Annotated in this window: 55 protein-coding genes, 2 pseudogenes and 2 riboswitches (1 of these 59 only partly in view); of the genes and pseudogenes, 29 read left to right on the top strand and 28 right to left on the bottom strand. The window is 72.9% G+C overall.

All coding sequences use genetic code 11. The features are described from left to right. The 11 genes from ACIQU6_RS19050 to ACIQU6_RS19100 all read right to left on the bottom strand — a co-directional run. Nucleotides 1-1467, bottom strand: the 5' portion of a protein-coding gene (locus tag ACIQU6_RS19050) for an ABC transporter ATP-binding protein (RefSeq protein WP_403482790.1). It extends 309 nt beyond the left edge of the window; only the first 1467 of its 1776 coding nucleotides appear in the window; the start codon lies at nt 1465-1467; its stop codon lies off the left edge, out of view. Further along, nucleotides 1464-3254: an ABC transporter ATP-binding protein/permease gene (locus ACIQU6_RS19055; RefSeq protein ID WP_403482791.1), complete on the bottom strand. Its 1791-nt coding sequence runs from the start codon at nt 3252-3254 to the stop codon at nt 1464-1466. The genes ACIQU6_RS19050 and ACIQU6_RS19055 overlap by 4 nt, the downstream gene beginning before the upstream one ends. Beyond that, on the bottom strand, nt 3251-4507 hold the full coding sequence (locus tag ACIQU6_RS19060) for a nitroreductase (protein WP_403482792.1): 1257 nt from the start codon (nt 4505-4507) through the stop codon (nt 3251-3253). The genes ACIQU6_RS19055 and ACIQU6_RS19060 overlap by 4 nt, the downstream gene beginning before the upstream one ends. A gap of 10 nt (nt 4508-4517) precedes the next feature. After that, the gene (locus ACIQU6_RS19065) at nt 4518-5888 is read right to left on the bottom strand and encodes a YcaO-like family protein (RefSeq protein ID WP_403482793.1); all 1371 of its coding nucleotides are present in this window, start codon (nt 5886-5888) and stop codon (nt 4518-4520) included. After that, nucleotides 5885-7390, bottom strand: coding sequence for a CocE/NonD family hydrolase (locus ACIQU6_RS19070; protein WP_403482794.1), 1506 nt, complete (start codon nt 7388-7390; stop codon nt 5885-5887). The genes ACIQU6_RS19065 and ACIQU6_RS19070 overlap by 4 nt, the downstream gene beginning before the upstream one ends. Next, entirely contained in the window at nt 7387-8283 is an 897-nt protein-coding gene (locus ACIQU6_RS19075) for a hypothetical protein (protein ID WP_403482795.1), read from the bottom strand. Before ACIQU6_RS19075 ends, ACIQU6_RS19070 begins: the two co-directional genes overlap by 4 nt. Nucleotides 8284-8364: 81 nt before the next feature. Beyond that, entirely contained in the window at nt 8365-8502 is a 138-nt protein-coding gene (gene amiA / locus ACIQU6_RS19080; RefSeq protein WP_403482796.1) for a streptamidine family RiPP, read from the bottom strand. Between the two features lie 76 nt (nt 8503-8578). Then, a complete protein-coding gene (locus ACIQU6_RS19085) occupies nt 8579-9439 on the bottom strand; it encodes an ABC transporter ATP-binding protein (protein WP_403482797.1) in 861 nt (286 codons plus the stop codon). Between the two features lie 124 nt (nt 9440-9563). Beyond that, nucleotides 9564-10604, bottom strand: a complete 1041-nt coding sequence (locus ACIQU6_RS19090) for a FecCD family ABC transporter permease (protein WP_403482798.1) — start codon at nt 10602-10604, stop codon at nt 9564-9566. Next, nucleotides 10601-11581 carry a FecCD family ABC transporter permease gene (locus ACIQU6_RS19095; RefSeq protein ID WP_403482850.1) on the bottom strand — a complete coding sequence of 327 codons (981 nt, stop codon included), beginning with the start codon at nt 11579-11581 and terminating at the stop codon, nt 10601-10603. The genes ACIQU6_RS19090 and ACIQU6_RS19095 overlap by 4 nt, the downstream gene beginning before the upstream one ends. 17 nt (nt 11582-11598) lie before the next feature. Next, nucleotides 11599-12591 carry an ABC transporter substrate-binding protein gene (locus tag ACIQU6_RS19100; RefSeq protein ID WP_403482799.1) on the bottom strand — a complete coding sequence of 331 codons (993 nt, stop codon included), beginning with the start codon at nt 12589-12591 and terminating at the stop codon, nt 11599-11601. 88 nt (nt 12592-12679) lie between these two features. Between ACIQU6_RS19100 and ACIQU6_RS19105 the strand changes: the two genes are divergently transcribed. The 3 genes and pseudogenes from ACIQU6_RS19105 (at nt 12680) to ACIQU6_RS19115 (ending at nt 14677) form a co-directional block, all read left to right on the top strand. Then, nucleotides 12680-13915, top strand: a complete 1236-nt coding sequence (locus ACIQU6_RS19105; protein ID WP_403482800.1) for a hypothetical protein — start codon at nt 12680-12682, stop codon at nt 13913-13915. Between the two features lie 97 nt (nt 13916-14012). After that, nucleotides 14013-14390, top strand: a pseudogene (locus tag ACIQU6_RS19110) (Ada metal-binding domain-containing protein); the annotation flags it as partial. 68 nt (nt 14391-14458) lie between these two features. Further along, entirely contained in the window at nt 14459-14677 is a 219-nt protein-coding gene (locus ACIQU6_RS19115) for a hypothetical protein (RefSeq protein ID WP_403482853.1), read from the top strand. Between the two features lie 77 nt (nt 14678-14754). Here ACIQU6_RS19115 and ACIQU6_RS19120 read toward each other — a convergent pair whose 3' ends face one another. Further along, entirely contained in the window at nt 14755-15138 is a 384-nt protein-coding gene (locus ACIQU6_RS19120) for a winged helix-turn-helix transcriptional regulator (RefSeq protein ID WP_403482801.1), read from the bottom strand. Between the two features lie 69 nt (nt 15139-15207). Next, on the bottom strand, nt 15208-16803 hold the full coding sequence (locus ACIQU6_RS19125; protein ID WP_403482802.1) for an FUSC family protein: 1596 nt from the start codon (nt 16801-16803) through the stop codon (nt 15208-15210). Between the two features lie 132 nt (nt 16804-16935). On the opposite strand from ACIQU6_RS19125, the gene ACIQU6_RS19130 reads away from it, so the two are divergent. Beyond that, entirely contained in the window at nt 16936-17397 is a 462-nt protein-coding gene (locus tag ACIQU6_RS19130; RefSeq protein ID WP_403482803.1) for a MarR family winged helix-turn-helix transcriptional regulator, read from the top strand. 211 nt (nt 17398-17608) lie between these two features. On the opposite strand, the gene ACIQU6_RS19135 is transcribed toward ACIQU6_RS19130, so the two are convergent. Further along, nucleotides 17609-18673, bottom strand: coding sequence for an RICIN domain-containing protein (locus tag ACIQU6_RS19135; RefSeq protein WP_403482804.1), 1065 nt, complete (start codon nt 18671-18673; stop codon nt 17609-17611). A gap of 367 nt (nt 18674-19040) precedes the next feature. Between ACIQU6_RS19135 and ACIQU6_RS19140 the strand changes: the two genes are divergently transcribed. Next, the gene (locus ACIQU6_RS19140; protein WP_403482805.1) at nt 19041-19448 is read left to right on the top strand and encodes a hypothetical protein; all 408 of its coding nucleotides are present in this window, start codon (nt 19041-19043) and stop codon (nt 19446-19448) included. Between the two features lie 91 nt (nt 19449-19539). Then, complete coding sequence (locus ACIQU6_RS19145; protein ID WP_403482806.1) at nt 19540-19950, top strand: hypothetical protein; 411 nt, start codon at nt 19540-19542, stop codon at nt 19948-19950. A gap of 56 nt (nt 19951-20006) precedes the next feature. On the opposite strand, the gene ACIQU6_RS19150 is transcribed toward ACIQU6_RS19145, so the two are convergent. Further along, nucleotides 20007-21203, bottom strand: coding sequence for a winged helix DNA-binding domain-containing protein (locus ACIQU6_RS19150; protein WP_403482807.1), 1197 nt, complete (start codon nt 21201-21203; stop codon nt 20007-20009). A gap of 73 nt (nt 21204-21276) precedes the next feature. Then, nucleotides 21277-21996 carry an NADPH-dependent F420 reductase gene (locus tag ACIQU6_RS19155; RefSeq protein ID WP_403482808.1) on the bottom strand — a complete coding sequence of 240 codons (720 nt, stop codon included), beginning with the start codon at nt 21994-21996 and terminating at the stop codon, nt 21277-21279. A 156-nt stretch (nt 21997-22152) separates the two neighbouring features. Between ACIQU6_RS19155 and ACIQU6_RS19160 the strand changes: the two genes are divergently transcribed. Further along, nucleotides 22153-23112 carry a helix-turn-helix transcriptional regulator gene (locus ACIQU6_RS19160; RefSeq protein ID WP_403482809.1) on the top strand — a complete coding sequence of 320 codons (960 nt, stop codon included), beginning with the start codon at nt 22153-22155 and terminating at the stop codon, nt 23110-23112. A gap of 142 nt (nt 23113-23254) precedes the next feature. After that, entirely contained in the window at nt 23255-23779 is a 525-nt protein-coding gene (locus ACIQU6_RS19165) for a GNAT family N-acetyltransferase (protein ID WP_403482810.1), read from the top strand. A 6-nt stretch (nt 23780-23785) separates the two neighbouring features. Here ACIQU6_RS19165 and ACIQU6_RS19170 read toward each other — a convergent pair whose 3' ends face one another. The 3 genes from ACIQU6_RS19170 to ACIQU6_RS19180 form a co-directional block, all read right to left on the bottom strand. Beyond that, complete coding sequence (locus ACIQU6_RS19170) at nt 23786-24502, bottom strand: hypothetical protein (protein ID WP_403482811.1); 717 nt, start codon at nt 24500-24502, stop codon at nt 23786-23788. A 119-nt stretch (nt 24503-24621) separates the two neighbouring features. Next, the gene (locus ACIQU6_RS19175; RefSeq protein WP_403482812.1) at nt 24622-24951 is read right to left on the bottom strand and encodes a hypothetical protein; all 330 of its coding nucleotides are present in this window, start codon (nt 24949-24951) and stop codon (nt 24622-24624) included. A 163-nt stretch (nt 24952-25114) separates the two neighbouring features. Beyond that, nucleotides 25115-25555, bottom strand: coding sequence for an ATP-binding protein (locus tag ACIQU6_RS19180; RefSeq protein ID WP_403482813.1), 441 nt, complete (start codon nt 25553-25555; stop codon nt 25115-25117). 369 nt (nt 25556-25924) lie between these two features. Here ACIQU6_RS19180 and ACIQU6_RS19185 point away from each other — a divergent pair, with 369 nt between their 5' ends. Genes ACIQU6_RS19185 through ACIQU6_RS19195 form a run of 3 tightly spaced genes read left to right on the top strand, consistent with a single transcriptional unit; the run spans nt 25925 to nt 27230 of the window. After that, on the top strand, nt 25925-26266 hold the full coding sequence (locus tag ACIQU6_RS19185; RefSeq protein ID WP_403482814.1) for an ArsR/SmtB family transcription factor: 342 nt from the start codon (nt 25925-25927) through the stop codon (nt 26264-26266). 58 nt (nt 26267-26324) lie between these two features. Continuing rightward, on the top strand, nt 26325-26753 hold the full coding sequence (locus ACIQU6_RS19190) for an ATP-binding protein (RefSeq protein ID WP_403482815.1): 429 nt from the start codon (nt 26325-26327) through the stop codon (nt 26751-26753). A 42-nt stretch (nt 26754-26795) separates the two neighbouring features. Beyond that, nucleotides 26796-27230: an anti-sigma factor antagonist gene (locus ACIQU6_RS19195; protein WP_403482816.1), complete on the top strand. Its 435-nt coding sequence runs from the start codon at nt 26796-26798 to the stop codon at nt 27228-27230. 67 nt (nt 27231-27297) lie between these two features. Here ACIQU6_RS19195 and ACIQU6_RS19200 read toward each other — a convergent pair whose 3' ends face one another. Beyond that, nucleotides 27298-28341 carry a D-alanine--D-alanine ligase gene (locus ACIQU6_RS19200; protein WP_403482817.1) on the bottom strand — a complete coding sequence of 348 codons (1044 nt, stop codon included), beginning with the start codon at nt 28339-28341 and terminating at the stop codon, nt 27298-27300. Between the two features lie 340 nt (nt 28342-28681). Here ACIQU6_RS19200 and ACIQU6_RS19205 point away from each other — a divergent pair, with 340 nt between their 5' ends. Next, a complete protein-coding gene (locus tag ACIQU6_RS19205; protein WP_403482818.1) occupies nt 28682-29032 on the top strand; it encodes an ArsR/SmtB family transcription factor in 351 nt (116 codons plus the stop codon). 12 nt (nt 29033-29044) lie between these two features. On the opposite strand, the pseudogene ACIQU6_RS19210 reads toward ACIQU6_RS19205, so the two are convergent. Next, nucleotides 29045-29188 (bottom strand): annotated as a pseudogene (locus tag ACIQU6_RS19210) (sugar phosphate isomerase/epimerase); the annotation flags it as partial. 103 nt (nt 29189-29291) lie between these two features. Continuing rightward, nucleotides 29292-30890, bottom strand: coding sequence for a carboxylesterase/lipase family protein (locus tag ACIQU6_RS19215; protein ID WP_403482819.1), 1599 nt, complete (start codon nt 30888-30890; stop codon nt 29292-29294). Between the two features lie 253 nt (nt 30891-31143). On the opposite strand from ACIQU6_RS19215, the gene ACIQU6_RS19220 reads away from it, so the two are divergent. The 13 genes from ACIQU6_RS19220 to ACIQU6_RS19280 all read left to right on the top strand — a co-directional run bounded on the left by ACIQU6_RS19220 (nt 31144) and on the right by ACIQU6_RS19280 (nt 45869). Next, nucleotides 31144-31653, top strand: a complete 510-nt coding sequence (locus tag ACIQU6_RS19220; RefSeq protein WP_403482820.1) for an SRPBCC family protein — start codon at nt 31144-31146, stop codon at nt 31651-31653. Nucleotides 31654-31723: 70 nt separating this feature from the next. Next, nucleotides 31724-32683, top strand: a complete 960-nt coding sequence (locus ACIQU6_RS19225) for a LysR substrate-binding domain-containing protein (RefSeq protein ID WP_403482821.1) — start codon at nt 31724-31726, stop codon at nt 32681-32683. A gap of 161 nt (nt 32684-32844) precedes the next feature. Then, entirely contained in the window at nt 32845-34815 is a 1971-nt protein-coding gene (locus ACIQU6_RS19230; protein WP_403482822.1) for a collagenase, read from the top strand. 300 nt (nt 34816-35115) lie between these two features. After that, nucleotides 35116-35309, top strand: a riboswitch (cobalamin riboswitch). A 32-nt stretch (nt 35310-35341) separates the two neighbouring features. Beyond that, entirely contained in the window at nt 35342-36514 is a 1173-nt protein-coding gene (locus ACIQU6_RS19235; protein WP_403482823.1) for a HoxN/HupN/NixA family nickel/cobalt transporter, read from the top strand. A gap of 168 nt (nt 36515-36682) precedes the next feature. Then, nucleotides 36683-36911, top strand: a riboswitch (cobalamin riboswitch). Nucleotides 36912-37083: 172 nt separating this feature from the next. Then, nucleotides 37084-37539: a class Ib ribonucleoside-diphosphate reductase assembly flavoprotein NrdI gene (gene nrdI, locus ACIQU6_RS19240; RefSeq protein ID WP_403482824.1), complete on the top strand. Its 456-nt coding sequence runs from the start codon at nt 37084-37086 to the stop codon at nt 37537-37539. Nucleotides 37540-37740: 201 nt separating this feature from the next. After that, on the top strand, nt 37741-38433 hold the full coding sequence (locus ACIQU6_RS19245; RefSeq protein ID WP_403482825.1) for a DUF3159 domain-containing protein: 693 nt from the start codon (nt 37741-37743) through the stop codon (nt 38431-38433). After that, a complete protein-coding gene (locus ACIQU6_RS19250; protein ID WP_403482826.1) occupies nt 38430-39629 on the top strand; it encodes a cytochrome P450 in 1200 nt (399 codons plus the stop codon). Before ACIQU6_RS19245 ends, ACIQU6_RS19250 begins: the two co-directional genes overlap by 4 nt. A 141-nt stretch (nt 39630-39770) precedes the next feature. Then, nucleotides 39771-39965, top strand: coding sequence for a ferredoxin (locus ACIQU6_RS19255; protein WP_403482827.1), 195 nt, complete (start codon nt 39771-39773; stop codon nt 39963-39965). A 47-nt stretch (nt 39966-40012) separates the two neighbouring features. Next, entirely contained in the window at nt 40013-41215 is a 1203-nt protein-coding gene (locus ACIQU6_RS19260) for a cytochrome P450 (protein ID WP_403482828.1), read from the top strand. 92 nt (nt 41216-41307) lie between these two features. Next, complete coding sequence (locus ACIQU6_RS19265) at nt 41308-42510, top strand: sensor histidine kinase (protein WP_403482829.1); 1203 nt, start codon at nt 41308-41310, stop codon at nt 42508-42510. Then, on the top strand, nt 42507-43169 hold the full coding sequence (locus ACIQU6_RS19270) for a response regulator (RefSeq protein WP_403482830.1): 663 nt from the start codon (nt 42507-42509) through the stop codon (nt 43167-43169). The genes ACIQU6_RS19265 and ACIQU6_RS19270 overlap by 4 nt, the downstream gene beginning before the upstream one ends. 128 nt (nt 43170-43297) lie before the next feature. After that, entirely contained in the window at nt 43298-45109 is a 1812-nt protein-coding gene (locus tag ACIQU6_RS19275) for a sensor histidine kinase (RefSeq protein WP_403482851.1), read from the top strand. Nucleotides 45110-45218: 109 nt separating this feature from the next. Next, nucleotides 45219-45869, top strand: a complete 651-nt coding sequence (locus ACIQU6_RS19280; protein WP_403482831.1) for a response regulator — start codon at nt 45219-45221, stop codon at nt 45867-45869. 58 nt (nt 45870-45927) lie between these two features. Here ACIQU6_RS19280 and ACIQU6_RS19285 read toward each other — a convergent pair whose 3' ends face one another. Both ACIQU6_RS19285 and ACIQU6_RS19290 read right to left on the bottom strand, forming a co-directional pair. Continuing rightward, nucleotides 45928-46776: an oxidoreductase gene (locus ACIQU6_RS19285; RefSeq protein ID WP_403482832.1), complete on the bottom strand. Its 849-nt coding sequence runs from the start codon at nt 46774-46776 to the stop codon at nt 45928-45930. An 82-nt stretch (nt 46777-46858) separates the two neighbouring features. Beyond that, nucleotides 46859-47758, bottom strand: coding sequence for a helix-turn-helix transcriptional regulator (locus ACIQU6_RS19290; protein WP_403482833.1), 900 nt, complete (start codon nt 47756-47758; stop codon nt 46859-46861). A 129-nt stretch (nt 47759-47887) separates the two neighbouring features. Between ACIQU6_RS19290 and ACIQU6_RS19295 the strand changes: the two genes are divergently transcribed. Beyond that, nucleotides 47888-48709 (top strand): SDR family oxidoreductase, encoded by an 822-nt coding sequence (locus ACIQU6_RS19295; RefSeq protein WP_403482834.1) that lies wholly within the window; start codon nt 47888-47890, stop codon nt 48707-48709. A 26-nt stretch (nt 48710-48735) separates the two neighbouring features. On the opposite strand, the gene ACIQU6_RS19300 is transcribed toward ACIQU6_RS19295, so the two are convergent. Together ACIQU6_RS19300 and ACIQU6_RS19305 are read right to left on the bottom strand one after the other, a co-directional pair. Then, nucleotides 48736-48885 carry a hypothetical protein gene (locus ACIQU6_RS19300; RefSeq protein ID WP_403482835.1) on the bottom strand — a complete coding sequence of 50 codons (150 nt, stop codon included), beginning with the start codon at nt 48883-48885 and terminating at the stop codon, nt 48736-48738. Nucleotides 48886-49177: 292 nt separating this feature from the next. Further along, entirely contained in the window at nt 49178-50077 is a 900-nt protein-coding gene (locus tag ACIQU6_RS19305; RefSeq protein ID WP_403482836.1) for a virginiamycin B lyase, read from the bottom strand. A gap of 260 nt (nt 50078-50337) precedes the next feature. Here ACIQU6_RS19305 and ACIQU6_RS19310 point away from each other — a divergent pair, with 260 nt between their 5' ends. Continuing rightward, entirely contained in the window at nt 50338-51048 is a 711-nt protein-coding gene (locus ACIQU6_RS19310; RefSeq protein WP_403482837.1) for an SDR family oxidoreductase, read from the top strand. Between the two features lie 52 nt (nt 51049-51100). Here the strand turns inward: ACIQU6_RS19310 and ACIQU6_RS19315 are convergent, their stop codons facing one another. After that, entirely contained in the window at nt 51101-52270 is a 1170-nt protein-coding gene (locus tag ACIQU6_RS19315; protein ID WP_403482838.1) for an anhydro-N-acetylmuramic acid kinase, read from the bottom strand. 170 nt (nt 52271-52440) lie between these two features. On the opposite strand from ACIQU6_RS19315, the gene ACIQU6_RS19320 reads away from it, so the two are divergent. Next, nucleotides 52441-53688, top strand: a complete 1248-nt coding sequence (locus ACIQU6_RS19320) for an acyltransferase family protein (protein WP_403482839.1) — start codon at nt 52441-52443, stop codon at nt 53686-53688. A gap of 10 nt (nt 53689-53698) precedes the next feature. Beyond that, nucleotides 53699-54535, top strand: a complete 837-nt coding sequence (locus ACIQU6_RS19325) for a maleylpyruvate isomerase family mycothiol-dependent enzyme (protein ID WP_403482840.1) — start codon at nt 53699-53701, stop codon at nt 54533-54535. A gap of 169 nt (nt 54536-54704) precedes the next feature. Here the strand turns inward: ACIQU6_RS19325 and ACIQU6_RS19330 are convergent, their stop codons facing one another. After that, a complete protein-coding gene (locus ACIQU6_RS19330) occupies nt 54705-55205 on the bottom strand; it encodes a hypothetical protein (RefSeq protein WP_403482841.1) in 501 nt (166 codons plus the stop codon). Nucleotides 55206-55238 lie beyond the last annotated feature (33 nt).

Raw genomic sequence — 55238 nt, forward strand, 5'->3', positions numbered from 1 at the left:
CTGGCCGCCGGAGAGGGTGGTGCCGCGCTCGCCGACCCCGGTGGCAAGGCCGTCCGGGAGGCCGGCCGCGATGCGGTCGACGCCGCACAACGCGGCCACCGCGCGGACCCGTTCGTCCGGGGCGTCGGGCGCGGCGAGGCGCAGGTTGTCGGCGAGGGTGCCGTGGAAGAGGGGGGCCTCCTGGCCGACCACGGCGACCGCCCGGCGGAGGTCGGGCTCCGTCAGGTCCCGTAGATCGACCGGTGCGCCGGTGGCGGGGAGCAGTTCGACGGCGCCGGAGGCGGGGTCCCAGAAGCGGGCGAGCAGATGGGCGCAGGTCGACTTGCCGGCGCCGGAGACCCCGGCCAGGGCGACCGTCTCGCCCGGGCGGACGGTGAGGTGTACGCCGTCGAGGACCGGGGCGCCGCCGTAGTCGAAGCGGAGGTCACGGAGGCGGACCGCGAGCGGCCCCGGGGGGAGGGGGTGGGGCGAGGCGGGTTCGGGGGCACCGGCGGGGGCGTGCGCGGCGGCGCCGACCCGGGCCGCGGCCGCGCGCAACCCACCGGCCTGGCCCAGTGCGGCGGCCGAGTCGGCGAGCGGCGCCAGGACGGCCAGGGCCAGCGCCATCGCCGCCGGGGCCCAGGCGCCGGGCAGCCCGCCCGCGGCCACCACGCGGGCCGCGACGAGGACGGTGCCGACGACGGCGGTGACCACCAGCAGTTCGCGCACGGCCCCGGCGCCGGCCTCCCAGGTCTGCTCCGCGCGCTGCGCCCCACCGAGCGCCTCGCCGCGCTCGCGCAGCCGCGCCCGGCGCCGTTCGAGGGCGTTGCAGGCGAGCAACTCCCGGAGGCCGTCGACGGTCTCCACCGCGTCCGCGGAGAGCTCGGCGGCGGCGGTCCGGGTCCGGGCACCGCGCGCCGCCCGCACCCGGCCGTCGACGACGGGCGTGCCGGCCACCAGAACGGCGACGGGCACCACGGCCACCAACAACCACGGCTCCACCACGGCGAGGACCGCCGTACCGCCGGCGAACACCACTCCGGAGGCGGCGAGTTGGGCGACGGCGTGGGCGTAGAAGAACTCCAGCGCCTCCACGTCGCCGAGCGCGGCCGCGGCCAGATCGCCGCTGCGCCGGCCGGCGATCCGTGCCGGGGCGCTGCGGGCGAGCCCGTCGAAGACCCGGATCCGCAGCTCCGCCAGGACCCGGTAGGCGAGGTCGTGCGAGAGGTCCATCTCCCGCCAGGTCGCCAACGCCCGGAGCAGTACCAGCCCGATCAGCAGCGCCACGGTGGTCGGGGGCGGGGCGCGGTGGTCGAGGACGGCCGTGCCGACGGTGTGCGCGGCGAGGGTGACCAGGGCGACCAGGGCCGCCTGGTCGACGAGCGCGGCGACGAAGGTCCGTACGGTCATGGCGCGGTGGACGGCCAGGACGGGCAACAGGGCCCGCAGCGCGCCCCGGTCGGCGGCCGGGGTGGTGGACGGGGTCATGCGGCGGTTCCCTCGGGGTTTCGGGCGGGGTGCGGGTGGGCCGGTGGGGCGGGGGAGCGGTCCTCGTCGGCGGCGACCAGCCGGGCGTAGAGACCGCCGGCGGCGAGCAACTCGGCGTGGTCGCCGACCGCGTCGACGCGGCCCCCGTCGAGGACGACGATCCGGTCGGCGTGCCGCACCGCGGACAGCCGGTGGGCGACGACCAGGCAGGTGCGGCCGCGGGCGGCGTCGCGCAGCGCGGCGCCGATCCGGGCCTGGCGCCGCTCGTCGACGGCGCTGGTGGCCTCGTCCAGCACCAGGACGGGGGCGTCGGCGAGCAACGCGCGGGCCAGCGCCAGTCGTTGGCGCTGACCACCGGAGAGGGTGTCACCGCGCTCGCCGACGACGCTGTGGTACCCGCGGGGCAGCCGCAGCAGCTCCTCGTGGATGCCGGCGGCGCGGGCGGCGTCGCACAGTTCGGCGTCGGTGGCGTCCGGGCGGGCCAGCCGCAGGTTGTCGGCGACGGTGCCGTGGAAGAGGTAGGTCTCCTGGGAGACGACCGCGATCCCTTGGCGCAGGGCGTCGAGGGCGAGGTCCCGGGTGTCGGCGGTGTCCAGCAACACCCGGCCCTCGTCGGGGTCGTGGCGGCGCAGGAGCGTGCCCAGCAGCGTGGACTTGCCGGCGCCGGAGGGCCCGACGACGGCGGTGGTGCGGCCCGCCGGGGCGGTGAAGCTGACCGCGTCGAGGGCGGGCAGGGCCGCCCCCGGGTGCCGGTAGGAGACGGCGTCGAACCGCACGGCCGGCGCGGTGCGCCAACGGGGCCGTTGGTCGCCGGTGTCGGGGACGCCGCCCTCCGCGGTGCGCAGCCGGGCGATGCCGTCGGCCGCGGAGACGCCCAAGTAGCCGGCGTGCCAGGCCCGGGAGAGGTCGCGCACCGGCCGGAAGCACTCGGACGCCAGCATCAGCAGCAGATAGGTGCCGGTCGCCGCGGCCCGCCCCGATGCCGCGGACCAGCAGGCCACGAGGGCGGCGGCGACCGTGCCGCCCTGCACGGCCAGGTCGGTGAGCCCGGTGTCGACGAGGGAGACCCGCAGCTTGGCGACGGTGGCGTGGTGCAGCTCCCGGGAGGCCGCGCCGAGGCGGGCCCGGGTGCGGCCGACGGCGCCGGCGGCCCGCAGCGTCGGCATGCCCTGGAGGGCCTCCAAGTAGTCGGCGGCCAGCGCCTCGTAGGCGCCCCAGTGCTGCCGGCCGCGGCGCTCCAACAGCCGGTCCCACCAGCGGGGGACGAACACCGCGAGGACCAGTGCCGGGGCGAGCACCAGCGCGGCGCGCGGTTCCAGCACGGCGACCGCCGCCACCAGCCCGACCGGCACCACACAGGCGAGCACGGCCTGCGGCAGATAGCGCGAGACATAGGCGTCCACGCCCTCCACCCCGTCCACCAGGGCGGCCCGCACCGCGCCGGCCCGCCCACCGGCGGCCGTGACTCCCGCCGCGGCACCGCCGGTGCGCCCCAGCCGCTCCAGGAGCGCATCGCGCAGCCGCACGCGGACCCGCGAGCCGGCCCGGACGGCCAGGTCCCGCTGCCGGTGGACCAGCACCGCCCGCAGCACGACGACGCCCAACACCGCGCCGAGCAGCACCGGCAGGCGGGGCGTACCGCCGCGGGCGATGTCCGCGAGGGCCTGGGCGAGCAGCACGGCCTGACCCAGATGGGTCGCGGTGACCGTGGCCAGGAGGGCGGTGGCGCCCCACAGCGGACCGCGGGCGACCCGCGCGGCGCGCAGCAGTTCGGGGTGGAGCATCATGATGCGTCGTCGCCTCCTACGGGCGTGGTGGTCTCGGGGCGGCCCAGGGCCAGGCCGTGCAGCACCCAGTCGCGGCCGGGCCGGTCGCCCAACGCGGCGCCGAGGTCGGCGCCCTGCCAGGACCCGACGGGCCGCGCGCACAACCCCGTGGCGGCGGCCGTCAGGTGCGCGCAGCCCAGGGCGTACCCGGCGGCGAGATGGGCGGCGCGGACGGCCGCGGGCCGCGCGTCGTCGGGGCAGCCGTGCGCGAGGACGACCGCGCCCGCCGTGCCGAGCCACGCCTGGCCGGCGGCCCACAGGGCGAGGGCGGGACGGGCGTCGCCGGTGGCCAGGACGGCCAACCGGCCGTCGGCGTCGAGCTCGTGGAGCGCCGCCCGCCGGCCACCCGTGGCGGCGCACCACGCCACCCCCTCGGGGGCGGCATCGCGGGCCGCGGCGAGGACGGCGGCCAACTCGGCGTCGGTCGGCCCGACGGGGAAACCGGGCGGGGCGCTGCGGCGGGACAGCAGCAGGGCGTCGGGAAAACCCGGGGGCGGCACGGGACGCCAGTGCGCGGTGGTGCCGGGCGCGTGGGTGAGGGCGGTCAACACCTGTTCTGTGGAAGTGGGTTGGGCGTGTTCGTGGGGCGGAGTGGACGGGCCGGCCCAGTGTTCCAGGGCATCGGGTGGGCCGCCGGGCGTCAGGCGCACGGCGATCAGCGGCCGGGCCCGGTCCGCGGGGGTGAGCGCGGCGGCCGCGGCCAGCAGCGCCCCGTCCGCGTCCAGGCACACCGCGGGCGCGCCGGCGAGGGCCAGTGCCGCGGCGGCGTGCCCGGCGTCCAGGAGCAGCAGCGGCCACCCGCGGTGGCCGTAGTGCGCGGTGGTGCGGTGGGCGGTGACGGCGAGCACGGCGAGGGTGCCGGGCGGGGCGGTGCGGGGCGCCGGGCCGCGCGGCCGGAGCCGGTGGGCGAGTGGGTCGTAGGCGTAACGGCCCGCCGGCAGTGGGCCGTTGGGGCCCACGAGGAGGTGGGCGGTCACCGGGTGCAGCGCGCCGGCGGAGGGGGCCGGCCGCAGCCGCCCGCCCCGGCCGTCCGCGGCGGCGGCGAGGGAGAGCCGCAGGATCCGGTCGAGCGCCGGCGGGACCGCCACCGAGGGGCGGGGCGGGGCCGGCGGGCGGCCGTCGGGGGCTTCCGGGCGGGGGACCTCGGCGGAGCGGGCCCGGGCGAGCGCGGAGGCCACCAGGGCCGCGGCGTCGGAGGGTGTGGTGAGGGTCATCGTGCGGCGCTCACATGTGGGGCGGGGGCGCGAGGGTGAAGTCGTCGGGGAGGGCGGGGGCCTCGGTGCGCCAGCCGCGGGCCAGGGCCGTGTCGGCGAAGCGCGGGCACCCCAGGTAGGCGAAGGCGGCGGGGGCGTTGGGGATCAGCCCGGAGACCAGGACCCGGGCCACCCGTAGGGGTGTCTCGGCGATGTCCTCGGTGGTCAGGTCGAAGGTGAGGACGCGGTGGCCGCGGGCGGCCAGGCGGCGCTCCAACTGGGCGCGGCCGCCGGCCGCGATCTCGTCGACGGGGACGACGCCGAGGGCGGGCGCGGTGAAGCGGGCGGCCAGCGGCGCGGTGCGCGGGTCGAGCCACACCTGGACGTGGGCGCCGAGGTCGCGGACCCGTTGGAACTGCGGCCCGCAGTCGTCCAGGTAGCGCCGGTCGGCGCGGTGGCCGAGATAGAGGCCGGGGGCGAGCATGCCGGCCTCGACGGCGCGGAAGACCCAGCCGTCCGCGTCCACCGCGCCCTGGGTGAAGACCCAGGTGTGCACCGCCTCCAGGACGGCCTTGCGGGCCGCGTCGGCCGGGTCGTAACGGCAGGCGAAACCGGCCGCGTACAGCCCGCGTTCGGGATCGTGCGCCAGCGCGGCCATACAGGGCGCGAACTCCGACGGCAGCTCCACGATCCACACGTCGAGGCCGCACCCGGCCAGGTCGTGGGCGAGGCCCGGGACGCTGGCCGGGTCGATGCCGCGGGTCGGGCCGTCGAGGTGCCACCACAGCTCCAGGGCGTCGCGCTCGACGACCTCCAACAGGCCCCGCTCGACGGCGTCGTCGAGGCCCTGGCCGGTGGCGATGCCGGCGTAGTTGAGGTGGTGGGTGCGGGGGAGCGAACGCCGTTCGCCCTGGCGCCAGTTGAGATGGGTCAGGGCGACCGGGGCCCAGCACTCCTGGCCGTTCTCGGTGCCGCGGGTCCACAGGGCGGGGGTGTCGGCGTCGAACCGTCGGTAGGGGAAGTCGGGCCGGGCGTACTGCCAGGCGGCATACCTGGGCAGGTCGCCCGGGCCGTAGATCCGTTTGCCCTCGGTGGCGAGTTGGTCCGCGGTGGCGCGGCGCGGGGCGTCGGGGTGGCCGTCCGGCGGGAGGCGGTTGCCGCAGTAGCGCTCGACGGCCTCGGCTATCGCCGCGGTCCGGGCGCCGTCCGGGTCGCCGAAGGTGGTGCCGAGGGAGACCCGGTCGGCGGGCCAGGCGCCGAACCGGCGGGCGTCGGAGACGTCGGCGGTCATCGCGGTGTACCGGGGCGGCGCACCGGTGGGGTGGTCGACGGGGGCGACGGCGCGGATCAGCCCGCAGACCGGGTCGACGAGCGCGTCGAGGGGCAGCGGCGGGGCGTTCAACGGCAGATCTCCTGTACAGGGTCGATGGCTCGGGCCCGGCCGGTGTGCAACAGCAGGGCACTGCCGGCGAGTTGGACGGTCCGGTGGGAGGCGAGCAGACGGGTGGCGGCCACCGGGTCCTCGCCGGTGTGCGGCTGGCGGACGTGCGCGGGGAAGTGGTGCCCGGCGATCTCCATGCGCAGCCGGGTCCCGGCCGGCAGCCGCCGTGCGGGGCGGCCGAGCGGAACGGTGAACTCCGCTACGGTGCCCGGCGGATCGGTACGCCGGACCGCGCCCAGGGCCAACGGATCGGCGCGGCCGTCCGGGGTCAGCGCCACGACCCGGACGATCCAGTCGGCCGGTGCCGCGTCCGCCACGGTGGCGAGCCGGGCCTCGGCGGTCCCCAGCAGGTCGAGCGGCCGGGGCAGGGGAGGGGTGACCAGCAGGCACCGGTCGGGGGTGCCGCTGTCCGGGACGTCGAGGGAGTCGGAGCGCACCGGGCGCGCCGGGTCGGCGACGAAGTCGGTGCCGCGCAGCGGCCGCAGACCGGCCCGCGCCCCGAACCGCCACACCCGCGCCTCGGTCCGTTCGTCGGCGCGGAACCACACCTCGCTGCCGCCGAGCGCGAGCGCGCCGCGTGACGGCGCGGTGAGTCGGCCGGCGAGGGCGGCACGGGCGAAGCGGGCGTACGCCTCACCGAGAGCCAGGCGGTGCCCGGGGCGGGCCTCGGTGCCGGGCTCGGCGGTCAGGCCGTGCCCCCAGGGGCCGGTCAGCAGCCGCGCCGGTCCGCCCCAGGCGCGCCACAGGCGGTGGGTGTCGTCCGCGAAGGGGTCCCGGGTGCCACCGACGGCGAGCAGCGGCACGGTGGCGCCGCCGGCGTGCCGCAGCAACGGGCCGGGCCCTTCGGGGTCCCAGAGCCCCGGCCACGAGGGCAGGTCGCGGCCGAGGCGGGCGGGGAGCGTCGCCACCGGGAGGTGGTCCAACAGTCCCGGGTCGATGGCCAGGGCGCGGGACAGGGCGTCCGGGTCGGAGTCGGGGCGGTCGCCGTGCGCGGCCCACCAGCCGGCGCGGCCGAACAGCCGCTCCGGGCCGAGCGGTTCGCGGGCGGTCTCGGCCGGGCCGAGCGCGGGCACGGCGGCGATCACCGCATCGGGCCGGTCGGTGGCGCCGGGGTCCACGGCGGTGGCCAGGGCGCAGTGCGCCGCGTAGGAGCCGCCGACGGCGACGATCCGCCCGTCGCACCACGGCTGGGACCGGAGGAACCGCAGCGTCGCCGCCCCGTCCGACGCCTCGTCGCGGTACGGCTCCCACCGCCCCTCGGACCCGTGCCGGCCGCGGACGTCCTGGACGACGGCGGCGAAGCCGCGGGCCGCCCAGCCGCACAACTCGGCGTGCTGGGCCCGCCGGTCGTAGGGCGTGCGGATCAGCACGGCCGGGTGCGGGCCGGGGGCGTCGCCGGGGAGCAGGACGTCGGTGGCGAGGCGGGTGCCGTCACCCATCGCGAGCGGGTGGGTCGCGATCATCGGCCGCTCCGGGTGGGGAGCGGTGCGACCTCGGGCACCGGGAGGACGGGGTGCTCGGTCACGCGGAGGTCGCGCAGGTCCAGGCGGCGCAGCCGGCGCCGGACGGGCAGCGGCCCGCTCCCCGGGGCGTCGGCGGCCCAGGCCAGCAGGTCGCCGACGAGCAGCGCGGCGATCAGTGCGGCGGACGCATCGGTGCCCAACGTCCCTGTGTCCGGGGTGCGTTGGCCGTCCCAGTACGCGGACAGCTCGCGGTGGGCGGGAGTGGCGGCCAGGCGGCGCAGCCGGACGTGTGCGGAGGTGACGTCGCCGGGCCGGTCGGCCAGCGGCTCCAACCAGACCTGTGCGCCCTCCCGGTGACAGCGCAGCCAGGCGGTGTGGCGGCCCGGGAGGAGATCGGCCTCGTCCCACAGCCCGTTGGGCACCGGGTGGTCCAGGCACCAGACGACCGCCACGGGGTCCGCCCGGCGCGGGCCGCGGTTCAGCCGGCCGATGTCGGCGGGCTCGATGCTGCGGGCCGCGCCCCCTTCGGCCCGTACCAGCCGGTGGAGCGGCGTGGTCAGCGCGGGATCGCCGAGGAGGAACACGGTGCGGCCGGCGAGCCTGCCGGGCCGTGCGGGCCCCTCGTCGCGGACGGGTTCGGCATAGCCGGCTTCCCTGAACGCGGCTATGAGCGCGGCCAGTTGACCATCGGGTGCGGACGCGGGTGCCGCCTCGGTTTCGGTGTCGCTCTCGGCGTCGGCTGGCCGCCCGGACAGGGCGTCGAGCAACCGCTCGCGCCCGGTCCGGGCGGTGTCGACCCGGAGGAACTCCCCATCGGCGGTGTGCAGGGCGAGTCCGGGGCCGGGAGTGGTGATGAGGCTGACGCCTGGGACGAGCTGGGTTGCGCTGGCCACGGGGTCTCCTGAACCGGGAAGGGGTGGGAACAACGGGGCGGGCCCGTCCGGATGAGCGCCGGACGGGCCCGCTGCGGTGACTTACTTGTCGCCGTCGGCGCCGGCCGAGGCCGCCTCCTCGTCGAAGGGGTTCTCGACGAGGGCGTTGGAGTGGGTGGCGGAGAGGTGGGCGAGCTGGCCCGGGTCGGCGATCGGGGTGAACACCTTGTGCTGCTCCATCAGTTGAGCCTCCATACGGTTGGGTTGCTGCGCCGGCGGGGTGCCGGTGCGCGATCCACATTAATGAAAACGATTGTCATTTCGCAATAATTTTCGGGGAGGAAAGAGGGTGATCCGGGTAACACACCGGCCAACCCCCTTCCGGGTCACGCCCCACTCGTCCCACCACTCCCAGCGCATCCGCCAGCAGTTGGGGCGTCACCACCGCCTCCGGCGCGCCGTCCGCGACCACCACGCCGTCCCGCAGCGCCACGATCCGGTCCGCGAAGCGCGCCGCGTGCCCGATGTCGTGCAGCACCATCACGACGGTGATCCCGCGCTCGGCGCGCAGCCGCACCACCGTTGACAGCACCTCCAGTTGGTGCCGCAGATCGAGATAGGTGGTCGGCTCGTCCAGCAGCAACACCCGGGTGTCCTGCGCCAGTGCCATCGCCAGTCGCACCCGCTGCCGCTCACCGCCCGACAACGCCTCCACCGGCCGGTCCGCCCACTCCGCCACCCCGACATCGGCCATCGCCCGCGCGGCCACCGCGTCGTCGCCCTCCCGCAGCATCCCCAGCGGGCCGCGCGCGGCATACCGTCCCTGGCGGACGAGTTGGCGCACCGTCATGCCGGGCACGGCGGGCGCGGACTGGTGCAGCAGGGCGACCCGGCGCGCGGCCGCCCGCCGGGACAGCCCGGCCACGTCGGCACCGTCGAGCAGCACCCGCCCGGCGCCGGGCCGCAACAGCCCCGCGCACAGCCGCAGCAGGGTGCTCTTCCCACACCCGTTGAGACCCACCAGTGCGACCAACTCGCCGCCGGCCAGCTCCAGATCGACACCGCGCAACACCTCGCGACCGGGATAACCGAACCGCAGTCCGGCGATGCGTATGCCGCCTCCTGCCTGGCCGTCGCCGGCCTCACGCGCCGTCCGCGCTTCCGTATCCGTCGTCATGGCGTCCTCGACTCCCCGCGATCCCCGGCGGGAACCGCCGTGTTGGTTGGTTGCCGACCTGGTCGACTTGGTTGGTTGGGCTGACAGAGCTGACTGGCCGGCTCGGCCGGCTCGGCCGCTGGTCTCACTGCTCGGTGTCGCCCCGTCGTCGGGCGACGACGAGCAGGAGCAGCGCGCCGCACCCCGTGGTGACGGCGCCCACCGGCAGGGTCAGCCGGTCCGACTCCAGTACGTGCGCCAGCACTTGGGACAGCCACTGCGCCGCCGCGTCCGCCCAGCCGACCACGGCCGCGCCCAACAGGGCCGCGCCCGGCAGCGCGGTCCGCAGATCCGCGCCGAACAGTGCGAAGGCCAGATGCGGCACGAGCAGCCCGACGAATCCGAGCGCCCCCACGGACGACACGGCGCCGGCCGTCAGCGCCACCGCACACACCAGCGCCGCACCCCGGGCCCGGCCGGGCGCCAACCCGGCCGCCGCGGCCTGCTCCGTACCGCAGCGCAACAGTGTGAGGGGCCCGCACAGCAGCCAGGCAAGCACCGCCCACACCAGCGTCCAGGGCCACAACAGGCCCCAGTGGGCCCAGCCCCGCCCCTCGGTGGAGCCGACCAACCACTGGACCACGCTGCCCAGTTCGCCCGGCGCGACCAGCAGTACCACCGCGGTCAGCCCGGAGAGGACGGCCGAGGCCAGCACCCCGTAGACCGCCGCGCGTGCCGGATCGCCCTGCTCGCGGCCGGCCAGCAGCCACAACAGTCCCGCGCCCGCGAACCCGCCGACTCCGGCGGCCACCACCACGGCCGCGGGATGCTCCCACCCCGCCAGCCCCAGCCCGGTGGCGAGCACCGCGCCCAGCACCGCGCCGGGGGAGACGCCGGTGACCTCCGGCCCCGCCAGCGGATTGCGCAGCGCGGACTGCAACACCGTCCCCGCCAGGCCCAGCGCCGCACCGGCGCCCAACGCCACCAGCGCACGCGGCAGCCGCAGTTGCAACACCACATGGCGTGCCCCGGCATTCCCGCCGCCGGCCAGCACCTGCCACACCTCGCCCGCCTCCAGCGCCCGCCCCGCGACCAGGCCGGCCGCCCCGGCGCCGAGGACGAGTAGGCCCAAGGTACCGAGAAGCAAGGCAATATGACGGTTCGTCGACCGCATCATCGTCCTCATCGGACCGCCACCTTCGCCGCCCCACGGCGTCCGCTCCGCAGCAGTACCACTCCCGCAGGCACCCCGAGCAGCGCCGTCCAGGCACCCACCGGCGTCTCCACCGGCGCCAGTGCCAGTCGGGCCGGCAGATCGGCCAGCAGGACCGTGAGGCCGCCGAGCGCCGCGGACCACGGCAGCCAGGTCACGGCGGTGGCCGCCGGCCGGAGCCGCCGGGCCAGATGGGGCGCCAGGAAGCCGACCCAGGCAACCGGTCCGCACACCGCGACGACGGGGGCGATGAGCAGCGCGGCCAGCGCCAACGCGGCCAGCCGGGCGTAGCGGACCCGCACTCCCAGGGCCCGCGCATCGTCGTCGCCCAGGCGCAGCACGGACAACACCGGCGCGCACAGCACCAGGGCGGGCAGCGCGACCGCCAGCCAGGGCCCGAGCCCGGTGACGTCGTCCCAGGTGCGCGCGGACAGACTCCCCAGCAGATAGCGGTAGATGAGCTGGAGGTCCAACTGGTCGGCCAGCACCATCAGGACCAGCAGTGCGGCCTGCAACCCGGCGGTCACCGCCGCACCGGTGAGCAGCACCGCCGACGGGCTCCGCCCCAACCCCCCGGCCACCAGCGTCAGCAGCCCGCCGCACACCGCGCCGCCCAGCGCGAGCAGTGGTGCGACGGACGCCGACACCGGCAGCGCCAGGACGAGCGGCGCGGCGACCCCCAGCGCGGCGCCGGAGGACACCCCGAGCATCTCCGGCACGGCCAACGGATTGCGCAACGCCTCCTGGAGGACCAACCCCGCGGCGCCCAGACAGGCGCCCGCCACCAGCGCCAACACCAGCCGCGGCAACCGGAGTTCGCCGACCACCACCCCCGCGAGATCGTCCCCGCCGAGCACACCGGGCAGCGCGTGCGGCGGTACGTACGGGGTGCCCAGGCACAGCGCCGCCGCCGCGCCCGCCAACAGGACCGCGCCCAGGGTCGCGGTCAGGGTCAGTCCGCGCCGGTTCACCGCAGCGCGGCCGTGGCCTCGTCGAGCACGATGCCCAGCGACCGGGTACCCCGGCCCTTGGCCCACACCTCGGGGTCGACCTCGATCACCTTGCCGTTCCGCACGGCCGGGATCCTCGACCACAGCGGGTTCTTGGCCAGCTTGTCGGACAGCCGCTCGCCGGGCTTGGCCGGCCCGCCGAAGGAGAGCGTCTCGACGAACAGCACATCGACGTGGTGCGCCAGGATCTCCTCCATGCTGTAGGTGCCGTCCACGCCCCGGCTCCGCCACGGGTAGCGCGCGATCTTCGGCAGCAGCCCGGCGGTGACGTCGGTTCCCGGCGTGGCGACGCCGAAGTTCTCGTCGCTGCCGAACATCACCAGCGCGGTGCGCCCGCTCGGCGCGGCCTCGGCGGCCGAGAGCTTCTTCCGGAACGCGCCCTCGGCCCGCTCGCCCTCCGTGGTGCGGCCGGTGAGCGCGGCCAGGTTCCGCAGGTAGCCGACGCTGTCCTGCCAACTGTCCGGCTCCACCGGCCAGAACGTCGTCGCGCCCTTCAGCGCCGGGGCCAGCTTGCCGTGGGTGTCCTTGAGCCCGATGACGAGATCGGGCTCGAAGGAGAGGATCGCCTCGGCCTCCGGGCTCAGGAACCCGCCCGGGACGACCGGGATCTTGGCCGCCTCCGTCGGGCCGAGGAACTTCTCGTGGGCCAGCAGCCGCGAGTTGCTGGCCACCGGTCGCATGTCCAGTTCGGCGAGCATGTCGTCGCACAGCGCGACCAGGCAGACCACCCGCTTCGGCGGCCCGGGCGTGTGGACGGTGACGCCCTTGACGTCCGTCACCGTCCGGGCCGACTTGATCGGCTCCACCGTGACGGCGGTCCGGCCCCCGGGTCCGCCGCCCGGATCGCCCGCGGACCCGGAGTCGGCCGCGGTGCCGCACCCGCCCAACAGGCTTCCCACCACCACGGCCACGGCCAGCCGACGTATGCCCCACAGCGCTCTGCGTGCCATCTCTTACCCATCCCTCCCGATACGACCAACGACGTCAGGAAACATGATAATCATTATCAAAAGCCAGTCACGCCCCGGAGGTCACCCCATGCCACACCACCCCCGCCTGCTCGTCGCCGACCATGTCGCCGGCACCCTCCGCGTCCTCAACCTCCCCGACGGACACGAGAGTTCGGTGCTCCACGGCCGCCACCTCGCCGAACACGCCGGCTTCCTCGCCCTCCCCGGCGCCCGCGCGGCCTTCGTCGACGACCGGGCCGGCGAACTCGTCGTCCTGGACCCCTACGGCCCGGACGAGGGCCGACCCCTGATCGCCGCGACCGCGCCCGTCGCGATCCCCGCCGAACACCTCGCGGCCGACCCGACCGGCCGCCACCTGGCCGTCACCACCGGACTGGGGCGCAACGAGGCGCCGTGGTCGGACCTCCTGACCGCCATCGACCTGCACGCCCCCGGCGGCCCGGCCACCGCCCGCCACCGCACCCGCCCCGGCGAACCCGGCGTCACCGTCCTCGGCACCGACGACCCCCTGGTCGTCCTCCGCCACCGCGAACCCGGGCAGTTCGCCGCCTACCGCCATGCCGCCCTGATGGCCGCCGCCCCCTCCTGCCCGCCCGCCGACCCGCACGCCACGCTCCCGCTCGCCGACGACGACGGACACGGCGACGCCCACGACCCGCGCACCGGCCGGCTGTTCGCGGCCACCGGCTCCGGCGTCCACCGCCTCCGCCACGACCGCGGCCGCCTGATACCCGAACCGTCCCTCCCCTGGAACGGCCCCGGCCGCGGCTACTACCTCCGCCTCGACCCCGTCCGACGCCAACTCTGGTCCGTCGTCCGCAGCGGCCCGCCCCGGCCCGAACGCTGGCCCGACTGGCACAACCACGCCTGGTGGCACCAGCTCGACACCGGGCGCATCGGCCGCGTGCCGCTCGGACCCGGCCTGGTCTTCCGCCTCGCCGTCGCCGCCCACCACGTGGCCTTCGCCCGCGTCCACCCCGACGGCGACGAACTCCTGCTGCTCACCCCCGGGCCGCACCCGGAACCCGCCGTCACCGCACGCATCCCCCTCCCGGCCATGGCCGGCGCACCACGCCCCGGCGGCACCCCCTGGGACGGCGTCCAACGCCGCGCCATCGCCGCCTCCCCGGCCTCCCCGCTGATCGCCGTCACCCGCGGCGGCCACGGACAGATCGAACTCATCGACGCCGACCACCCGGAGCGCCGCACCACCCTCGGCGTCCCCACCGCCCTGGACGAGGGCGGCCACCTCGCTCTCCTCTGCCCCGACGACCCGGGGAGCGGTGATCCGGTGGGACGTTGAGGGGCAGTGGGGTCGGCAGGCGCCCGGCAACCCCGGCGGGCGCCTGCATGTCCGATAGCTGCCAGCGACCGACCACCCCCGCTGCGAGGGTTGTGGGGTGCTTGATTTCGAACGCTGTTGGCGGGCAACGCTGAGCCGGGACACCCGTTTCGACGGGCTGTTCTACTCCGCCGCCGTCACCACCGGCAGCTACTGCCGCCCGAGCTGCCCCGGCTGCCCCAAACGCCAGAACGTCCGGTTCTACCGGAGCGCGGCCGCCGCCCAGGAGGCCGGATACCGGGCCTGTAAGCGATGCAACCCGGACGCCAGCCCCGGCTCGCCGGAATGGAACCTGCGGGCCGATGTCGTGGGGCGGGCCATGCGCCTGATTGCCGACGGCGTCTGCGACCGCGCGGGCGTCGCCGGACTGGCCACCCAACTGGGCTACACCGCACGGCACTTGCACCGGCTGCTCACCGCCGAGGTGGGCGTCGGCATGACCTGGCCTCCCGCGCCGGCCGGTTCCCCGGCCTGCGGCACCGCCTGGGAGCCCTGGCCGGCGACGTGGGCACGGGCGACGTCAACGGCACGGCGGCCACCCTGCCGGCGCCCGTGCGCGACGGGTTCCGGGCGGTGGCCCACCACGCCTTCGCCACCGGCATGCGCACGGCCTTCCTCGTCGCCGCCTGCGTAGCGCTCCTGGGCACCGCCGCCAGCCTGGCCCTGTTCCGCCAGCCGCAGTCCGACACGGCACCGCAGTCCGCGGGTGGGCAGCCCGGGTAGACGGTGCGGTGGACCAGCCCGTCGTCCTTCAACCGACCGCGGCCTGGCTGTGCTCCCGGTCGGCGCCCCGGTTCCGGCTAGCCCCGGTCGGCCGGGCGGGCGTCGTACGCGGCACGGGCCGTCTGCACGCGGGCCGCGTTGGTCTTGGACCAGTCGGCGATGGCGGTGGTGAGGGCTTCCGCCTCGCGGCCGAGGTCGGTGAGCGCGTACTCGACGCGCGGCGGGATGACCGGGTAGACGGTGCGGCCGACCAGGCCGTCGCGTTCCAGGCCGCGCAATGCCTGGGTGAGGGACTTCTGCGTCACGCCCTCGACGTGCCGGCGCAGTTCGGTGAAGCGGAGCGGTCGGTCGTTCCGGCCCAGCACGCCGAGGACGTAGAGCGACCACTTGTTGGCCAGGACGCTCAGCACCGTGCGCGACGGGCAGTCCTTGGCGTACGTGATCTTCGAGTCGGTATCCATCGGGTTCCGCGCTCACCGGACACCAACCCCGCAGCCTGCGCACCTTCGTCACCGACCACGTCGACGCCTTCAAGTAACCCTCGCCTTCGACTCGGGCGCGCGGCCCTCCGCCGTATCGACAGCCGTATCGATGGCCGTATCGACGGGTGCACCGGCTTCGACGGACGGGAAGACCTCCGCCATCCGGTCAACTGCCGTGCCGACGGCCCGGAGTGCGGCGGAGGCAGGGCGCTCGCCGTCCGGGGGCGGGGGCGGCAGCGGCCGGTGGCCGTCGCCCGGCCGGCGTCCCAGGGCGCGGCGCAGCTCCGTGAGGTTGGCGGCGACCGCGGCGCGGAGGCGGAGGTGGTGCGGGCCGGCCGCCGCACCGGACCCGTCCGCGGCGGGGGCGGCCAGCACCCGGACCGGTTCGGCCAGGGTGCGCAGGGCGTCCACGGCATCGGCCGGGTGCGCGGCGCGGGCCGTGCGGGCCCGTCGGCGCAGCAGCGTCCGGTGCAACTCGGCCGTGCGGGCCACCTGTTCCAGCAGCGCCAGGTCGGTGGCGAACCGCGCGCCGTGCTCCGCGCACCGCTCGGGCTCGTGGCGCACCGCCCGCAACAGGTCGGCCAGCGCGGCGAGTACCGCGCCGAGGCGCTTGCGGAGCACGTCCGCGGAGCGCACCGGAAGCACGAACCAGTGCGCGGCCGCCGCGAGCAGCGCCCCGGTCGCTATCGCCGCGAGCCGCACGCCCAGCAGTTCCGGGCCGCCGGTCTCCCCGAAGTAGGAGTACAGCAGCGCCAACACACCGGTGACGCAGCCCGCCCAGTAGGCGTAGGTGAACTGGCGGAGTACGGTGCCGATGCCGAGCAACACGAAGATGGCCACCACGTCGGCGGTGGCGTGCCTGGGGAGGAACGAGGCGACGACCGTGACCGCGATGGTGCCGGCGGTCGCCCCGGCGAACCGCAACGCGGCCTTGTGCAGCACGTCGCCGCGCCCGCGGTTCCCGGCGGACACCACATACGCGGTGATCACCAGCCAGGGCCAGTGCCGCCCGAAGAGCAGGTCGCCCACCAGGAACGCCGCCGCCAGCGACAGCCCCATCTGCACCGCCATCCGCGTACTGGCCGGCAGGCCGCGCCAGCCCGCCTTCCGCGGCGCGTCCCGCCGTTGTGGTTCCGGCGCGGGGCGCGGTGGGGGAGTGGCGTCGACGAGGCCGAGGCGCCGCGCGACGGTCTGGAGCAGGGCCACCCACCCCCAGGCCAGCACGGCGATCGGCGCGGACCACAACACCGTCCAGACACCAACCGGCCCCGGGACAGGGGTCACCAGCACCGCGATGAACGGCATGGCCATCCAGGCACCCGCCCGCGTGGCCACCGGTCCGAAGCGGCGCAGCCAGATCGCACCGGACAGGGCCAGCGTGAACACGGCCTTGCCGACGGTCGGCAGGTGCACCAGCAACTCGCCGACGCCGCCCGCGACGACGGCGAGTACCGGCATCGTCACCAGCCCGGCGAGCCGACGGCGGCGCGAGGCGGCCCGCTCCGTCCGGGCCGCCGTCAGCGACAGCGCCACCGCCAGTACCAACACCCCCGCGCCCAACCGGAACGCGTGCTCCAGCGCCATCGCGGAGTAGAAGGTCGCGACGACGGCCGTCATGGCGACGGCCGCATGCACGCCCTCCATGCGGAGCCGAGCCGAGAAAGTATTACGCACTGCGTAGGAACTCATGCGCCCCACCCTTACATTTCCGGTGCTGTAGACTGGAATTGATCGTCGACAGTCGAAGCCTAGCGGGGAAATAGTAAGAGGGTGCGCATGAAAAAGGCGAAGGGTTTCCCGCACGACGGCACGGCGTCCGCGGCGTCGGACTCCGCCGTGGCCGAGTTGCGCGGCGCGGTGATGGCGCTGGCCCGACGCATGCGCACCGAGCGCGGCGACAGCGCGCTGCCCGTCACCAAGCTGCTCGTGCTGGCCCGCCTCAGCCGGCACGGCCCGGCGACACCTGGGCGCCTCGCCGCGGCGGAGCGGCTCCAGCCGCAGTCCCTCACCCGCACCCTTGCCGACCTCGCCGAGCAGGGGCTCATCGTCCGCACCCGCAGCACGGGGGACCGCCGTCAGCAGACCATCGCGATCACGGACGCCGGGTGCGCCGCCCTGCGCGCCGACGTCACCGCCCGGGACACCTGGCTCGCCGGCGCCCTGGAGGAACTCAACGAGACCGAGACCGGAGTCCTGCTCCTCGCCGCGGGGTTGCTGCACCGCCTGGCCGATGCCTAGGGCGCTTCTGACGGATCTCCGCGGCGTCGCGACGTAGCGGACGTCGACGACGAAGCGGTGGTGGGACGGAGGCGCAACCGAAGAGGGGCCCGCTCGACGCGCGAGCGGGCCCCGGGGCTGATGCCGAGCGCGTTGCGTTCTCAGCGTTCAGCGTTCCTCGTTCGGTGTTCTTCGTTCAGCGATCAGCGTTCTTCGTTCGACCGTGGTGGCCTCAGCCGTTGCAACTGGTGAAGTCCGGGCTGGTCTTCGCCATGTAGATGCTGGACCGGCCCTGGTCGTCGTTCTTCAGCGGAACGGTGACGGTGTCCTTGGCCTTCCACGGGAACCCGTTGGCGTCGAAGGTCCACTCACCGGTCACCTTCGTCGCCAGCGTCGACAGCGCCACCCAGCCGTACTGGCGCGACGGAACCTCGATGGTGAGGCTGTTGCCGAGGTCCTTCTTCAGGTCGTAGCTGACTTGGCCGTTGAGGGTCAGGCTGACGCTTGCCTGGACGGGGCTCTCCGGGCCGGTCCCGATGCCCGAGGTGAAGCTGACGCCGAGCAGGCTCGACCAGCCGGAGGAGGTGTTCAGCGAGAACGTCCAAGGCACCGGCGCTTCCGTGCCGTTGTACCAGACGGGGGAGACGCACTGCTTGGGCAGCGGCTCGGCCGGTGCCTGGGTGCCCTTGGTCCAGAAGCAGGTGGAGCCGTTCTTCTGGCAGCGGGTGGACGCGTAGTCGACCGCGGCCTTCAGCGCCGCGTCCCGGGCGGTGCCGGGGAGCTTCCACTGCTGGGCCTTGCTGCCGTTGCAGCCGTAGGTCTGGGTCCAGGCATCGTTGTACTGCGCGCCCAGGACCACGTCGATGCACTTGTTGTCCCCGGCGTTACGGATCATGAAGGTGTCCGTGGTGCCGTCGACGGGCTGGAAGTACCAACGCTGTGCGGGCGATCCGGAGCAGGTCCGCTGCTTGAGCGGGAGCCCGACCTCGATGCACTTGCCGGTGTCCTCGTTGGCGATGGTGAAGGACGAGTCCGGGCCCTGAAGGCGGGCCTGCCACTTCTGGTGGTAGCCCGGCGCGGAGTTGGTGACGATGAAGACGCCGTCGCCGCCGTTGCCGTTCTGCACGTCCAGGTTCCGGCCGTTGTTGGCGGAGGTGAACGTCAGGCAGGACAGGCCCGAGCAGTTGTCTGCGGCCTGTGCGACACCGGCCTGGGTGGTCAGGCCCAGGGTGATGCCGAGAACGGCTATCAGGACGGTTAACGCTCTGTGGAAGACCGCTGATCTGTGCGGTTTCACGCCAGAACAACCCCCTCTTGTCTGGTTCGGAGTGTCGGTGGTGCAATCCACCGTGTTGAGGAGAGTATCCGCAACTGGCGATCTTGAGGAGGGGGTTGTCTGTCACAGTCGGGTGGTTGGACGGGCCGGACGGTGGGGACCGCGCGTGCCGCGCACCGGGTCGAGTGCCACTCCGCATCGATTCGCCTCACCCGTCGCTCTCCCGCGCGCACCACCGCACGCAAATCCGGGACAATGGCGAGGACGGCCCGGGGAGTCCGGAAACCAGGGAAATCGAGAGCCCCGCGCCCCCGGCGGCCGATTGGATTCAACTCCCCTATTTCTACTAGAATTTGGGGTGCACCAAACGAGAAAGGGGCGCGCCGATATGGCTGTCAAGGAAACCATCCAGGTTGATGAGTCGCAGAAGGATGAGCCGGGTGTTCAGGAGGTAGTCACTCCCGTTCCGGTCGGAAGTCAGATCGTCAAGAAGGCGACTTACTGGCGTTCGGTTCTCCAGGACGACCTCAACCCCGAGGTGACGGACGGCGTCACGACGGTCAGGTTCGCGGTGCCCGCGATGGTCGACGAGGAGTACGAGACCGGCGAGGCGAACGAGGACGGCACCAAGGAGATCGGCGTCCGTCAGGTGCTCGACCTCAAGTGGTACGAGGCCGACCTCGGCGCCGAGAACGTGGCCAAGCTCCAGGAGGCCGTCAAGTCCTTCGTGGCCGTGGCCCGCGACTCCGAGGCCCCCGCTTCGAAGCCGGCGCGCAAGAAGCGCACGGCCAAGTAAAGCAAAGATCGTCAAGAACGCCCCCTCGCCGAGGGGGCGTTCCCTTTCTTGCGCCGTCGGGCTCGGCGGTGGAAATGCGAGTGTTACGAGCGTGCTGAAGCGACTCCTGCCAATTGGCTTTCTTGCCTTCTCCGTTCTGCTCATGGGGTGTGATGTCGTCGGCGATGCCCGCCCCTCGGGCCCGCCGACCACCACGGCGACCCCTGCACGGGCCGGCACGGAACTGGCCGCCCGCTATCGCCGGGCAGGCGGCGACGCGGACATCTATGGCATCCGGCACGCGAAGGACGAAAAGGGCTTCCCCGTGCTGAGCGTGTGGACCCACAAGAAGGGCGGATACGAGAACTTCGGCGACATCGCGGAGTCGCTCACCCTGTTTCTTTCCAAGGAAGGCGTCCGCCTCGACCGGGGCTATCTCCTCAACGCGTACGCGCCTGACGGGACCCGTCTGCACAATCTTGACACCGTTCCGGAGCGCATCTGGCCGCAGCCAAGCGCGTGATCGGCGCGCGGTCCGGTCGGGCGCCTGCCGTGCCTGCCAGACACGGCTGAGCTCGGTCAGATGGCGGCGAGATGGCGTTCGAGGGGCGTGCGGTAGCAGGGGGTGACCCGGGTGCCGTCGAGGAAGGCGGTCAGGCGGTCGATCTCGTTGCGTATGGCGGCGTGGGCTTCGCGGCCGGGGTCGGTGAGAAGCCGGTGGTTGAGGTGGCCTTCGGGGTGTTGGGCCCAGGCACCGACGATGCGGCCGTTCCACCAGACGGTCGGGCCGATGTTGCCGTTGCGGTCGAAGAGGGCCTTGGTGTGGTCGGGGTCGAGGTACCAGTCACGGTGGCGCCAGCCCATCGGCGTCGGGTCCAGGCCGGGGAGGAGGGCGGCCGCCGGTTCGGGGGCGGTGGGGGTGTCGAGGTCCTCGGGGAGGAGGTAGCCGGTGCCGTGGTCGTCGAGGTCGACGGCCTGGGCGCCGGCGGCGGCCAGTGCCTTGCGGGCGTCGGTGAGGCCCCAACCCGTCCACCACTTCAGGTCGTCCACGGTGATCGGGCCGAACGCCTTGAGGTAGTGGCGGGCCAGGGTGGTCTTCGCCGCGCCCACCGGTATCTGCGGCAGGGGTCGGGCCGGCGCCCACCGGAACTGCGCGGAGGTCCACGAGCCGGCCGGTCGGGCACGACGGATGCGGCCCTCCGCGGCGAGCACGCCCAGGACGGAGCTGCTAACGCGCTGCCGGGACTCGTACGGCTTGCCGGGAGAGGTGACGATCTGTTCACGCAACGCCGGTATATCCGCGGCGAGTTGGGCGGCGGTGGCCGCGCCGCGGGCCACGAGGGCGGCGAGCGTGGCCTGTTCGGCGGCCGCGTAGCGGCGCTCGTCCCAACCGACCGCGTCACGCAGTCTGGCGAGGGTGTCGGCGCGGTGCCGGCGGATGTCGCGGACGGTCGCGGACCGGACGGCCGGGGCCAGGTACGCGGGGAGGACGAACATGGTGCGGCGCATGCACCGGATGCGCTCCAACGGCGGCGTCCCGTCGGCGCCCACGGTGGCGTCGTCGGCGTAGAGCGCACGCTCGATGGTGGCGACGGTGGGCCGGTGCATGCGGGCGGCCGTGGCGAGGAAGACGGTGGCGGGGTCGGTGGCGTGCAGGCCGACCAGCGCCTCGGCGACCGCCTCGGGTGTCCGCACCCGGCCTTCGGGCGCGAGGAGTTGACGGTGTATGAGGCGGGCGCGGCGCTGGCCGGCGGTGATGCGGGGCAGGACGGTCATGGTCGCTCGCGGTAGGGGGAGAGGGAGGGGGAGGGGCGGTGGGAGGGGCGGTCTGGTGCGCCGCGCCCGGCGGTCAGCGGACGACCTTGATGCCGAAGTGGCCGCCGAACTGCTGCCCCAGGCCGAAGCCGATGGCCGAGTGCAGGTGCGCGTACATCTCCATGCCGCGGGCGCACACCAGCGGGCCGAGGTCGAGGACGTCCCGCCAGCCGTAGGACTTCAGCAGTTCGGTGGCCCGCCGCTTGGCGTCGGCGTGGTCGCCGGCGACGAACATGGTGTGGTCCCCGTCGCCGACCGACTGCGGGTCCACCACGGTGGCCTGCTCCTGGGTGACGAAGGACTTCACGACCTTGGTGTCGGGCAGGGCGCGTTGGATCCGCTCGCCGAGGCTGTCGGTGTCGCAGGGGTCCAGCTTGGGCATCACGCCCCACGGCGTCGGCCAGGGGTGTTCGCTGTCGTGCTGGTAGACGAAGGGCACGGCGTAGTCGATCAGGGTCTTGTCCGCGAGGGCGCCGGCGATGGGGGTCAGGGCGGCGACCGCGTTGTGGCCGTCGATGCCGTTGATGACCGGCCCGTCGGCGGTGGCCGCGGCCTCCCCGAAGGTCAGCAGCGTGACGCCGGGGTGCTCGGCGAGGAACTGCCGGAAGGGCGGGTTGCCCATCATGTCGGGCTCGGTGCGGGCCAGCGTGGCCTGCGGATCGCGGGTGCCGACGGCCACCTCGTGGCCCAGCTCCAGCAGCTTGGCGATGTGGGAGCGGGCGCCGCCACCGGTGCCGAGAACAGCGATCTTCATGGGAAGTTCCTCCGGATACGTTCTGTTGTGACGCGTTGCGTTGCGTTGCACACGCGTCATGTCATGCGATGTCGCGTGATGTCCCGTGCGGACCTCACCCACGGTAGGAGGGATTCCGGACAGCCCCTGTCCTTTGACGCCGGCATCATGGAATTCATGACGAGCGACATGACCGGCCGCATGCTGCGGCTGCTGTCCCTGCTCCAGACCCGGCGGGAGTGGTCCGGCGCCGATCTCGCCGAGCGACTGTCGGTGACCGTGCGTACCGTCCGCCGTGACATCGACCGGCTGCGCGCGCTCGGCTACCCCGTCGACAGCGCCCGTGGGCACGCCGGCGGTTACCGCCTGGCCTCCGGCAGCGACCTGCCGCCCCTGCTGTTGGACGACGAGGAGGCGGTCGCCATCGCCGTCGCCCTGCGCACCGCCGCCGGCGGGCTGACAGGGATCGAGGAGACCGCCCTGCGCGCCTTGGCCAAACTGGAACAGGTGCTGCCGCGTCGCCTGCGCGGCCAAGTCACCGCCCTCCAGGCATCCGTTGCGGGCATCGCGTGGGAGTCCCGCGGGCCCCGCGCGGACCCGGGCCTGCTCGCGACCCTCGCCGTGGCCTGTCGCGACCACGAGGTCGTCACCTTCGACTACCGCGCCCGCCACGGCGGCGCGGCCCGGCGCCGGGTGGAGCCCTGTCATCTGGTGGCGTCCGGCGCCCTGTGGTACCTCCTCGCCCACGACCTGGACAAGGATGACTGGCGCCTCTTCCGCCTCGACCGGATCGCGGATGCGGCGCCCACCGGGCGGCGCGTTCCGCCGCGCCCCGTCCCCGGCGACGACCCCGCCGCCTACGTCGCGAGCCGACTGTCCGCCGCCCCCACCCGCTACCGCGCCGTCGCCACCGTGCACGCCCCCGCCGAACACGTCCGCGCCCACACCCGCGGCCTGGCCACCCGTATCCGCCCCGTCGACGAGCACACCTGCCGCGTCGACGCCTCCGACGACACCCTGCCGCGCATCGCCCAGACCCTCGCCGGCCTGGACTCCGCGTACACCCTGGACGCCGACCCCGAAGTCCTCGCCCATCTGCGCGACTTCGCCCACCGCACCCTGCGCGCCACGGGGTAACTCGCCGGCCACCCGAGTGCGCGACTCAACCTCCGCCTCCGCGAACGCAGTTGACGGTCCAACATCCGAGGAGTGAGGTGACCGCGGGGGGAGAGGTCGCAAATGCGTTGGTCCTTGCGGCCGGCTTCCCTACGCTTCCGGGATGGCTACCTCGCTCCGCCTGGCGGAGATCACCCCAGACAACTTCGACGCCGCCATCGCCCTGGAAGTGCGCCCCGACCAGGGCCATTTGGTCGCCCCGGTGGTCAGGTCACTCGCCGAGGCGTATCTGCATCCCGGCGTCGCCTGGCCCCGGCTGATCCTCGACGGCGACCGGCTCGTCGGCTTCCTGATGGCTTTCTTCGCCATCGACTTCGCCGACGCCGACGCCGACGCCGACGCCGACGCCGACGCCGACGCCGACGCCGACGCCGGCGCCGGCGACGGCACCGACATCCGCTCCGGGCTGTGGCGCCTGAACATCGCGGCCGGTGAACAGGGCCGCGGATACGGCCGGTTCGCCGTCAAGGCGGTGGCCGCCGAGGTCAAGCGCCGTGGCGGCTCCCGCCTGACGGCCAGTTGGCATCCCGGCGACGGCGGCCCCGAGGACTTCTACCTCTGCCTGGGATTCCGGCTGACCGGGGAGATGAGCGGCGACCAACGCGTCGGCGAACTGGAGCTCGCCTGACCCGGATCAGGGGCCCTCGCGGTCCGTCCCGCCCAGCGCCCGGCGCACCGCCGTGGTGACCGCGCCGTTGCTGGTGACGACCGGGACGCCGGATGTCGACGCGATCTCGTCGACCGCCTCCAGCGCCCGGAAGTTGGTGCAGGAGACGAAGAGCACCTCGGCGCGGGTCCGTTCGACCAGTTTCCGCGCGCGGTCCGCGATCTCCCGCGGCGCCGGCCCGGCGAGGTCGAAGCAGTCCCGGACGCCGAAGCCCTCGATGCCCAGGATCTCCAGGCCGCCGCCGCTCAGGCTGGCGCGGATCTTGGTGTTGAGCTCGTCCACGTACGGCGTCAGCACGGCCACCCGGTGGCGGCCGGTCGCGGAGAGGGCGGCGCTCACCGACGCGATCGTGCTCACCGCGACGCCCCGGGTGCGTTCCGCGATCCTCGCGCAGAGGTCCCGGTCGTAGTCCGGGCCGCGCAGCGCGCCGGCGCTGGTGCAGCCGAAGACGGTGACGGCCGGCCGGACCGAGGCGATGTCCTCGATGGCCTGGGGCAGATAGGTGTCGAGCATCGCGGCCTCGGCGTCCTCGGTCGTCTCGACGAGGTGCATGCGCGCGCAGTGGACCTCGGCGATGCCCGCGAGGCCGTGGCGCAGGTCTCGCTCCATCACCGTGTTCGAGGACGGTATGAGCAGGCCCACGCGCGGTAGCGAGGGCCGCGGGGGCGTTTGGGTGGCCGGCATGGCGGTGTCGTCTCCTTCCGAGGGGAGCGGGGACGCGGTCCCCTGATGCGTAAGTGTGCGCGGCGGCGAAGGCCGGTCAAGGGTCCTCGTCGCGGTCGATCGCCGCGGGGCGCGGGCCCTCAGCCCAGACGGTCCGCGCCCACCGCGGTGGCCGATTCGTCCAGGACGGGGGCGGTGACGGGCCGGGGGTTGCCGTCGAGGTCGAGGACCGGGGCGGCCTCCTCGTACCAGGACTCGATCACGGCGTCGCCCCAGAAGCCGCGGCGGCGGTCGTCGTGCACGTTCCAGCGGTACGTCACGTGGTCGGGGTCGCCGGTGTGGTCGTCGGAGGTGTAGATCTCCACGCGATGGCCGTCGGGGTCGCGCAGGTACGGGTAGCAGGCGTTGGAGTCGGTGAACAGGCGCTTGGCGGTCTCCGGCGCGATGTCCATGGTCGTGCGCGACGGCACGTTGTAGGCGACGATCGGGAGGCCGGGAACTCCTCGGCCACCGTGGCGTACCACTGGTAGGGCGCCTCCTGGGCGGGACAAGCTGACCGCCCACTTGACCCACTTCGACACCCGGTACCGCGCCTGACCGGGCACGCCGCGAAAGCCCCAAGGCCCCCCCGCCCTACCGGACATCGCCCTCCGGGACGACGAAACTGGCCAGGATCCGCTTGCCCAGGCCGGTCCAGTCGGGCTCCAGGCTGAGCACGCCGTCGTACCAGGCGGCCAACTCCCGCACGGTGCCCAACCCCGTGCCCGGCGTTGCGGTTTCCATGGCCGGCAGCCGGGGATCACGGTCGGCCACCGCCACGACCAGATGCCCGACCCCCCTCTCCACCGTGACGTCCGCCGTGGGTGACTGGTCCGCGGCATGCCGCAGGACGTTGGCCACCAACTCGCTCACCACCAGCAGCGCCACGTCCGACAGCGACGATCCGACGGCTATCCCGCACCGGGCCAGTCTCGTTGCCGTCCCCTCCCGGGCGCGGAGCACCGCCCCCGGTTCGATGAGCACCGTGAAGGTGTCCTGCCGCTGCGACGGCCGGGCGTCCTGACCCTCGGTCACCGGGGCGTCGTGCGGCCTGCCCCACGGCGGAAACCAGTCCGCGTGGATCACGAAGCCCTCGTCGGCAGGGGCCCCGCGGTGTGGTGCCGCGTCAAGAGGGCGGGGTGCCCGGCGAGCATCGTGTCTCCTCCACTTGTGGGTGAGGGGCGCTTCGTGGCGACCGGTGACTTGCAAAACCCTGCAAGTCTATGGGCGGTGAGAGCCGGCTTGCATTGGCCGGATGAGGAATTGCAAAATTTCGCAATCGGTTGGATGCTGTTCGGCCTGGAGATACCGAAATGCCGTAACGCCGTGACCGTGGGCAACCGCGGGCGCGGCCTTGCCGAGTGGCGTCCCCCAACGGGGCGTCATGGGGAAACCCGAGGAGCCATGTCCGTTCCGCTGTACCAGGCCAAGGCCGAGTTCTTCCGGATGCTCGGTCATCCCGTGCGGATACGGGTGCTGGAGCTGTTGCAGGACGGGCCGAAGCCGGTGCGGGACCTGCTCGCCGAGATCGAGGTGGAACCCTCCGGCCTCTCCCAGCAGTTGGCGGTGCTGCGCCGCTCGGGGATCGTCACCGCGACGCGGGAGGGCCCGACGGTCGTCTACGAACTGGCCGGCGGGGATGTCGCGGACCTGATGGGGGCGGCGCGCCGGATCCTGACCGAGATGCTGGCCGGCCGGAACGCGCTGCTGACCGAGCTGCGGGACGCCGGTAGCGCGACGCGATGACGACATCCCGGACCGGCCGGTCGATCACCAGCCGCCAACCCGCCGGCGCGGAGGCGTGATGCTCACACCCCTGGCGACACTGCCCTACCGGCACGTGCTCACGCTGCCCACCGAGCCGTCCGCCGTGCGGATAGCCCGCGAAACCGCCGAGCTGACCCTGAACGGATGGGGCATCGGCCTCCAACACCCGGTGATCGACCCGGCGTTGCTGATCCTGAGCGAGCTGGTCACCAACAGCATCCGGCACGCCGCCGCACACTCCCCGCAGGTCACGGTGATCTACGGGGCCGGCCGGGACCGCCTGGCCCTCGCCGTCCATGACACCCATCCCTACCGGCCGCCCCTGGACGGGACCGTCGCCAGCACCGGCGGTGGCGGCGGACTGGCCACGGTCATGGAACTCGTCCTCGACCTCGGCGGCACGGCGGTCGTCCGTGCGGACGCCATGGTCGGCGGCAAGAGCATCTGGATAACCCTGCCCCTCTGACCCCGCCCCACTCCGACAGGCCGTCCGCGCAAGGGAGTTCACATGACCATCGAATGGCGCTACACCGTCGAGGAGGACCTCGGCGTGCTGTCCGTCGCCGGGTACCTGGGCCCGGACGCGGCCCGTCGCTTCACCGGTGCGATCGGCTGGGTGCTGGCCCGCGGCTCCGGTCCGGTCATCGTCGACCTGGGCGAACTGCGCAGTTGGTCCAGCGAGGGGCAGTTGGCCATCGCCGAGGCGGCCCGCCGGCTGGCCGCGGCGGGCCGCGCCCTGGAACTGGCCGCGATCCCCGCCGACGGCTCCCCCGTCCCGGCCGGCGACAGTTCGCCCCTCCCGATCCACGCCGACCTGGCCGCCGCGCGCGCCGCCCACGATGCGCCGCGGCGCGGCGAGCCCGAGGCGGAGCGCCAAGAACGCCAGGAACGGCACGAGTGGCGCACCACCGGGTGGCCCGCGCCGAAGGACCGGCCGGCGTAGTCCCGAGGGCGAGCGGTGCGCGGCAGCCCCGGCCCGCTCCCCGTCCGGCGTGCCGCGAGGCGGCCGGTCATCGCGCCGACGGCCGTGCGAGGTCAGCGATGCGCTGTATCAGTTCGGGATAGGTCCAGTTGGCCCCGGTGGCGGCGAGCGGCAGCAGGCTCGTCGCCGTCAGGCCGGGAAGCGCGTTGACCTCGATGCACATCGGCGCGCCGTGACCGTCGCAGCGGAAGTCGGTGCGCGAGTACGCATCGGCGCCGAAGCCCAGGGCCCGGTGCGCGCGGACGGCGAGGTCCTGGAGCCGGCGTGCGAAGTCGTCCGGCACCCGGGCTGGGCAGACCTCGCCGACCCCGCCGGGCTGGTACTTCGCCGCGTAGTCGAACAGGGGGGTCGTCAGCTCGATCTCGACCACGGGTAGCGCCCGGCTGCCGACCACGCCCACGGTGAACTCCCGCCCCGGGAGGAACGGTTCGACCATGAGTTCCTCGCCGGCGTGCGCGTCGGCGGCGCGGAGCGCCAGTTCGGGGAGCGAGTCGACCCGGTGGACCGACACGCTCGAACCGCCCGCCACCGGCTTGACCACCACCGGCCCGGCGGCCACCAGTTCCCGTACGGCCCGCGGCACCTCCCGCGTCCCGGGCCGCCACGGCACCCGGTTGGCCACCGGCAGACCGGCCGCGCCCAACACCGCCTGCGCCCGCGGCTTGTGCCAGGCCGCGGCGCAGGCGGCGCTGTCGGCACCGGTGAAGGGCAGCCGCGCCATCTCCAGCAGCGCCTGCACGTGCCCGTCCTCGCCCCAGCCGCCGTGCAGCGCCAGGAACACCAGCTCCGCACCGCGCAGCAGTTCCAGGACCGGACCGCCGGTCAGGGCCGCGTGCATGTGGTGCCGCAACCGCTGCCGGTCGGTCGGGGACGGCGGTTCCTTCCCGACCGCGATCTCCTCGACGGCGTCGCCGGGTTGCAGCGGCCCGGCGAGAACCGGTACGTCGGCGGCCGGGTCGACGAGCGTCACCTCGTGCCCCCGCTCCAGCAACGCCCGGGCCACCGACCGGCCCGAAGCGTGGGAGACGTCTCGTTCCGTGCTCTCTCCGCCGCACAGGATCACCACACGCATCTCTGAGTCCGCCGCTCCGTTCCGTCCCACCCGGTGCCTCGTCGGTCAAGTCCCCGACCCGCCATCACGTCAGGCATCGTAGACACATCGTCTTGGATTTTCCAAGCATGTACTTGGAAAATCCAAGGCATGGGGCATGTGCCGACCCGTTGCTAGTGTTTGCCACCGCTGGGGTCCTCGCCGCTGAAGCCGGCGGCTCGACGCGGTTCGGCCCGGCCGGGTTCGGTCCTGCCGCTGCGCGTACGAGGATGGGCTGCATGACCTTCACGAGTGGGTGGGCGCGCAGCGTCGCGGCCCGGTGGGCGGGACCGTGCTGGTGTGCGGAGGGAGTGGCGACGCGATGAGCACACCGCTTTACCGGCTGAAGGCCGAGTTCTTCAAGACGCTCGGCCACCCCGTGCGCATCCGCGTCCTGGAACTGCTGAGCCAGCGCGAGCACGCGGTGGCCGAGATGCTGCCGGAAGTGGGCGTCGAACCCGCGAACCTCTCCCAGCAGTTGGCGGTCCTGCGCAGGATGAACCTGGTCACGACCCGCAAAGAGGGCTCGACCGTCTACTACGCACTGACCAGCCCGCACGTGGCCGAGCTGCTGCGGGTGGCGCGGGCGATCCTGTCCGGAGTGCTGGCCGGACAGGCGGAGCTGCTGGCCGATCTCCAGGGCGGGCAGGGCGAGCCGTCGCCCCGGCGGTAGGCGGCCAGGGAGTCAGCGGGCCAGCTCCTTGGTGATGCGGTCGAGCATGAACGCCGAGGAGTCGTCGGCGCGTTCCTCCCGGGCGAGGACGCAGGCGGTGGCCACGCCGTCGAAGTCCAGTTCCCGCAGGGTGCCGAAGAAGGCGTCCCAGTCGACCAGCGCCCCCCGGCCGCCCGGCCGCGGCTGGGAACGCACGAACCGGCCGTGAACCGGGGCCGCGTACCCCTGTCGGTACGCGGCCCCGGCTCAGACCTCGCGCTTATGCGTGCGACCAGAGCCGGCAGTGGTGGTCGGTGACGAAGTCCGCGCGGTGGATGCCGCCCGGCCCGGTGTTGAGCTGCTGGACGTAGGGGTCGGTGTCGTCGGTCGACATCCGCGGCCAGCGCGGCAGGTCCCGGGCGTGGGGCGCGCCGGTGTGCGCGAAGGTCGTCCAGTAGTCGACCATCTGCCCGGCCAGGGCGTCCTGGGCGGCGGTGAAGCGGGCGTGCCGGCCGCCGAGGTCGAAGAGGTAGGCGAGCTCGGTGGCGTGTGCGGCGCCCAACGGGAGTTGCGGAGATTCGGGATAGCCGACGTTGGGTGCCTGACGGTCGGCGAACTCGTAGGCGTAGGTGGGGGTTTGACGGGCCAGCAGCCGGTCGGTGGCGAGGGTCGGGCAGGCGAAGACCCGGTCGGTGTTGAGCGCCGCCCAGGCCAGCGCGGGGGTGCCGTAGGTGGCGGGGGAGTAGACCGCCGCCCACTGCCGGGCGCGGTCGCCGAAGGTGTCTCGCAGCAGGGCGCGGTAGGAGTCCGCGGTGATCGGCTGCTGGTGTTGCAGGGTGGCGACGAAGGCCCGCATCTCGTCGCGGGTGTGGCCCTGGAGGACGGGGACCTTGTGGAACCGGCCCTGGCGCAGTGCGGTCACCGGGCGTTGCGGCACCAGTGGCGTGCCGTAGGAGACCTGTTGGAAGTCCGTGTTGGCGCTCAGGAGTGCGGCGACGGGCTTGCCGCGCAGGCACGACAGTGCCCGGGCGGGCTGTGCGCAACCCAGTTTCGCGGCGTCCTGACGGCCAGCGGACCGGAGATCCGTCTGTGAGATCCAGGGGGAGAAGTGACCGACCCCCGGATAGACGGCGTTCCTGCCGAAATCGACCGCGCAGGCGCCGCTTTGAACGATCGCCTTGGCGAACAACCCGGCCGCGCTCGGCGACGTGAGCTGGGTGCAGGTGCTCATTCCGCCGGCCGACTCCCCGGCGAGGGTGACGTTGTGCCGGTCGCCGCCGAAGGAGCCGGCGTTGCGCTGCACCCAGCGCAGCGCCGCCTGCTGGTCGGCCAGTCCGAAGTCGCCCGAGCCGGGCAGGTCCGGATAGCCGAAGTTGCCGAAGATCCCCAGCCGGTAGTTGACCGTCACCACGACGACCCGGCCGCGCACGGCCATCCGGTGCGCGTCGTAGCTGCTGCCGGTGCCGGTGAGGAATCCGCCGCCGTGCAGCCACACCACGACCGGCAGCGGCCGGTGCCGATCCGTCCTCGGGGCGGTGACGTTCAGATACAGGCAGTCCTCGTTCGTACTGCCGCCGCGGACCTCCCCGTTGGGTGTCTGCGGGCAGGCGCTGCCGGGGCGATCGGCGTCCCGCACGCCCGACCACGGTCGGACCGGGGCGGGCGGCCGCCACCGCAGCCGGCCCACGGGCGGCGCGGCATACGGGACCCCGGCGAACGTCCGGTAGTCCCCGTGCTCGACGCCGCGCACCGAGCCCGCATCGGTGGCCACCACCGGCCGCTCCGGCGGCGCCGCCACGGCGGACGACCCCAGACAGGCGGCCCCGGTGAGCCCGGCGGCCAGTACGAACGGCACGAGGCGACGCGAGGTGAACCTCATTTCTCCTCCGTTGAGTCGGGTAGTGGCCGACCCCCGTTGAACCCGTCGGCCTCTGGTGTTTCCCTGCGTTGTGCTCACGCCCCAGCCTCGCCGCCCGGCCGAACTCCCGGTAGGGCCAAGCCTCATGGACCCCGGCATGACATTTGTCCCGGGTGGGAGGGGCGGGCGGCGCCCCGAAGCCGCGGCGACAGTCTTGTACGGCCGTCTCCTCCGCTGATGTAATCGCCGACGACATCAGCGGAGGAGAAGCCCGATGCACATACCCCGGTTCCCGGAGCCCGCCGCCACCGGCACCGTCGCGATCGGCGTCAGCCCGGCCGAGGCGTACGCGGTCGTCAGCGACCCGACCGTCATGGTCCGCTTCGCCGAGGAGGCGTACCGCGCCCGCTGGTTGGGCGGCGCCAGCGGCCCGGCCGTGGGCGCGCGCTTCCAGGGCTGGAACCGCAACGGCCCGCGCCGATGGGCCACCCGCTGCCGTGTGACCGACGCCGAACCCGCCCGGCGCTTCGCCTACGAGGTGACGGCGACGCCGCTCGCCCTCCCCATCTCGCGCTGGCAGTACGACATCGAGCCCACCGGGGACGGCTGCACGGTCACCGAGACCAACTGGATGCGGGTGCCGCTGTGGTTCGTCCCCGCCGCCGTCCTCATCACCGGTGTGCTCGACCGCAGGTCGGCCAACGGCACTCACATCGGCACCACGCTCGAACGCCTCAAGGCCCATCTGGAGTCGGAGCCGAGTCCACGCCCAACGTCCGCGTGAGGCACCGACGTTGGCGTCGTCATCGGTGTCGGCGCCGGCGTCTCCCCGGTCGAGCGGAAGGAGCGTGCGCATGGAGCTGGAGCTTCGGCACCTGAGGGTGCTGTGTGCGATCGCCGACGTCGGGAGCGTGGGGCGGGCCGCGGCGGAGCTGGGCTACTCGCAGCCGGCGATGAGCACCCAACTCCGGCGCATCGAGCGGCACTTCGGGGCCCCGCTGTTCGAGCGGAACGCGTCGGGCGTGGAGTTGACCCCGTACGGTACGGAGGTCCTGGCGCAGGCCCGCGACGTACTGGCCCGGGCGGAGGCCATCGGGCGCCGGCCGGGCGGGAACGCGGCCGGATCGCGCCGGCTGCTCCGCCTGGCTGCGACCAACTCCCCGGTCCTGTCCGGGATGGTGGCCCGGCTGCGGAGCCGACTGCCCGATGTCGCGCTCACGGTGAGCAGCGTGTACGCGTCGTCGGAGATCGTCCGCCTGCTGGAGGGCGGTGCGGTGGACGCGGCCATCGCGGCCGACTACCCGGGGTTGGAGCTGCGGCACTCGGCCGCGGTGGCGCACCGCGGGATCGTCACCGAGCCGTCCTTCCTCGCCCTGTCGGCGCGGCACCGGCTCAGGCACCGGGTGGAGGTGGGGCTCGCGGAGCTGGCCGACAGTGCCTGGTTCGTGACGCCGGACGACGGGGCGGGCTGGCCCGGGGTGTTCTACGCGGCCTGCGAGTCGGCCGGATTCGTCCCGGCCGCGGTGCACGAATTCCTCGGCGACCAGCTCCAGTTGCAGAGCATGATCGCGGAGAGCCTCGGGGTGGCGGTCGTGCAGGCGACGCTCCGGCCGATTCCCGGCGTCGTTGTCAAGCCACTGATCGGAACGCCGCTGTGGTGCCGCTATGTGCTGGCCTGGCGGCGGGAGAGCCTGGCCGACGAGTGCGCCGACACCCTGGTCGGCGCGGCCTCCGCGGCCTACCGCGCGCTGATCGCACAGTCGCCGCACCTGCGGACCTGGGCCTCCCGGACCTGGAGTCTGGCCAGGCCGTAGGGGGTGGCGGACGGGCCGGGGGCGCCGACCCGCGGGCTGTTATGGCCGGGCGGTACCGGGTGCTATGGCACGCGTCGTTGTCGGCGGGAGGGGTGCCTTGAGAAGGTGACGATCACGCCTCGGCCTCTTCCGGGGCGCCTGTCGTCCACGAAGGAGCAGGGATGCGCTCTCGCTTAACCTGGCCCAGATGTGTGATCGGCGGCCTGGCCGCCGGTGCGACGATCGCCGGTCTCATGGCGACGCCGGCGCTCGCCACCCCCTCGTCCAAGTCCGGTGTGGAGCACGCTACTTATCGCACCGCGCCGCACTTCCCCCCGTCCCCGAAAGCCCCCTCGCCCACCGGCCCGACCCTCGGCTCCGGCGAACGTTCCGTGCTCCAGAGCCGGCCGGTCGGCCCCGCCCTACTCCGCCCGCTCAGCGCGAAGAATCCCCCCACTTCTTCGACTGCGGCGGCGGAGCACAGGGGCGGCCAGCGCCCCGCCCCGGCCTCGTGCAGCCCGGGCGACTTCGGCGGCCGCACCGGACCCGACCTGGTCACCGCGGTCAAGGCCGCGACCATGGAGTGCGTCAACTCGCTCTTCTCGCTCGCCGGCAGGGACGCGCACGACGTGTTCCGCGAGGAACAGATGGTCACCATCGCCAACGCCTTCAAGGACGGGGCGTCCTCCTACACCGGTGACAACTCCGGCGAGATGTGGCAGCTCGTGCTCTTCCTGCGCGCCGGCTACTACGTGCAGTACAACCACCCCTCCGACGTGGGCCCGTACGGCCAGAACCTGGCCACGGCCACCGCGGGCGGCCTGGACGCCTTCTTCGCCAACTCCCGCTCGAAGGACGTCTCTTCGGGGAACGGCGAGGTGCTCGGCGAGGCCCTGGTCCTCTCCGACAGCGCCAACGAACAGGGCCGCTACCTGGCCGTCTACGACCGGGTGCTCAAGGGCTACAACGACTCCTACGACACCATCCCCAGCATGCTGGCCGCCGTCAACGACGTCTACACCCCGCTCTGGCGCGGGAACTGGAACGAGGAGTACGTCAAGGCGGTGACGGCCGACCCGAGCATCATCGACACGCTCAACTCGTTCGCGCTGGACCACCTCAAGCTGCTGGGCACCGACAACTCCTTCCTGGACTCCAACGCCGGTATGAACGTGGGGCGTTACGTCGAACACCAACCCCTCCAGGCCAAGGTCCGACCGCTCGTCAAGGGCCTGCTGAACGCCTCGAAGATCACCGGCCCGACCGCGCCCCTGTGGGTCACGGTCGCCAGTCAGGTCGACTTCTACGACAAGGCCAACTGCGCCTCCTACGGAGTGTGTGACCTGGCCGGCCAACTCACCAAGGCGGCACTCCCGATCGACCACCCCTGCGACCAGACCCACACCCTCCGCGCACAGGCCCTGACCGCCGCCGACCTCGACGCCACCTGCGCCAGCCTGCTGCGGCAGGACCCGTACTTCCACCAACTTGTCAAGGACAACGGCCCGATACCCGGCCAACACGAGTCGACCGTCCAACTCGTCATCTTCGGCAGCCGCAACGACTACCAGACCTACGCCGGGGCGATCTACGGGGTCGACACCAACAACGGCGGCATCACCCTGGTCGGCGACCCGACCAAGCCCGACAACCAGCCGATGTCGATCATGTACCAGAAGGACTCCGACGACGGCTTCCCCGCCCGGATCTGGAACCTCAACCACGAGTACACCCACTACCTCGACGCCCGCGACGACATGAAGGGCGACTTCACCCAGCAGACCACCGTCCCGGACGTCTGGTGGATCGAGGGGCTCGCCGAGTACGTCTCGTACGGCTACCGGGGCGTCACCGACGACGAGGCGGTACGCCAGGCCGGCCAACACACCTACAAACTCAGCACGTTGTTCCAGACCACCTACGCCAACAGCAATGAGACCCGCACCTACCCGTGGGGCTACCTCGCGGTCCGCTACATGTTCGAGAAGCACCCGCAGGACGTCGCCACCATGCTGGGGCACTTCAGGACCGGCGACTACGCGGGCGGCTACGCCGTCTACAACCGCGACATCGGCACCCGCTACGACGCCGACTTCGACGCCTGGCTGACGGCCTGCGCGTCCGGTGGTTGCACCGCCAAACAGGCACGCTGACGATCCGCGACGCCGCGCCCCGCTGACCGGACCCGGTCGGTGGCCGCGCCCCACCCCGTGACCGTCGCACCGCCCTCCGCCCCCGTATCGGCCGCCCGCCGATGCGGGGGCGGAGGTGCGCGGGGCCCGAGCGGCAGCCGGCCGGACCCCGGCAGGCGCAGGAGCGTCATCGAATACCCCGGCGCCCCAGCCGCCACGTCGCACAGCTGGCTCAAAAGTGCGCCCTCCCGTGCTCACACGCGCCCCCTCATTGCACGGATTACGCAACTGCACAAGATTGTCGAGGGTCGATTACCGGCCTACTGTTGCTGCCGCCGTGGTGCTCGGGAAGACCGGTGTGAGACCGGGGCGGCCCTCGCCACTGTGATCGGGAAGTCCTCGCGCCATCCCCGCCGGGAACGGCGGGTGCCACTGGGCAGCTGATGCCCGGGAAGGCGGCTGCGCGGACGTTGGACCCGTAAGCCAGGAGACCGGCCACGGCACCGCACAACGACCCATCCACGAGGTGCTGGAGAGGCTGCCTGATATGCCCCTGTTGCAAAATTCCCCCACGCCATCCACCACCGCATCCACCCTCCCGCAGCGCTGGCAGCGGCAGGACTGGATACGCACCGGTGTCCTGTTCGCGGTGATTGCCGCCATGCACCTGGTGGCCTTCGTCATCCTGGCCGCCATGGTGGCGCCGCACCACTACACCGTCGGCAAGCAGGTCTTCGGAGTCGGACTCGGTATCACCGCCTACACGTTGGGCATGCGGCACGCGTTCGACGCCGACCACATCGCCGCCATCGACAACACCACCCGCAAGCTGATGGCCGACGGCCAGCGCCCCGTCTCGGTGGGCTTCTGGTTCGCCATCGGCCACTCCACCATCGTGCTGGCCATGGCGGGCCTGATCGCCGCCGGCGCTAAGGTCGCCGGCACCCTCGCGAACGAGAACTCCGGCGCCCACGTCACCCTCGGCGTCATCGGCACCACCATCTCCGGCGCGTTCCTCTATCTGATCGCCGCCCTCAACCTCGTCGCGCTGGCCGGGATCTACCGGGTCTTCAAGGCCATGCGCGCCGGACAGTTCGACGAGCACGAGCTGGAGAAGCACCTCGCCAACCGCGGCTTCATGAACCGGATCCTGGGCCGGCTGACCCGGTCGATCCGACGCCCCGGGCAGATGTACCCGGTCGGCGTGCTGTTCGGCCTCGGCTTCGACACCGCGACCGAGGTCGCCCTGATGGTCATGGCCGGTTCCGGCGCCGCCGCCGGCCTGCCCTGGTACGCGATCCTCTGCCTGCCGCTGCTCTTCGCGGCCGGAATGAGCCTCTTCGACACGCTCGACGGCACCTTCATGAACTTCGCCTACCACTGGGCGTTCGCCAACCCGGTGCGCAAGGTCTACTACAACCTCACCATCACCGGCCTGTCCATCGCGGTCGCCTTCCTCATCGGCACCATCGAGCTCATCGGCGTGCTGCACGACAACCTCGGCTGGCGGGACGGGCTCACCGACTGGATCTCCAACATCGACCTCAACAACGTCGGCTACCTCATCGTCGGCCTGTTCGTGGTCGTCTGGGCCTGCGCCCTGACCTACTGGCGCCTGGCCAAGCTGGAACACCGCTGGGGCCAGAAGGCGGACAACGCCGACAAGGCCGGCGGAGCCGACGCCACCGACGAAGCCGGCACGGCCAACGAGACCGGCTGACCGTCGCCGTAACACCCGCGCCCCCGTCGGGCTCCGGCAGTGTCACCGGAGCCCGACGGGGGCGCCGCCGTCTGCGAACGGCGCACCGACGCCTGCGGACTTAGGTATACCTAAATCGTGCTCGTGGCACAACATCTGGGTGGGCGACGGCCGCCCGGTTCTAGATGTAGTGTTGTTTGTGCTGGTGGTTCGCCAGGCACACCCGTGCCCGGCGAGGCAAGAGGGAACCCGGTGCGAGTCCGGGACTGCCCCGCAGCGGTGAGCGGGAACGACCGCCGTCAGACGCACTGGGCCCGGAGCACGGGCCTGGGAAGCGACGGCCAGTAGGTGTCCTCCTCCACGAAGGAGGAGGGTGTGCCCGCGAGTCCGAAGACCTGCCACCGGTGCGTGCGTCGACAGCGGCGTACGCGCGCTCCGAGGCCCCGAGGGAGGGCCGCGTGGCAGTCGCACGGACCCGGGTGAGGCGTGTCCTCCTTCCGCCGACCCGGTGCCTGTCGTACGCGCCGCGACGCTCCTGCCCTCCCGGTCCTCGGACGGACACGGGAACGAGCGAGAGGAGACGGCGGCCGATGAGCGGTCTCGTGTATTTCTCCAGCGTCTCGGAGAACACCAGGCGCTTCGTGGAGAAGTTGGGCCTGCCCGCCACCCGCATCCCCCTGCACCCCCACCGCGAGGGGCTGCCGGCGGTCACCGAGCCGTATGTGCTGATCGTGCCGACCTACGGCGGCGGCGAACGGGCCGGCGCGGTGCCCAAACAGGTCATCCGCTTCCTGAACATCGAGGCCAACCGGGCGCTGTTGCGCGGGGTGATCGCCTCCGGCAACACCAACTTCGGTGCGGACTACTGCCTGGCGGGCCGGGTGATCTCGCGACGACGGTGCCGACGGCGACGGGGTGGCCCGCACGGCGGCCTCCGCCGCCTGCCCCACGCCGGCCGGTGCCTGAGCCCGCACCCCCGGCCGCCCGTCGCCGGAATCCCAACCCCACCTAGCAGCAGGCACATTGACGAACATCGGAGCCCGTGACCGGGGAACGGTCACGGGCTCCGGCCCGTTCCGGGGCGCCCGGCGCGGCCTGCGTTCGCAGCAGGCGCCGCCCGACCCCTACTGCGTCCGCAGCAGATCAAGAGTCTGCGGACGGGCGACGACAGGGCGGGCGCGGGAGGGCACGGTGGTGACTGTCCGAGCCGCCGAACGACCGGCATCCGTTGAGGGGTTGGAACCACCGTGCATCCTGGGGAACACCGTGCGGACGCCGCCGGAGCCGCCGTCCGGCGCCGGCTGCGGGGCGTGGCGATCGATATCGCCCCGGTCTTCGGATTCACCGTGAGCTTCGCCGTCACGCATCGGTTGGTGGTCGCGCTGGCACTGGCCGTGGCGGCCGCGGCCGGGATCTGTGTGTACCGGATCGCGCGTGCGGAATCCGCGCGGCGTGCGCTCGCCGCGCTCTGCCTGATCTGCGTCGGGGGCGTGCTCGCCGCCCGCACCGGCCGGGCAACGGACTTCTTCCTCCCCGGCCTGGCGCTGCACAGCGTGATGGCCGTGGTGACGCCGGTGCTGCTGCTGTGGGGTTGGCCGCCGATGGGCCTGATGGTCGGGCTGATCACGGGGGAGCGGACCCGATGGCGGCGCTGTGCGGTGCGTCGGCGGGCCTTCACCCGGGGCAACCTGGTGATGTACGCCGGCCATCTGGTGATGTTGGCGATCCAACTCCCGCTGTTCTTCACCGGCCAGACGATCGCGCTCGGCTCGGTCGACGCGTTCGGACCGGTCGTCCTCGCGCTCGGCGCGCTGGTGGGATGGCGCGTCTACCGGCGCTGCGTCGGCGCGCACCGCTGCGGCATCCCCGGCCCCCTGAGCGCCGAGCCGACCCCCTGCACCCCAACCTCCCACCCCGTGGAAAGGGCCTCCCAGTCATGACCGCAACACGACCCGACGTGACGACCCAACCGACCGTGCGGACCTGTCCGTTCGACCCGCCGCCGGAGTACCGCACGCTGCGCGAACAGCACCCCGTCGCGGAGGTGACCCTGCCCGACGGCGTGGCCGGCTGGCTGATCACGGGGTACGAGGAGGCGCGGGCGGCACTGGCCGATCCGCGGTTGAGCTCCCGGCGCCGTCGCCTGCGGACCGGGAGCGGGCCCGTGGACGACGCCGAGCTGCCGGTGCCCACGCCGGGGAACTTCCTGATGATGGACCCGCCGGAGCACACCCGGCTCCGCCGGCTGCTCACCGGCCAGTTCACCGTGCGGCGGATGCGGCAACTGACCCCCGCGGTGGAGAAGATCGTCGCCGAGCGGCTGGACGCGATGGCCGCCGCCGGGGGCCCGATCGACCTCGTGCGGGCCTTCGCGCTGCCGGTCCCCTCGTTGGTGATCTGCGTGCTGCTCGGCGTGCCCTACGCCGACCGGGAGGACTTCCAGCGGGATTCCGCCACCCTCATCCGGCTCGACGCCAGTCTCGACGAAGCCCAACGGGCCCACCAGGCACTGACCGGCTTCCTCGGCCGACTCGTGTGCGCCAAGCGGGCCGAGCCCGGCGACGACATCCTCAGTGGCCTGGTGCGGACCGGCGAACTGACCGACGAGGAACTGGCCGGCGTCGGGGTGCTGTTGCTGCTCGCCGGGCACGAGACGACGGCCAACATGATCGCGCTCGGCACCATGTGCCTGTTGCGCCACCCCGACCAGTGGGAGGCGTTGCGGAACGACCCGGCGCTGATGGACACGGCCGTCGAGGAGCTGCTGCGCTATCTGAGCGTCATTCAGTACGGGGTGCGCCGCACGGCCCTGGAGGACGTGGAGTTGGGCGGCCACCGGATACCGGCCGGCTCGACGGTGGTGGCCAGCCTGCCGTCCGGAAACCGCGATGCGGCACACTTCACCGGCGACCCCGACCAGTTGGACGTCGGCCGACCGTACCGCCCCCACCTGGCCTTCGGCCACGGCATCCACCAGTGCCTGGGACAGCAACTGGCCCGGGTGGAGATGAAGGCGGCCCTCTCCGCGCTGCTCGACCGCTTCCCGGACCTGCGCCTGGCGCTGCCGGCGGAACAGGTCCCGATGCGCCACGACATGATCGTCTACGGCGTCCACGAGCTCCCGGTGACCTGGTAGCCCGCGGCGCTCGCGCCGGACGACCATGCCGGGCAGCCATGCCAGGCAGGCCGGTTGACCCTTTGCCGCACCGGTCCGGCAGTCCGGCAGTCCAGGAACGCAACCGCCCCGCCGCACCGACGACACGACGAGGAAGACCCGATGAAGATCACCATTGACCAGGACAAGTGCGTGGGCGCCGGGCAGTGCGTGCTGGCCGCCGCCGAGGTCTTCGACCAGCGCGACGAGGACGGCATCGTCGTCCTCCTCGACCCCGCCCCGCCGCAGCAGGCGCTGGCCGAGGTCGAGGACGCCGCCGGCCGCTGCCCCGCGCTGGCCATCACGGTGCAGCCGTAGGGCCTGTCCGCCACCGTCACCACGCCCCCAACTCCGAGGAGCCTGACGTGTCTTGTCCCGTGCACGAACCCATCCCCCTGCCGCGCGAACGCGACCACGCCCTCGGCCCGGTCCGCGCACTGCCCGAGCTGCTGCGCACGGAACCGGTGCGCAGGGTCCGCTTCCCCAACGGCATCGATGCCTGGCTGGTCTCCGGCACCGCGTACTTCCGCGCCGTGATGGGCGACCCGCAGCGGTTCAGCAGCCGCCGGGACGACATCGAACCGCAACTGCGGGCGGTATCCAGGCCGCCGATGGACAACCCGGCCGCGTTCAACACCGCCGACGGTGAGGAACACCAGCACTTCCGCCGGAAGTTGACGAAGGACTTCATGGTCAAGCGCGTCGCACGGCTGCGTCCGCGCATCCAGCAGATCGTCGACGACCACCTCGACGACATGGCGCGCGGCCCCGCCCCGGTCGACCTGGTGAGCGCCTTCACGCTGCCGGTGCCGTCCCTGGTGATCGCGGAGCTGCTCGGCGTGCCGTACGAGCACCGGGAGGCGTTCCAGGACGCGGCGGCCAACGCCCTGGGCCTGAACCCCACCGCCGAGGACGTGCAGCGCTCCTTCGCGCGGCTCGGCGACATCCTCGCCCCGGTCTTCGACGCCAGGCTCGCCGACCCCCGTGACGACCTGATCAGCCGCCTGCTGCACGAGCAACCCGACCTCGACCGCGCGGAGGTGACCTCGCTCTGCATCGGGCTGCTGATCGCCGGACACGAGACGACCGCCAACTTCTGCGCGATGGCCGTCATCACTCTCCTCCAACACCCCGAGGAACTGGCCAAGTTCACCGCCCGACCCGAGCGGGCCGGGCAGGCCGTCGAGGAACTGATGCGCCGTCTGATGGGCATCGCGGGCGGCGGGGGACTCGTCCGGCGGGCGGTCGAGGACGTGGAGATCGGCGGACAGCGGATCCGTGCGGGGGAGTGGGTCGCGGCCAGTCTGGCCGCCGCCAACCTCGACCCGGCCCTGTGCCCGGCCGCGGACCGGCTCGACCTGGACCGCGACCCCGTCCAGCACGTGGCGTTCGGCCACGGACCGCACGCCTGCCTGGGACAGAACCTGGCCCGCGCCGAGTTGGAGACCATGCTCGTCGGCCTGTTCTCCCGCTTCCCGGGCCTGCGGCTCGCGGTGCCGGTGGCGGAGCTGCCGTTCCGCGACGACATGCTCGTCTACGGAGTGCACTCGCTGCCCGTGACCTGGTAGCCCACCGGACCCGGTCCGTGGGGCGAGGTCCGCGGATCCGCACCTGGGCCCGACCCCGGGTGCGGACGGGTGCGTACGGTGAAGGAGTGCACATGATCGACCTGCTCAGAGGATGGTTGCGGGCCCGGCCACAGGCGGCCGACCTCGCCGCCGCGTTGACCTGCTTCGCCCTCTCCGCTCCGGTGGCGGCGGGCACCGCCTACCGGCACCACAGCCCGATGGCGTGGTCCGTCGGCGGCCTGGCGTTCGCCTGCGTGCCGCTGATCGCCCGCACCCGCCGCCCGGTCCCGGCCGTCGCGGCGACCCTGGCCGTCAACGTCGTCCAGATCCTGCTGCTGGCCTTCCCCGGCGCCTCCCCCATCGCCACCGGCGTCGCGGTGCACGCGGTGGCCGTGCGCACCGACCGGCGGCGCGCCTGGCGCATCGCCGGCTGCGCGGCCGCGGTGCTGCTGGCCGCCTCCGTCGTCCGCGAGCCGGGCCTGGACAACCTCTGGCAACACCTGGCCGTCATCGCCGGGATGTGCCTGGCGGCGGCCAGCGGCGACGCCGTACGGAGTCGCCGCCGACTCCTGGCCTCCGCACTGGAACGCGCCGAACGGGCCGAACGCACCAGGGAAGCCGAGGCCCGCCGACGCGTCACCGAGGAACGCCTGCGCATCGCCAGGGAACTCCACGACGTCGTCGCCCACCACATCACCCTGGTCAACGCCCAGGCGGGCGTCGCCCACCACCTGATGCGCACCGACCCCGACCACGCCTACCAGGCGCTGGAACGCATCCGCGACACCAGCCGCACCGCACTGGACGAACTGCGCACCACGGTGGGTCTGCTCCGGTACCGCGACGACCCGGCCGCCCCGCGCGAACCCACCCCCGGCCTGGCGCATCTCGACGGCCTGCTGGACTCCTTCCACCACAGCGGCCTCCACCTCACCGTCGAACGGGTCGGCCGGCCAACGGAGTTGCCGCCGATCACCGATCTCGCGGCCTACCGCATCATCCAGGAAGCCCTCACCAACACCCGCAAGCACGCGGGCCCCGTCCCCGTCCGGGTCCGACTCCACCACCGCCCCGACGCGCTGCGGATCACCGTCGAGGACGACGGCTCCACCACACCGGAGACCAGCGACGACGGCGCCGATTCGGTCCCCGGCACCGGCCACGGCATGATCGGGATGCGCGAGCGCGCCAAGGCCGCCGGCGGCACCCTCACCGCCGGCCCGCGCCCCACCGGCGGCTTCCGCATCCACACCGAACTGCCGCTGCGCGTCGACCGAAAGGCCCCGACCCCATGACGATCCGCGTCCTGCTCGCCGACGACCAGGCACTGCTGCGCGGCACGTTCCGCCTGCTCATCGACTCCACCCCCGACATGGAGGTCGTCGCCGAGGCCGCCACCGGACGCCAGGCCGTCGAACTGGCCCGCAGCCACCGCGTCGACCTCGTCCTGATGGACATCCGCATGCCCGACCTCGACGGCCTCGCCGCAACCAGGGTGATCAGCGACGACGAGGACCTCGCGGGCGTGAGGATCCTGGTCCTGACCACCTTCGAGAACGACGAATACGTCGCCGAGGCGCTCCGCGCCGGCGCCAGCGGCTTCCTCGGCAAGGGCATCAACCCCGACGAACTCCTCAGCGCGATCCGGGTGGTGGCCGCGGGCGACTCCCTGCTCTCCCCGACCGCCACCAAGTCCCTGATCGCCCGCTTCCTGGCCCAACCCGCGCCACCCGCCCGCGACATCCCACCGGGCCTGGCTACCCTCACCCCGCGGGAGCGCGAGGCCGTCACCCTGGTCGCCGCCGGCCTGTCCAACGACGAGATGGCCGAACGCCTCTACGTCACCCCGCTCACCGCGAAGACCCACGTCAACCGCGCCATGGCCAAACTCGGTGCCAGGGACCGCGCCCAACTCGTGGTCATCGCCTACCAGACCGGACTGGCCCACCCCTGACACCCGACCGCGCGCCGGGGTGTCTGCCGGCTCACCCGGCAGACACCCCGGAACGACTTTCGTCGCGACCCCGCCGCGACCAAGGGTGACTGCGGAGCCGACCGACGACGCTCTAACGTGGGCCCGTGATGCGCACAGAACGTACGACCCCCTCGGTACCGACGCGCCTGGCGGCCTGGTTGAGCGCGGTGCCCCGCCGGCTGACCTCCGTGGCCAGGGAGTTCCTCGCCCCCGCCATGTGGAGCCCCTGGCGCATCGTGGGCGAGTCGTTGCTGAGCGTGGCGCTCGGACTCCTGGCCGCGCTGACCCAGGCGCTGCAGGGACCGCTGAACAACACCGCCTGGATGATCACGGCCGGCCTGGCCACCGCGCTGCTGACCCTGCTGCGCCGGGTGCTGCCCGCCATGACGCTCCTGGCCACCGCCGTCGGCATGGCTGCCTTCTCCGGCCTGGCCCCGCTGCTGTTGATCGCGTCCTGGTCGGCGGGCCGGCGTATCACCTCGGTCGGCAAGGCGGTCGGCACCTTCGCCGCCGCCTACGCCCTGGGCCTCGGGCTGTTCCTGGCGGAGGGGACCCTCTCGCTCCCGCTGGCCCTGGCCACCGTGGCACCGCTGCTGCTGGTGACGGTGATCATCCCGGGCCTGATCAGCCGCTACTGGTCGCAGCACCGCACCCTGGCGGACACCCTGCGCGAGTACAACGCCCAGATGTTGCGCGAACGCATGATGATCGCCGGACAGGCGCGGATGCGCGAGCGGCAGCGCATCGCCCAGGACATGCACGACAGCCTCGGCCACCAACTCACCCTGATCTCCGTCCACGCCGGTGCGCTGGAGGTGGACCGCACGCTGTCCGGGCAGCAGCGGGAGGCCGTCGGCGTGCTGCGCGGGGCGTCGGTGGCCGCGCTGCACGAACTGCGCGAAGTGGTGGGGCTGCTGCGCGACCGCGCGGAGAGCGCCGGCCAGCCCACCGTCCCCGGCGACAGCGCGGCCACCGCGGACGAGCACTCCACGGTGCCGTCCCGCGGAGTGGCCGGCATCGACGCCCTGGTGGAGGCGTCCCGGGGCGCGTCGGCGACCGTGGACCTGCGGCGCTCCGGCATGCCGGGCCCGCTCACCCCGGCCGCCGACCACGCGGCGTACCGCATCGTCCAGGAGGGTCTGACCAACGCCCACAAGCACGCGCCGGGCGCCCCGATCACCGTGGAGCTGCGGTACGAGCCGGACGCGCTGATCGTCGAGGTCGCCAACGGCGCGGCACCCGAACCACCGGCCAACCGCCACGACGTGGTGAGCGGCGGCCAGGGCCTGACCGGACTGCGGGAGCGGACCCGGCTCATCGGCGGCATGGTGCACGCCGGGCCCACGCCGCACGGTGGCTTCCGACTGGCGGGTGTGCTGCCCTACACCTCCCCGGAAGGCGACGCCCCGCCCCTCTCGCCGGGCGACACCGAGCCGCCCTCCGCCGCCGACTTCCCCGGACGGTTCCCGACAGGCACGGCCGGCGGCGACGTTCCGACCACCGACGACAGCGTTCTGCCCAAGGAACTGGCCAAGGTCATGGGCCGCAGCACCACCCGCAGCTGCCTGGCCATCGGCTGCGGAGGTCTGGTCCTGGTCCTGCTGCTCCTGGTGGTCGCCGGGGTCCTCGGCACCGTCTTCCTGGCGGGCGAGACGGGCAAGGCACTGATCGATCGACAGAAGTACGACGCCTTGAAGGTGGGCCAACCCGAGGCGGAGGCCCGGGCCGAGCTGCCGTCCGGCACCTCGATCCTGACGACCGGGCTGACCAAGGGCGCACCGCCGGTACCCAAGGGGGCCACGTGCGCCACGTTCATGTCGTCCGAGGACAGCACCAGTTGGAACTCGGATCCGGTCTTCCGGTTCTGCTTCCGGGACGGCAAGCTGATCGAGAAGAAGTCCTTCGAAGCCAGGCGCTGAGGGCCCGGTCGGGAGCCGCACGGGCCCCACTCTCTCCTGCGCGGTCGCCGGTCAGGCATGATGCCAGGATGGCCGCAGCGAACAACGCTCCCAACCGCGCAGGAGAGCCGTGATCAGGGTCCTTGTCACCGACGACGAGCCGCTCATCCGGGCAGGCATCAGGATGATCCTGACCTCGGCCGACGACATCGACGTGGTCGCCGAGGCCGCCAACGGTCGCGAAGCGATCGAACTGGCCCGCTCCCAACGCATCGACGTGGCCCTGCTCGACATCCAGATGCCGGTCATGGACGGACTCACCGCCCTCGCCGAACTGCGCCGGACGGTCCCCGACACCCGCGTCCTGATCCTCACCACCTTCGGCGCGCAGGACAACGTGCTGAACGCGCTGACCGAGGGCAGCGCGGGCTTCCTCCTGAAGGACTCGGCACCCACGGAACTCATCCGCGCGGTGCGCGCCGCCGCGGCCGGCGAGGCGTACCTCTCGCCCGGCGCCACCCGCCATGTCGTGGACTCGCTCGCCACCGGCCGGACGGCCCGTGGGAACCAGGCCCGCCGCCGACTGGAAACCCTGACCCAACGCGAACTGGAGGTCCTGTCGCTGCTGGGCATGGGCCTGTCCAACGCCGACGCCGGCCAACGACTCCACATGAGCGAGGCGACGGTCAAGACCTATGTGAGCCGCATCCTCGCCAAGCTGGGGTGCGAGAACCGCGTCCAGGCCGCCCTGCTGGCCCGCGACGCGGGCATCGGCGACTGACCCGCAGCGCGCCCCGGTCGTCAGTCGGGCAGCGACTGCCCGTGCCGACCGAGGGTTCTCACCCCTCGGGGTAGTCGGCGCCGACCGTGAGGTGGCGCCAGGCATCCATCGTGCCCTTCAGGGAGTCGAGCCGCGCCGTCACGACGTCGAGGGCGAGTTTCCCCAACAGCAGCCGCAGCGGCGGGTCTTCGGCCTCGACGACGTGCAGGATCGCCTCGGCCGCGCGGGCCGGGTCGCCGGGCTGCCGGCCGTACGTGGCCAGGGTGCTGGCGCGCCGCGCGCCGGCGGTCGCGGCGTAGTCGTCGAGGTGCCGGGCGGACTGTCGCATGGACGGGCCGGACCAGTTGGTGCGGAAGGCGGCCGGCTCGACCAGGGTGACCCTGATGCCCAGCGGCCCGACCTCGGCGGCGAGGGACTCGGAAAGCCCTTCCACGGCGAACTTGGTGGCGTGGTAGTAGCCGGTGGCGCCGAAGGCGACCAGGCCGCCGAGCGAGGAGATGTTGACGATATGGCCGGCGCGGCGGGCGCGCATGCCCGGCAGCACGGCGCGGACGACGTCGACCAGGCCGAAGACGTTGGTGTCGAACAGCTCGCGGATCTGCTCGTCCTCGCCCTCCTCGATGGCGGCGAGGTACCCGTAACCGGCGTTGTTGACCAGCACGTCGATGCGCCCGAACGCCGCCTCCGCCTGCTCGACCGCCGCTCGGACCCGGTCGGGCCGGGTGACGTCGAGCGCCAACGGCAGGGCACGGTCGGCGTGTTCGGCGACGATGTCGGAGACCGTTGCGGGGTCGCGGGCGGTGACGACGGCCCGGTGACCGCGTGCGAGTACGGCGGTTGCCAGCGCCCGGCCCAGACCGGTGGAGCAGCCGGTGATGAACCAGACGGGAGACTGGGGGACGACCATGTAACGGACTCCTGAGGGAGGATGGACATGTGCGGGATGCCTGATCGTTGCGGGGCCTGCCGGGCGGCTGGGAGCCGCCGGCTCACCACTCCCGGCGAGTCACCTTCTCGGACGGCGTCGGATCCGCGGTCGGATCCGGCGTCGGATCCGGGGTCGGCGCGGTGGCGGCGGCCAGGCTTCCCAGGAGGGAGAGAGCCTGTTCCGAGGGGCTGCCCGGGGCTGCCTGGTAGATGACCAACTGCTGCCCGGGAGCGCCGTTGACGGTCAACGACTCGTATTCCAGGGTCAGTTCACCCACCAGCGGATGCCGGAAGCGTTTGGTCTCGTGGGTCTTGTGACGGATGTCATGACGCGCCCACAGTCGACTGAACTCCGGGCTGTGCAGGGACAGTTCGCCCACCGTTCGGACCAACTCCGGGTCGTCGTCCGCGGCGCCCGCCGCACCGCGCAGCCCCGCCACGGTGCTGACGGCCACCCGTTCCCAGTCCGGATAGAACGTCCGCGCGTCGGGGTCGAGGAACACCAGGCGCACCAGGTCGTCGCTGTGGGTGTGGCCGGCGAACAGCGCCCGTCCCAGGGCGTTGTGGGCCAACACGGTCAGACGGCTCCCCAGGACCACGGCCGGCGTGTGGTGCCACCCCGCCATCATCCGCAGCAGAGCCGGGCTGACCCGGTCCGACCGTGGCCGGGAGCGGCCCCGTGTCCGGATCGGGCGCGCCAGTCGGTGCAGATGCGCCATCGCGTCGTCGTCCAGGCGCAGTGCCTCGCCGAGCGCGTCGACCACCTGGGCGGACGGGTTGCGTTCGCGACCCTGTTCCAACCGCACGTAGTAGTCGATGCTGACCCCGGCCAGCATCGCCACCTCTTCCCGGCGCAGGCCCGCCACCCGGCGCCGGCCGGTGGCCGACAGCCCTGAGTCCTCGGGGCTGACCAGTGCGCGACGGGCACGCAGAAACTCCCCGAGCGGGTTCGCGTTCTCCATGACCGCAACCCTGACATGCCCGAACGGTCCGGCACAGCCCGGAAGGTGGCCGTGGGACTCCTACGATCCCGCCTCACGGGAGAGGCATGGTCTGGCAGCCCCCGTGGCCCCTACCGCACCCTCAACACCATGACTTCTTCCTCTCCTTCCTTTCCTTCCTCTCCCCACCCCACGACCGGCAACGGCCACCACGCCCCTCACCTCGCCGACCGGATCGCGGTCGTCACCGGCGCATCCAGTGGCATCGGCGCCGCCACCGCCCGTCGCCTGGCCGCGGCCGGCGCCTCCGTCGCCCTGCTCGGGCGTCGCGAAGCCCGCCTGGCAACCCTGGCCGAACGGCTCCGCCCCACCACCCCCGGTGCCGTCCTACCGGTGACCGTCGACCTCGCGGACCCCGAAGCCACCGCCGCGGCCGCCCGCACCGTCACCTCGACCCTGGGCCCCGTCGACCTCGTCGTGGCCAACGCCGGAGTGATGCTCGGCGCCCCCTTCGAGGCCGGCCGCGCCGACGAATGGGACCGCATGATCGACGTCAACCTGCGCGGCCTGCTGCACACGGCGCGCGCCTTCACCGACGACCTCCTCGCCGCCGCGGCCCGGGGCCGTCCCGCTGACCTGGTCCACGTCGGCTCCGTCGCCGGCCACGCCCTCTACCCCAACTGGTCGGTCTACTGCGCCACCAAGTCCGCCGTAGCCCAACTGACCCGCAACCTGCGCGCCGAACTGGGACCGCGCGGCGTCCGCGTACGCAACGTCGAACCCGGCGTCACCGCAACGGAGTTGGGCTCGGACATGCAGGACCCCGACATGCGGACGGCGCTCACCCGCATGCGGTCCGACCTGCAACCCCTGACGGCCGACGACATCGCCGAGACCATCGCCTTCTCGGTCTCCGCACCCCCACACGTCAACGTCGCCGAACTGGTGGTCGTCCCGGTACGACAGGGATAGGGCCCGGCGAGGCAACCGCCGCTCCGCTACGTTGCCACCCCCTTGGTTCCGCCCGGACGCGGGCGGAACCAGGCCATCACCACCGCACCCGTCAACACCACGACGCCCACGGCTCGGTAGCCGTCGCCCATCGCCTGGGTGAAGACATCGATGATGACGCACGGGGTTTCGGTCAAGCCGTTCACCCCCCCGCACGGCCCGCCAGGTCTACGTGACCACCACCGCCGAGCCGACCCCGGCCGTTCACGCCATGCTCGACATCCTCACCGGCCTGCCGCGGTAGCCCTCGCCGACCACCCCGGCGCGGCTTGAGAGTTCCCCGATCAGCACGAGAGGGCTCCCTCCGGCTTGACCTTCCAACGGAGCCAGGGAGCAACTCCGTGCGGGCGGCCGCATTCCGCATCGGCCCGCGTGCCAAGGCGGCGCACCGGTGCGATCGTCGAACGCCGGACCGTGCGCGGTTGCGGATCAGGGGGTAGCGAGGCGGGCGAGTGTTCCGATTTCGAGGGCGGTCCAGATGGCGCCGTCCGGTCCTTGGGTGATGCCGTGGGGTTCCGAGGACGGGGTGGGGAGGGGGTGCTCGTCGATATGGCCGTCGGGCGTGATGCGGCCGATGCGGTTGGCTCCCCACTCGGTGAACCAGCAGGTGCCGTCGGCGTCGGCGGTGATGGCGTGGGGGCGTGACCCGCTGTCCGGCAGGGCGAATTCGTCGAGCTTTCCGTCCGGCTCGATCCGTCCGATCCGTCCGGCACCGATCTCGACGAACCACAGGGCGCCATCGGTGCCCGCGGTGATGCCGACGGGGGCGCTCGCCGGGGTGGGGAGCGGGTGGACGGTGACATCGCCGTCGAGTCCGATGGCGCCGATCGCGTTGGCCTGGTTCATCGTGAACCAGAGGCGGTCGTCCGGGCCGGTCGCGAGGGCTGACGGGAAGGCCCCCGTGAGGGGGAGGGGGAACTCGGTGACGTCCCCGTCGGGCGTGATGCGGCCGATCCGATCGGCGGTGGTTTCGGTGAACCACAGCGCGCCGTCGGGGCCCGTAGTGATCCCGAACGGCCCGGCGTCCGGGGTTGGTAGCGGGAACGAGGTGATGTCTCCGGAGGTGGTGATGCGGCCGATCCGGTGGCCGCGGAACTCGGTGAACCACAGGGCGCCGTCCGGCCCCGTGGTGATGAGCGAGGGGCCGCCCGACGCCGATTCGAGCTGGTAGGAGGTGACGGCGCCGTCGGGCGTGAGCCGGCCGATCCGGCCCTGGTGGACCAGGGTGAACCACAGTGCGCCGTCCGGTCCGGCGGTGATTCCGTAGGGGCCGGCCGCACCGTCGGAGACGGCGAATTCGGAGATCGAAACGGTGGGGCGACGCGGCATGGGCGGCATTCCTTGATGGGGGATCGCGGGATCGGTGGCTGGGGGATCGACGCACGGCGGAGGTGCGGCTTCGGATGTGGATGCTAGCCGGGCTTCGGTGTGGAGACCTCTCGGTTTTCCGGCCCGGTGGCGCGGGGCGGCATGGCACGATTGCCCGCGCGGCCGCGTCCGAGGGCGACAGACGGCAGGCGAGACCTGCGATCGAGACATGTGATCGGACGGGCAACGGCCGGAAAATAACGGATGGTTGGAGGAGCGACATGAACGACGTGCTGATCACCGGTGCCACCAAGGGCATCGGGCTGGCGATCTCCCAGCGGTTGGCGAAGGTCGGGTACGGAGTCATCGGCATCGCCCGGAGTGCGCCCGACGAGGAGTTCCCCGGCACCTTCCTCCAGTGCGACCTCTCCGATGTCGACGACACCGCCCGCATGGTGGAAGAGGCCACCCGCGGGCGCGCCATCTGTCGGGTCGTCAACAATGCGGGTATTGCCCAGCCCCAGCCCATCGAGGATCTCGACCTGGCGACGTTACAGCGGGTGGTGGACCTGAGTCTGCGCGCTTCGGTCCAGGTCGTTCAGGCCCTGGTGCCGGGCATGCGGGCGGAGCGCTTCGGGCGGATCGTCAACATCACCTCGCGGGCGGCGTACGGCGCCAAGGACCGTACGTCCTACGCGGCGGCCAAGAGCGCGCTCGTCGGCTGCACCCGTACCTGGGCGTTGGAGTTGGCCGCGGACGGCATCACTTCCAACGCGGTGTCGCCCGGCCCCGTCGCGACCGAGTTGTTCCGTCGCGCGCGGCCCGTCGGCAGTGAGGGGGAGCGGAAGGCGATCGCCTCGATCCCGATGGGGCGCCTGGGCACGCCCGAAGACGTCGCCGCGGCAGTGGAGTTCCTGCTGTCCGACGACGCGGGATTCGTCACCGGCCACGTCCTCGACGTCGACGGCGGCAGCAGCCTCGGCGGGCGCTAGCGCTTCTGACGGATCTCCGTGGAGGAAGGAGCGGCCTGGATGCTCGTTCCGTTCACGTTGTGATGCGCAGTGTGCGTGGGGGACGGGGCGCCGGTTCGGGTAGCCGCAGCGGCGAGCGGCCCGGTGTGATGCTCCCCAGGAGGCTGGCCTGACGGGCGCCCGTGCTGGCGGGGATGGCGCCGGGCAGCCCGTTGAAGGTGAGGAATCCCAGGACGGCGAAGGCCAGCGCCTCCTTGGCGTCGGAGGGCAGGCCGAGGTCGTCGCTCGGGCGGAGCGGTACGGCGGGGAGTTCGTTCGCGAGCATCCGCAGGAGCGTGGGGTTGCGGATACCGCCGCCGGAGACGATGAGTTCGGTGACGTGGTGGGCGCGGCAGGCGTCGGCGACGGTGACTGCGGTGAGGCGGGTCAGGGTGGCCAGGACGTCGTCGGGGGCGAGTCCCGGCGTTGCCTGCAGTGCCTGTTGTAGGTAGGGGAGATGGAAGTGTTCCTTGCCGGTGGTCTTGGGGGCGGGCCGGCGGTAGTACGGATCGGAGAGGAGGAGGCGGAGCAGGTCGGGGTCGGTTCGGCCGGCGGCGGCCCGGCGCCCGTCCTCGTCGTGGTGCGCCGCGCCGCCGGTGAAGTGGCAGACGGCGGCGTCCAGGAGGGCGTTGGCGGGGCCCGTGTCGAAGGCCAGCGGTTCGGTGTCGGTGGCGACGACGGTGATGTTGGCGATGCCGCCGAGGTTGAGCGCCGCCGGTGTGCCGGGGAGCGCGCGCAGCAGCAGGGTGTCCGTCATGCTGACCAGCGGGGCGCCCTGCCCGCCCGCGGCGACGTCCTTGCCGCGCAGGTCGGAGACGACGGGGAGGCCGGTTCGCTGGGCGATCCAGGCGGGTTGGCCGAGTTGGAGCGTGCCGCGGACGGCCCCGTCCTCCACCCAGTGGTACAGGGTCTGGCCGTGTGAGACGACGAGGTCGGCGGCGTTGGCGCACAGTTCGTGCGAGGCGCGCGCCGCGGCGGCCGCGAAGGCGCGTCCAATGCCGGTGTCCAAGGCGCAGAGGGTCTGCGCGGTCGTGGGGGCCGGGGGCAGCGTCGCGGCGATGAGGTTCCGCAGGTCGTCGGGGTAGGGAACGGAGAGGTGTCCGAGCGGTCGCAGGCGCAGGACGTCGCCGTCGAGGGTGAGGTCCCCGGCGGCCGCCTCGATGGCGTCGTAGGAGGTGCCTGACATCAGGCCGATTACGCGCATGGCGCCATCGATACACCTTGGGGGTTCCGGCTGTCACGGTGCCGCCGACCGCCGCCGCTGCTGATGCCGTGGGTCCGGCTACCCTCTCTCTATTCGTTCCGTGTATACATGCACAGTATAGTTGGGGGCGTTGCTCGGCGACCCTCGCCATCCGCTCTGGAGAACTCACCGTGCGCAAAGGCAGTTTGACGCTATCCGTCCGACCGGGAGTCGGGCTCGACGAGGTTCCCGAGGGTCAAAGGAGCGAGCGGAAGTCGACGAGGGGGCCGGCCGCTGGCGCGCGGCTGGCCGCCATCGACGGGCTGCGTCTGGTAGCCGCCCTCGCGGTGGCCGCGTACCACTACGTGGGCACGACGACCCCGCACTTCTGGGGAGACAACGACCCCAGGCAGTTCGCTCCGGCGCTGCACGAGATCAGCCGCTACGGTTGGTTGGGCGTCGAGTTCTTCTTCCTGATCAGCGGCTTCGTCATCTGCATGAGCTGCTGGGGGCGCACGCCCGTGCAGTTCGCCGTCTCCCGCATCTCCCGGCTGTTCCCGTCGTATTGGTGCGTTGTGCTGATGGTCGTCGGCCTGGTCCTGATCGCCCGGCTCGCGCGTTTCCAGGCAGCCACGCCGATCAACCCGCGGACGATACTGGGGAACCTGACGATGGTCCCGGGGCCGTTGGGGCTCCAGTTGATCGAGGGGGTTGCCTGGACGCTCTGGGTGGAGGCCCGCTTCTACCTGCTCATGGCGGTCATGCTGTTCATCGGGCTCACCTATCGCCGCGTGATCGCCTTCTGCGGTGCCTGGCTCACCCTCGCGCTCGTCGCCCGCGAACTCGACTCGGCCGTACTCGACGAGTTCGCCGTCAGCCAGTACGCGGGCCTCTTCGTCACGGGCATAGCGCTCTACCTGATGCACCGGTTCGGGCCGAACCTCGTGCTGTGGCTGCTGGCCGGCTTCGCCTGGTGCTACCAACTCACCGTGCTCAACGACCGGGTGACGGCCCACGCGGTGCCACCCGCCGAAGGGGGCGCGCTCTCCTGGGCCGTCTGCGCCGCGGTGCTGACAGCCTTCCTCGCGCTCCTCGCGCTCGCCGGCGTCGGCCCACTCGCCCGGTGCCGGTCGCGGTGGTTGGTGACCGCCGGCGCGCTGACCTACCCCTTCTACCTGGTGCACCAGAGCATCGGCATACCCGTTGCCAAGGGGTTGTTGCAGAAGGTGCCTGGGCTTGGTGTCCTCCCGTCGATGGCCGTGGCGGCCGCGTTCGCCCTGCTGCTCTCGGCCGTCATCCACCGCATGGTCGACAGGCCCCTCGGACGCGCGATGCGGCGCCAGCTGATGCGTGGGATGAGCCCTCGGAACCGACCGGCCGATCCGGAGGGGCGGCACGGCCCCACAATTGGGAGGCCGGGGAGGGAAGTTGGGCAGTAGCGTGTGGCGCATGACTGCCCAGGAATCGCATGCGACCCCGCCCGGCCCGCTGCAGGGGGCCCTCGACCACGAACGCTACTGTGCGGAACTGCTGGCCGAGACCGAACGCCTTCGCGCCGCGCTGCGCGGCGCGGATCTGACCGCGATCGTGCCCACCTGTCCCGACTGGACCCTGGCCGAGCTCGCCCGACACGTCGGCGGAGCGCACCGCTGGGCCGGGGAACTGGTCGCGACCCGCGCCACCGACCTGATCTCCCCGGCCGACGTGCCTGGCGCTGCCGGGCCGGACGACGACAGTCCCGAGGCACTCGATGCCTGGCTGGTCGAGGGTGCGGAGCGCGCCGTGGCGGCGCTTCGCGAGGCCGGCCCGGACGCTGCCGTCTGGTCCTGGTCCCCGGATCACCGGGCCGGGTTCTGGGCCCGTCGGATGGCCCACGAGACGGTGATCCACCGCGCCGACGCCGCGCTCGCGGCCGGCGCCGACTACGTGGTCCCGCCGGAGCTCGCCGCCGACTGCCTGGACGAATGGCTCCAGTTGTGCGCCCTGCCGGAGGCGGCCGGGCGCTGGGCGGAGCACGCCGACGGCGTGTTCGGCCCCGGCCGGACGATCCATCTGCACGCCACCGATTCCCCGACCGGCCTGCACGCCGAGTGGATCCTGGACCTGACGGGCGACCGGCTGGCCCATCGCCGCGCCCACGAGAAGGCCGCGGTCGCCCTGCGCGGCCCGCTCACCGAGCTGTTGCTGGCCCTGTATCGCCGGCGGTCCGTGGACGACACCGGAATCGAGGTGCTGGGCGACCGTTCGGTGTTCGACGCCTGGCTGGACTACGCGTCCTTCTCCTGAACCGGGCGGCGGCGGGCCGGAGTTGCGGTGACTGGTCCGGCCCGCCGCCACTCCCGTTCGCAACTCGCTCCACTGGTCCGCCAATTGGCGCTAGCGGGCCAGGTGGTGGGTTCGGTCAACCGCGGCGAGCACGCACATACCGCGACAGCCGACCCACTGCAGAAGCCCCCTAGCGTTGGACGGGCGGGCAGTAACCGGTCTTCTCGCCGATGGCGTTGATGTCGGCGTTGGACCGTGAGTCGCCCGCGTAGTTGACCTGGTTCGTGCAACTCACTCCGGGCTTCTTGGGGGTGCCCGCCGGCTTGGCGCTCTTCTCCGGAGCGGGGCAGTGGCCCGTGTTCTCGCCGATGCTGTTGATCTCGGCGTTGGACCGCGGGTCGCCCACGTAGTTGATCCGGTCCGTGCACTTCGTCCCGCTCTTCTTGCCGCTCTTCTTGTGCATGTCCGACGACGCGGTCTTGGCGGAGCCATGGTTCGTCCTCGCCGTGGAAGCGGGGGCCTGCGGGGTGTCCGCGGAGGCGCTGGGCGAGGACGAGGACGAGGAAGGCGCAGACGAGGCGTTGCCGTTGCCGCTGGTGCCCTGGCAGGCGGTGAGGCCGAACGCTGCGATGGCGATCACCGCGGCGGCGGCGGCCTTGCGGGCGTGGTGGAGCGTGGTGCGGTGCGGCATGCGCTTTCCCCGTTTTCTCGGAGTGGTGTGGCG

The organism is Streptomyces sp. NPDC090442, assembly GCF_044769405.1.
Taxonomy (GTDB): domain Bacteria; phylum Actinomycetota; class Actinomycetes; order Streptomycetales; family Streptomycetaceae; genus Streptomyces.

Excerpts from the sequence above, each read along its gene's own strand:
- ACIQU6_RS19070 (WP_403482794.1), bottom strand. The coding sequence starts at position 7,390 with ATGATCGCGACCCACCCGCTCGCGATGGGTGACGGCACCCGCCTCGCC.
- ACIQU6_RS19250 (WP_403482826.1), top strand. The coding sequence starts at position 38,430 with ATGACCGCAACACGACCCGACGTGACGACCCAACCGACCGTGCGGACC.
- ACIQU6_RS19270 (WP_403482830.1), top strand. The coding sequence starts at position 42,507 with ATGACGATCCGCGTCCTGCTCGCCGACGACCAGGCACTGCTGCGCGGC.
- ACIQU6_RS19230 (WP_403482822.1), top strand. The coding sequence starts at position 32,845 with ATGCGCTCTCGCTTAACCTGGCCCAGATGTGTGATCGGCGGCCTGGCC.
- ACIQU6_RS19150 (WP_403482807.1), bottom strand. The coding sequence starts at position 21,203 with ATGACCGTCCTGCCCCGCATCACCGCCGGCCAGCGCCGCGCCCGCCTC.
- ACIQU6_RS19235 (WP_403482823.1), top strand. The coding sequence starts at position 35,342 with ATGCCCCTGTTGCAAAATTCCCCCACGCCATCCACCACCGCATCCACC.
- ACIQU6_RS19060 (WP_403482792.1), bottom strand. The coding sequence starts at position 4,507 with ATGACCCTCACCACACCCTCCGACGCCGCGGCCCTGGTGGCCTCCGCG.
- ACIQU6_RS19055 (WP_403482791.1), bottom strand. The coding sequence starts at position 3,254 with ATGATGCTCCACCCCGAACTGCTGCGCGCCGCGCGGGTCGCCCGCGGT.
- ACIQU6_RS19130 (WP_403482803.1), top strand. The coding sequence starts at position 16,936 with ATGAAAAAGGCGAAGGGTTTCCCGCACGACGGCACGGCGTCCGCGGCG.
- ACIQU6_RS19085 (WP_403482797.1), bottom strand. The coding sequence starts at position 9,439 with ATGACGACGGATACGGAAGCGCGGACGGCGCGTGAGGCCGGCGACGGC.
- ACIQU6_RS19265 (WP_403482829.1), top strand. The coding sequence starts at position 41,308 with ATGATCGACCTGCTCAGAGGATGGTTGCGGGCCCGGCCACAGGCGGCC.
- ACIQU6_RS19215 (WP_403482819.1), bottom strand. The coding sequence starts at position 30,890 with ATGAGGTTCACCTCGCGTCGCCTCGTGCCGTTCGTACTGGCCGCCGGG.
- ACIQU6_RS19275 (WP_403482851.1), top strand. The coding sequence starts at position 43,298 with ATGCGCACAGAACGTACGACCCCCTCGGTACCGACGCGCCTGGCGGCC.
- ACIQU6_RS19100 (WP_403482799.1), bottom strand. The coding sequence starts at position 12,591 with ATGGCACGCAGAGCGCTGTGGGGCATACGTCGGCTGGCCGTGGCCGTG.
- ACIQU6_RS19190 (WP_403482815.1), top strand. The coding sequence starts at position 26,325 with ATGCTCACACCCCTGGCGACACTGCCCTACCGGCACGTGCTCACGCTG.
- ACIQU6_RS19090 (WP_403482798.1), bottom strand. The coding sequence starts at position 10,604 with ATGAGGACGATGATGCGGTCGACGAACCGTCATATTGCCTTGCTTCTC.
- ACIQU6_RS19290 (WP_403482833.1), bottom strand. The coding sequence starts at position 47,758 with ATGGAGAACGCGAACCCGCTCGGGGAGTTTCTGCGTGCCCGTCGCGCA.
- ACIQU6_RS19310 (WP_403482837.1), top strand. The coding sequence starts at position 50,338 with ATGAACGACGTGCTGATCACCGGTGCCACCAAGGGCATCGGGCTGGCG.
- ACIQU6_RS19225 (WP_403482821.1), top strand. The coding sequence starts at position 31,724 with ATGGAGCTGGAGCTTCGGCACCTGAGGGTGCTGTGTGCGATCGCCGAC.
- ACIQU6_RS19170 (WP_403482811.1), bottom strand. The coding sequence starts at position 24,502 with ATGCCGGCCACCCAAACGCCCCCGCGGCCCTCGCTACCGCGCGTGGGC.
- ACIQU6_RS19220 (WP_403482820.1), top strand. The coding sequence starts at position 31,144 with ATGCACATACCCCGGTTCCCGGAGCCCGCCGCCACCGGCACCGTCGCG.
- ACIQU6_RS19195 (WP_403482816.1), top strand. The coding sequence starts at position 26,796 with ATGACCATCGAATGGCGCTACACCGTCGAGGAGGACCTCGGCGTGCTG.
- ACIQU6_RS19295 (WP_403482834.1), top strand. The coding sequence starts at position 47,888 with ATGACTTCTTCCTCTCCTTCCTTTCCTTCCTCTCCCCACCCCACGACC.
- ACIQU6_RS19315 (WP_403482838.1), bottom strand. The coding sequence starts at position 52,270 with ATGCGCGTAATCGGCCTGATGTCAGGCACCTCCTACGACGCCATCGAG.
- ACIQU6_RS19155 (WP_403482808.1), bottom strand. The coding sequence starts at position 21,996 with ATGAAGATCGCTGTTCTCGGCACCGGTGGCGGCGCCCGCTCCCACATC.
- ACIQU6_RS19125 (WP_403482802.1), bottom strand. The coding sequence starts at position 16,803 with ATGGAGGGCGTGCATGCGGCCGTCGCCATGACGGCCGTCGTCGCGACC.
- ACIQU6_RS19325 (WP_403482840.1), top strand. The coding sequence starts at position 53,699 with ATGACTGCCCAGGAATCGCATGCGACCCCGCCCGGCCCGCTGCAGGGG.
- ACIQU6_RS19160 (WP_403482809.1), top strand. The coding sequence starts at position 22,153 with ATGACGAGCGACATGACCGGCCGCATGCTGCGGCTGCTGTCCCTGCTC.
- ACIQU6_RS19205 (WP_403482818.1), top strand. The coding sequence starts at position 28,682 with ATGAGCACACCGCTTTACCGGCTGAAGGCCGAGTTCTTCAAGACGCTC.
- ACIQU6_RS19200 (WP_403482817.1), bottom strand. The coding sequence starts at position 28,341 with ATGCGTGTGGTGATCCTGTGCGGCGGAGAGAGCACGGAACGAGACGTC.
- nrdI (WP_403482824.1), top strand. The coding sequence starts at position 37,084 with ATGAGCGGTCTCGTGTATTTCTCCAGCGTCTCGGAGAACACCAGGCGC.
- ACIQU6_RS19255 (WP_403482827.1), top strand. The coding sequence starts at position 39,771 with ATGAAGATCACCATTGACCAGGACAAGTGCGTGGGCGCCGGGCAGTGC.
- ACIQU6_RS19330 (WP_403482841.1), bottom strand. The coding sequence starts at position 55,205 with ATGCCGCACCGCACCACGCTCCACCACGCCCGCAAGGCCGCCGCCGCC.
- ACIQU6_RS19285 (WP_403482832.1), bottom strand. The coding sequence starts at position 46,776 with ATGGTCGTCCCCCAGTCTCCCGTCTGGTTCATCACCGGCTGCTCCACC.
- ACIQU6_RS19120 (WP_403482801.1), bottom strand. The coding sequence starts at position 15,138 with ATGGATACCGACTCGAAGATCACGTACGCCAAGGACTGCCCGTCGCGC.
- ACIQU6_RS19140 (WP_403482805.1), top strand. The coding sequence starts at position 19,041 with ATGGCTGTCAAGGAAACCATCCAGGTTGATGAGTCGCAGAAGGATGAG.
- ACIQU6_RS19305 (WP_403482836.1), bottom strand. The coding sequence starts at position 50,077 with ATGCCGCGTCGCCCCACCGTTTCGATCTCCGAATTCGCCGTCTCCGAC.
- ACIQU6_RS19165 (WP_403482810.1), top strand. The coding sequence starts at position 23,255 with ATGGCTACCTCGCTCCGCCTGGCGGAGATCACCCCAGACAACTTCGAC.
- ACIQU6_RS19185 (WP_403482814.1), top strand. The coding sequence starts at position 25,925 with ATGTCCGTTCCGCTGTACCAGGCCAAGGCCGAGTTCTTCCGGATGCTC.
- ACIQU6_RS19105 (WP_403482800.1), top strand. The coding sequence starts at position 12,680 with ATGCCACACCACCCCCGCCTGCTCGTCGCCGACCATGTCGCCGGCACC.
- amiA (WP_403482796.1), bottom strand. The coding sequence starts at position 8,502 with ATGGAGCAGCACAAGGTGTTCACCCCGATCGCCGACCCGGGCCAGCTC.